This window comes from Psychrobacter proteolyticus (genome assembly GCF_038155145.1).
Taxonomy (GTDB): domain Bacteria; phylum Pseudomonadota; class Gammaproteobacteria; order Pseudomonadales; family Moraxellaceae; genus Psychrobacter; species Psychrobacter proteolyticus_B.
Map to the genome: position 1 here is coordinate 230,687 of NZ_JBAKAY010000004.1, position 57,671 is coordinate 288,357.

At 43.5% G+C, this 57,671-nt stretch carries 52 protein-coding genes and 3 tRNA genes (2 of these 55 running past the window's edge); 27 read left to right on the forward strand and 28 right to left on the reverse strand.

What is annotated here, in order from left to right:
• The 11 genes from dsbD to V6252_RS06920 form a co-directional block, all read right to left on the reverse strand.
• Positions 1–274: the start of a protein-disulfide reductase DsbD gene (gene dsbD, locus V6252_RS06870; RefSeq protein WP_341609850.1), read on the reverse strand. The gene continues 1,856 nt to the left of window position 1, outside the view; only the first 274 of its 2,130 coding nucleotides appear in the window; it begins with the start codon at positions 272–274; the stop codon falls past the left edge of the window.
• 47 nt (positions 275–321) lie between these two features.
• Positions 322–870, reverse strand: coding sequence for a protein-disulfide reductase DsbD N-terminal domain-containing protein (locus tag V6252_RS06875; protein ID WP_341609851.1), 549 nt, complete (start codon positions 868–870; stop codon positions 322–324).
• 245 nt (positions 871–1,115) lie between these two features.
• Positions 1,116–1,655, reverse strand: coding sequence for a type II secretion system major pseudopilin GspG (gspG, locus tag V6252_RS06880; RefSeq protein ID WP_425355863.1), 540 nt, complete (start codon positions 1,653–1,655; stop codon positions 1,116–1,118).
• Positions 1,656–2,072: 417 nt separating this feature from the next.
• Positions 2,073–3,275, reverse strand: a complete 1,203-nt coding sequence (gene gspF, locus V6252_RS06885; protein WP_057758190.1) for a type II secretion system inner membrane protein GspF — start codon at positions 3,273–3,275, stop codon at positions 2,073–2,075.
• Positions 3,276–3,358: 83 nt separating this feature from the next.
• Positions 3,359–4,420, reverse strand: a complete 1,062-nt coding sequence (locus V6252_RS06890; RefSeq protein ID WP_341609852.1) for a hypothetical protein — start codon at positions 4,418–4,420, stop codon at positions 3,359–3,361.
• Positions 4,421–4,740: 320 nt separating this feature from the next.
• Positions 4,741–5,676 carry an AraC family transcriptional regulator gene (locus V6252_RS06895; protein WP_341609853.1) on the reverse strand — a complete coding sequence of 312 codons (936 nt, stop codon included), beginning with the start codon at positions 5,674–5,676 and terminating at the stop codon, positions 4,741–4,743.
• Positions 5,677–6,121: 445 nt separating this feature from the next.
• Positions 6,122–6,197 (reverse strand) — tRNA-His (locus V6252_RS06900).
• A 41-nt stretch (positions 6,198–6,238) separates the two neighbouring features.
• Positions 6,239–6,315: transfer RNA gene (locus V6252_RS06905), tRNA-Arg, on the reverse strand.
• Positions 6,316–6,420: 105 nt separating this feature from the next.
• A tRNA-Pro gene (locus tag V6252_RS06910) sits at positions 6,421–6,497 on the reverse strand.
• A gap of 238 nt (positions 6,498–6,735) precedes the next feature.
• A complete protein-coding gene (locus V6252_RS06915; RefSeq protein ID WP_341609854.1) occupies positions 6,736–8,259 on the reverse strand; it encodes an McrC family protein in 1,524 nt (507 codons plus the stop codon).
• A 15-nt stretch (positions 8,260–8,274) separates the two neighbouring features.
• Positions 8,275–9,792: an McrB family protein gene (locus V6252_RS06920; protein ID WP_341609855.1), complete on the reverse strand. Its 1,518-nt coding sequence runs from the start codon at positions 9,790–9,792 to the stop codon at positions 8,275–8,277.
• 377 nt (positions 9,793–10,169) lie between these two features.
• Between V6252_RS06920 and V6252_RS06925 the strand changes: the two genes are divergently transcribed.
• Both V6252_RS06925 and V6252_RS06930 read left to right on the forward strand, forming a co-directional pair.
• Complete coding sequence (locus V6252_RS06925; protein WP_341609856.1) at positions 10,170–10,895, forward strand: DUF4442 domain-containing protein; 726 nt, start codon at positions 10,170–10,172, stop codon at positions 10,893–10,895.
• 39 nt (positions 10,896–10,934) lie between these two features.
• Positions 10,935–11,408 (forward strand): RidA family protein, encoded by a 474-nt coding sequence (locus V6252_RS06930; protein WP_341609857.1) that lies wholly within the window; start codon positions 10,935–10,937, stop codon positions 11,406–11,408.
• Positions 11,409–11,513: 105 nt separating this feature from the next.
• Here the strand turns inward: V6252_RS06930 and gspE are convergent, their stop codons facing one another.
• Complete coding sequence (gene gspE, locus V6252_RS06935; RefSeq protein ID WP_341609858.1) at positions 11,514–13,067, reverse strand: type II secretion system ATPase GspE; 1,554 nt, start codon at positions 13,065–13,067, stop codon at positions 11,514–11,516.
• A gap of 327 nt (positions 13,068–13,394) precedes the next feature.
• Between gspE and V6252_RS06940 the strand changes: the two genes are divergently transcribed.
• Positions 13,395–14,216, forward strand: a complete 822-nt coding sequence (locus tag V6252_RS06940; protein ID WP_101205496.1) for a thiazole synthase — start codon at positions 13,395–13,397, stop codon at positions 14,214–14,216.
• Between the two features lie 174 nt (positions 14,217–14,390).
• A complete protein-coding gene (locus V6252_RS06945) occupies positions 14,391–15,830 on the forward strand; it encodes a wax ester/triacylglycerol synthase family O-acyltransferase (RefSeq protein ID WP_341609859.1) in 1,440 nt (479 codons plus the stop codon).
• 84 nt (positions 15,831–15,914) lie between these two features.
• On the opposite strand, the gene V6252_RS06950 is transcribed toward V6252_RS06945, so the two are convergent.
• Entirely contained in the window at positions 15,915–16,742 is an 828-nt protein-coding gene (locus V6252_RS06950; RefSeq protein ID WP_057758174.1) for an inositol monophosphatase family protein, read from the reverse strand.
• A gap of 355 nt (positions 16,743–17,097) precedes the next feature.
• Positions 17,098–19,170, reverse strand: coding sequence for a 1-deoxy-D-xylulose-5-phosphate synthase (gene dxs / locus V6252_RS06955; protein WP_341609860.1), 2,073 nt, complete (start codon positions 19,168–19,170; stop codon positions 17,098–17,100).
• A gap of 633 nt (positions 19,171–19,803) precedes the next feature.
• Here dxs and ribA point away from each other — a divergent pair.
• The 3 genes from ribA to V6252_RS06970 all read left to right on the forward strand — a co-directional run bounded on the left by ribA (position 19,804) and on the right by V6252_RS06970 (position 22,414).
• Positions 19,804–20,532 (forward strand): GTP cyclohydrolase II, encoded by a 729-nt coding sequence (ribA, locus tag V6252_RS06960; protein ID WP_341609861.1) that lies wholly within the window; start codon positions 19,804–19,806, stop codon positions 20,530–20,532.
• Positions 20,533–20,539: 7 nt separating this feature from the next.
• The gene (gene hemF, locus V6252_RS06965) at positions 20,540–21,550 is read left to right on the forward strand and encodes an oxygen-dependent coproporphyrinogen oxidase (protein WP_425355864.1); all 1,011 of its coding nucleotides are present in this window, start codon (positions 20,540–20,542) and stop codon (positions 21,548–21,550) included.
• Between the two features lie 387 nt (positions 21,551–21,937).
• Entirely contained in the window at positions 21,938–22,414 is a 477-nt protein-coding gene (locus V6252_RS06970; RefSeq protein WP_057758167.1) for a c-type cytochrome, read from the forward strand.
• A gap of 129 nt (positions 22,415–22,543) precedes the next feature.
• Here the strand turns inward: V6252_RS06970 and V6252_RS06975 are convergent, their stop codons facing one another.
• The 3 genes from V6252_RS06975 to V6252_RS06985 all read right to left on the reverse strand — a co-directional run bounded on the left by V6252_RS06975 (position 22,544) and on the right by V6252_RS06985 (position 24,982).
• Positions 22,544–23,521, reverse strand: coding sequence for a mechanosensitive ion channel family protein (locus V6252_RS06975; RefSeq protein ID WP_341609862.1), 978 nt, complete (start codon positions 23,519–23,521; stop codon positions 22,544–22,546).
• A gap of 72 nt (positions 23,522–23,593) precedes the next feature.
• Positions 23,594–24,157, reverse strand: coding sequence for a lactoylglutathione lyase (gene gloA, locus V6252_RS06980; RefSeq protein ID WP_341609863.1), 564 nt, complete (start codon positions 24,155–24,157; stop codon positions 23,594–23,596).
• A 186-nt stretch (positions 24,158–24,343) separates the two neighbouring features.
• Positions 24,344–24,982 (reverse strand): carbonic anhydrase, encoded by a 639-nt coding sequence (locus tag V6252_RS06985; RefSeq protein WP_341609864.1) that lies wholly within the window; start codon positions 24,980–24,982, stop codon positions 24,344–24,346.
• 402 nt (positions 24,983–25,384) lie between these two features.
• On the opposite strand from V6252_RS06985, the gene potA reads away from it, so the two are divergent.
• The 4 genes from potA (at position 25,385) to V6252_RS07005 (ending at position 29,316) form a co-directional block, all read left to right on the forward strand.
• Positions 25,385–26,626, forward strand: coding sequence for a spermidine/putrescine ABC transporter ATP-binding protein PotA (gene potA / locus V6252_RS06990; RefSeq protein ID WP_341609865.1), 1,242 nt, complete (start codon positions 25,385–25,387; stop codon positions 26,624–26,626).
• The gene (gene potB, locus V6252_RS06995) at positions 26,626–27,504 is read left to right on the forward strand and encodes a spermidine/putrescine ABC transporter permease PotB (RefSeq protein WP_341609866.1); all 879 of its coding nucleotides are present in this window, start codon (positions 26,626–26,628) and stop codon (positions 27,502–27,504) included. The genes potA and potB overlap by 1 nt, the downstream gene beginning before the upstream one ends.
• Positions 27,504–28,310, forward strand: coding sequence for a spermidine/putrescine ABC transporter permease PotC (gene potC, locus V6252_RS07000; RefSeq protein WP_341609867.1), 807 nt, complete (start codon positions 27,504–27,506; stop codon positions 28,308–28,310). Before potB ends, potC begins: the two co-directional genes overlap by 1 nt.
• 115 nt (positions 28,311–28,425) lie before the next feature.
• Complete coding sequence (locus V6252_RS07005) at positions 28,426–29,316, forward strand: LysR family transcriptional regulator (RefSeq protein ID WP_341609868.1); 891 nt, start codon at positions 28,426–28,428, stop codon at positions 29,314–29,316.
• Positions 29,317–30,354: 1,038 nt separating this feature from the next.
• Here the strand turns inward: V6252_RS07005 and crcB are convergent.
• The 4 genes from crcB to V6252_RS07025 form a co-directional block, all read right to left on the reverse strand.
• Positions 30,355–30,726, reverse strand: coding sequence for a fluoride efflux transporter CrcB (crcB, locus tag V6252_RS07010; RefSeq protein WP_102078044.1), 372 nt, complete (start codon positions 30,724–30,726; stop codon positions 30,355–30,357).
• 44 nt (positions 30,727–30,770) lie between these two features.
• Positions 30,771–31,829 carry a tRNA (adenosine(37)-N6)-threonylcarbamoyltransferase complex transferase subunit TsaD gene (gene tsaD / locus V6252_RS07015; RefSeq protein ID WP_341609869.1) on the reverse strand — a complete coding sequence of 353 codons (1,059 nt, stop codon included), beginning with the start codon at positions 31,827–31,829 and terminating at the stop codon, positions 30,771–30,773.
• Between the two features lie 236 nt (positions 31,830–32,065).
• Positions 32,066–32,590, reverse strand: coding sequence for a c-type cytochrome (locus V6252_RS07020; RefSeq protein ID WP_341609870.1), 525 nt, complete (start codon positions 32,588–32,590; stop codon positions 32,066–32,068).
• A gap of 125 nt (positions 32,591–32,715) precedes the next feature.
• The gene (locus V6252_RS07025; RefSeq protein ID WP_341609871.1) at positions 32,716–33,087 is read right to left on the reverse strand and encodes a hypothetical protein; all 372 of its coding nucleotides are present in this window, start codon (positions 33,085–33,087) and stop codon (positions 32,716–32,718) included.
• Positions 33,088–33,725: 638 nt separating this feature from the next.
• Here V6252_RS07025 and rpsU point away from each other — a divergent pair.
• Together rpsU and V6252_RS07035 are read left to right on the forward strand one after the other, a co-directional pair.
• A complete protein-coding gene (rpsU, locus tag V6252_RS07030; protein ID WP_010195908.1) occupies positions 33,726–33,941 on the forward strand; it encodes a 30S ribosomal protein S21 in 216 nt (71 codons plus the stop codon).
• A 202-nt stretch (positions 33,942–34,143) separates the two neighbouring features.
• Positions 34,144–34,593, forward strand: coding sequence for a GatB/YqeY domain-containing protein (locus V6252_RS07035; protein WP_057758141.1), 450 nt, complete (start codon positions 34,144–34,146; stop codon positions 34,591–34,593).
• A 42-nt stretch (positions 34,594–34,635) separates the two neighbouring features.
• Here V6252_RS07035 and V6252_RS07040 read toward each other — a convergent pair whose 3' ends face one another.
• On the reverse strand, positions 34,636–36,207 hold the full coding sequence (locus tag V6252_RS07040; protein WP_341609872.1) for a M48 family metalloprotease: 1,572 nt from the start codon (positions 36,205–36,207) through the stop codon (positions 34,636–34,638).
• A 550-nt stretch (positions 36,208–36,757) separates the two neighbouring features.
• Between V6252_RS07040 and V6252_RS07045 the strand changes: the two genes are divergently transcribed.
• The 4 genes from V6252_RS07045 to thiS all read left to right on the forward strand — a co-directional run bounded on the left by V6252_RS07045 (position 36,758) and on the right by thiS (position 39,044).
• Positions 36,758–37,213, forward strand: a complete 456-nt coding sequence (locus V6252_RS07045) for a sulfurtransferase TusA family protein (protein WP_341609873.1) — start codon at positions 36,758–36,760, stop codon at positions 37,211–37,213.
• Between the two features lie 240 nt (positions 37,214–37,453).
• Entirely contained in the window at positions 37,454–38,317 is an 864-nt protein-coding gene (rpoH, locus tag V6252_RS07050; RefSeq protein WP_341609920.1) for an RNA polymerase sigma factor RpoH, read from the forward strand.
• A 24-nt stretch (positions 38,318–38,341) separates the two neighbouring features.
• Entirely contained in the window at positions 38,342–38,716 is a 375-nt protein-coding gene (locus V6252_RS07055) for a DUF423 domain-containing protein (protein ID WP_341609874.1), read from the forward strand.
• A 127-nt stretch (positions 38,717–38,843) separates the two neighbouring features.
• Positions 38,844–39,044: a sulfur carrier protein ThiS gene (gene thiS / locus V6252_RS07060; RefSeq protein ID WP_341609875.1), complete on the forward strand. Its 201-nt coding sequence runs from the start codon at positions 38,844–38,846 to the stop codon at positions 39,042–39,044.
• 221 nt (positions 39,045–39,265) lie between these two features.
• On the opposite strand, the gene hpf is transcribed toward thiS, so the two are convergent.
• Both hpf and rpoN read right to left on the reverse strand, forming a co-directional pair.
• Positions 39,266–39,646 (reverse strand): ribosome hibernation-promoting factor, HPF/YfiA family, encoded by a 381-nt coding sequence (gene hpf / locus V6252_RS07065; protein ID WP_057758130.1) that lies wholly within the window; start codon positions 39,644–39,646, stop codon positions 39,266–39,268.
• 359 nt (positions 39,647–40,005) lie between these two features.
• Entirely contained in the window at positions 40,006–41,649 is a 1,644-nt protein-coding gene (gene rpoN / locus V6252_RS07070; RefSeq protein WP_341609876.1) for an RNA polymerase factor sigma-54, read from the reverse strand.
• 287 nt (positions 41,650–41,936) lie between these two features.
• On the opposite strand from rpoN, the gene V6252_RS07075 reads away from it, so the two are divergent.
• A complete protein-coding gene (locus tag V6252_RS07075; RefSeq protein WP_341609877.1) occupies positions 41,937–42,806 on the forward strand; it encodes a nitrilase-related carbon-nitrogen hydrolase in 870 nt (289 codons plus the stop codon).
• 33 nt (positions 42,807–42,839) lie between these two features.
• Here the strand turns inward: V6252_RS07075 and V6252_RS07080 are convergent, their stop codons facing one another.
• The 4 genes from V6252_RS07080 to lptM all read right to left on the reverse strand — a co-directional run bounded on the left by V6252_RS07080 (position 42,840) and on the right by lptM (position 46,945).
• Positions 42,840–43,862 carry a tyrosine recombinase XerC gene (locus V6252_RS07080; RefSeq protein WP_341609878.1) on the reverse strand — a complete coding sequence of 341 codons (1,023 nt, stop codon included), beginning with the start codon at positions 43,860–43,862 and terminating at the stop codon, positions 42,840–42,842.
• A gap of 46 nt (positions 43,863–43,908) precedes the next feature.
• On the reverse strand, positions 43,909–44,796 hold the full coding sequence (gene dapF / locus V6252_RS07085) for a diaminopimelate epimerase (protein WP_057758121.1): 888 nt from the start codon (positions 44,794–44,796) through the stop codon (positions 43,909–43,911).
• A 253-nt stretch (positions 44,797–45,049) separates the two neighbouring features.
• The gene (gene lysA, locus V6252_RS07090; protein WP_341609879.1) at positions 45,050–46,426 is read right to left on the reverse strand and encodes a diaminopimelate decarboxylase; all 1,377 of its coding nucleotides are present in this window, start codon (positions 46,424–46,426) and stop codon (positions 45,050–45,052) included.
• A 204-nt stretch (positions 46,427–46,630) separates the two neighbouring features.
• Positions 46,631–46,945 carry an LPS translocon maturation chaperone LptM gene (gene lptM, locus V6252_RS07095; RefSeq protein WP_341609880.1) on the reverse strand — a complete coding sequence of 105 codons (315 nt, stop codon included), beginning with the start codon at positions 46,943–46,945 and terminating at the stop codon, positions 46,631–46,633.
• An 805-nt stretch (positions 46,946–47,750) separates the two neighbouring features.
• Here lptM and V6252_RS07100 point away from each other — a divergent pair.
• The 9 genes from V6252_RS07100 to kbl all read left to right on the forward strand — a co-directional run.
• On the forward strand, positions 47,751–48,983 hold the full coding sequence (locus V6252_RS07100; protein WP_341609881.1) for an acetate kinase: 1,233 nt from the start codon (positions 47,751–47,753) through the stop codon (positions 48,981–48,983).
• 153 nt (positions 48,984–49,136) lie between these two features.
• A complete protein-coding gene (gene pta, locus V6252_RS07105) occupies positions 49,137–51,284 on the forward strand; it encodes a phosphate acetyltransferase (RefSeq protein WP_238069537.1) in 2,148 nt (715 codons plus the stop codon).
• A 219-nt stretch (positions 51,285–51,503) separates the two neighbouring features.
• The gene (locus V6252_RS07110) at positions 51,504–52,442 is read left to right on the forward strand and encodes a nicotinate-nicotinamide nucleotide adenylyltransferase (RefSeq protein ID WP_341609882.1); all 939 of its coding nucleotides are present in this window, start codon (positions 51,504–51,506) and stop codon (positions 52,440–52,442) included.
• A gap of 131 nt (positions 52,443–52,573) precedes the next feature.
• Positions 52,574–52,987: a ribosome silencing factor gene (rsfS, locus tag V6252_RS07115; protein ID WP_057758112.1), complete on the forward strand. Its 414-nt coding sequence runs from the start codon at positions 52,574–52,576 to the stop codon at positions 52,985–52,987.
• Between the two features lie 235 nt (positions 52,988–53,222).
• Complete coding sequence (locus V6252_RS07120; RefSeq protein WP_341609883.1) at positions 53,223–54,002, forward strand: MOSC domain-containing protein; 780 nt, start codon at positions 53,223–53,225, stop codon at positions 54,000–54,002.
• Positions 54,003–54,159: 157 nt separating this feature from the next.
• On the forward strand, positions 54,160–55,512 hold the full coding sequence (locus tag V6252_RS07125; protein ID WP_341609884.1) for an APC family permease: 1,353 nt from the start codon (positions 54,160–54,162) through the stop codon (positions 55,510–55,512).
• A gap of 28 nt (positions 55,513–55,540) precedes the next feature.
• Positions 55,541–56,422 (forward strand): N-acetylmuramoyl-L-alanine amidase, encoded by an 882-nt coding sequence (locus V6252_RS07130; RefSeq protein WP_341609885.1) that lies wholly within the window; start codon positions 55,541–55,543, stop codon positions 56,420–56,422.
• 29 nt (positions 56,423–56,451) lie between these two features.
• On the forward strand, positions 56,452–56,655 hold the full coding sequence (locus V6252_RS07135) for a hypothetical protein (RefSeq protein WP_341609886.1): 204 nt from the start codon (positions 56,452–56,454) through the stop codon (positions 56,653–56,655).
• Positions 56,656–57,048: 393 nt separating this feature from the next.
• Positions 57,049–57,671, forward strand: partial view of a glycine C-acetyltransferase gene (gene kbl, locus V6252_RS07140; protein ID WP_341609887.1) — the 5' portion only. Its footprint extends 568 nt past the window's final position; 623 of the gene's 1,191 nt are visible here — the first part of the coding sequence; it begins with the start codon at positions 57,049–57,051; its stop codon lies off the right edge, out of view.

Below are 57,671 nucleotides of genomic sequence, written 5' to 3' on the forward strand. Positions count from 1 at the left end.
TAATATCAAAATTGACAGATAACCGCGTACCTGCTTTGACGGGCGTACTATCTGTACTTACCTGAAACGCTTGATCTACTGGCAAAAACTTTGACTTCGATGAGCTTTCACTACTACCGAAAAGGTCGCCTAACCCTGCCGCTTGTACCGTCGATGTCGCTGATAAACCTGTCAACAATGAGCCACTAGCGATGGCAAGCGCTAAGATATGGGATTTTTTCGAATGGGTAGATACGCTAAATGATGAAGACTTTGGTGATGTCTTGATGGACATGAATGGCTACCTATTATTACCGATATTTTAATCAATCTGCTCGCTATTTATCTGCGGGTCGCAGCAATGTCTATCTTGGTTTTAACTTTTTCTGGTGGATAGCATAGCCCAGCCGTTGCACACCCTTGCCAACCAATAATAATAGGCGCGTTTTTGGCGCCCTTACCATTACTCGTCGTCAGTGTCGTGGTTGCAATGACACTTCTTTGCGTAAACACAGGAACCTGACCAAAGGTCGGATCATTGATTGATACTGGTGCTTGATTAAAAGTGAACGGCGTGGCGCTTATTCCTTTAGGGAAGCTCAACGTAAGCTTATCCTTATAAACATAATGCCCTGGCGTAATTTCAAAACTGATCGACAGCCGCGTGCCTTTGGAAGTCGCTTTGGTATTACTGACCACCTGAAAGGCTTCATCCACTGGTAAGAACTTTGATTTTGCCGAGGAGCTATTTTTAAATAAATCATTTAGCCCTGCTGCTTGTGCACTGACCGATGTCATTGACAGAACCGTTACTAATGAAGTGCTTGCAACAGTTAGAACCAATTTATAAAGGTTTTTAGAAAAATATTTATTAGACTGTTGGATCGACATAAATGAGTACCTTTAATTGCAGTTTGCGATGACTATTTTGGTGAGCGCCCAGATATATTTATAGCACTGACTATCAAACTTGTACTGAACAGTAGGAAATTTATCTACTGATAAAAAATATCAACCAATAAGGGAATATTGGTTGATATTTATAAATTGTTGAAAGTGCATCGACGAACGAATGTTTCATTCTACAAAGCTATATCAGTAACAGAACTTAGTCACTATACGTCTGTTATTAAGCTTTATAGCTGAGCATAAAGATCCGCATCTTGACCTTCACCACCTTGTTGACCATCAGCGCCTAACGAAAACAAATCATAAGGGCGCCCTTCACTACCTGGTGCAACATACTGCATCTCGTTTTCCCAGCCATCGGTTGGATAGCCACCTTTAATATACCCACCTTCAGGATAGTTTTTTGCATCAGCAGGCGGTGTCGTAAGCGCCTCTAGCCCTTGAGCAGTCGTCGGATAGCGCGAATTATCAACCTTATACATATCTAGCGCATTTGAGACAGTGGCAAGCGCCGTTTCAGTTGTTTTAACACGGGCCTTATCACTTTGACCAACTACTTTTGGTACCACTAATCCAGCAAGAATGGCTAGGATCACAATGACGACCATAATTTCGATAAGAGTGAATCCTGCTTGACCAGACTTTCTCGCCACACTGCGCTGCATGGCTAAAGAAGCGATCTTATGGTCAGTTACAATATTTGAATGGGATTGCGTATTCTGAATAGCACTTTTTGGCGTCATATTTACTTGGAATTTGTCAGTCATAGTCATCGCTTTGGTCATCACAGTTATGTAAATAGTAAAAGTGGCGTTCTATTGTGGCTCTCATCAATGATACATCAATGAGCTCTGAAACTATTGTCACTATAAACCATGGTTTTATTTTTATCCAGCGCTGTACCTAGTTTGAGTTTGCTATTTCAGCCGAAGCTAAATGTTAGCAGACTCTAAATGTATGACTATTAAACCGTGCTTACTATAGCGCGGCGCTGGTGTTTGCCATAGCAAAAATAGCGTTCGTTCAACAATATACAACAGTAAGCAAACCTTAAGAAAGCTAGTCCAAGGTTTAGCAAGTAAGTTAGGTGATATGAATAGAGTAAAAGAGAACTAAATAGAGGTTTTGGAGATTGGCAGCTAGCTATACATAAAGAATGATAAATCATCGGCTAGCGAATTAACTTAGCCTGCTAAATCGTTCATATTGACGATAGGTAGCATAACCGCCATTACAATAATCATAACTACTACGCCCATCAACACCAGCATTAAAGGCTCAAGTAATGATAATAAGGTGCTGATAAAATTGGTTGCTTCTGCCTCCTGCATATTGGCGGCACGGCTGAGCATATTTTCAAGCTCGCCTGAGTTCTCTCCACTTTTGATCATCTGCACCATCATCGGTGGGAAGTAAGTGGATTTCTCTAGCTGGCTAGACAAACTAGAGCCTTCTGTCACCCTATCAGCCGCAGTGATAATGGTTTTTTGAATATGCAAGTTGGTCGTGACCGCAGCCCCAATATGCAATGCCTCAATTAAAGGCACTCCTGAGCGTACTAGTATCGCAAGGGTACTGGCAAATCGCGCGGCATTCAGACCTTTGGACAATCTAGCTAATATCGGTAATCTCAGCACCACACTATCAATCGTTAATTTACCTGCTTGCGTTTGGGCAAAACGGTAGAATAAAAATGCGGTACTTGCCAATACCAGCAGTATTAACCACCACCATTGAGTAATGATATTCGATAGCGTGAGAACGATTTGAGTAATTAGAGGCAGCGCTTGCTCAGACTGCTCAAAGACTTTAACAATTTTGGGCACAACGAAACTCATTAGCCCCATAATTACCGCAATTGCCATTACCATTAGGACAATCGGATAGACCATGGCCCCTTGGATTTTCTTTTGGAGGGCAAAGCGGTTTTCGGTGTAGTCTGCTAGCTGATTGAGGATAAGGTCGAGGTGACCAGATTTTTCGCCTGCAGCAATCGTAGCGATATATAACGGTGGAAAGCTAGCGGCTTGTTGCAGAGCACGTGCTAAGCTGAGTCCTTCCAAGACATGTGAGCGCACTGCAAGCATCAGAGATTTGATATGAGTCTTTGGAGATTGCTTAGCAACCGCTGCCAAGGTTTCCTCAAGTGGGATACCTGCTGCCAATAATACAGATAACTGACGTGTCAGCAATGCCAGCTCGTATGCAGACGGTTTTTTGTAGCGATTTTTGCTCTGACTCTGTCTGTCATTGACCGGATTGACTTCAACGGGTGTCCATTGCTTATCGCGCAGTTGCTGGCGAATTTGCCGCGCAGAATCCCCCTCTAGCAAGCCTTTTTGGACAACGCCATGGTCGTCAAGCGCTTTGAAATGATAGGCAGGCATGGCAACAGATATCCTAAGAAGCTTACAAGTAGACAGTTATAATTAATGACTTAATAGAACTCTATTAATTTGACACTCGACGCTTAAAAAAGTGGCGTTGAGTCATTACTATCAGGCATCAAACCTTGTAATAATAAGACATCCAGATGCTGCTGCTGTAGCTTTTTATCAAAATCATTGACCTCAGCGATTAGCATTCTTTCAATGCGTTTATCACTCGCAAAAACGCTCAAGCGCGCACAGATGACAGCCAACTGATAAATACGTTTTTTGCAATAACCGTCAAGACCTTGTAATAGCCTAACCATATGTGGTGTCTCAAGACTGGCGTAATCATAGTCAGCCACGACTTGCTGGCCAAGAGCTGTGACGCCATAAGTAATCGACAGATGGGCACAATAATAACAGCTGAATAAATAACCAACCACATGACCGATATAATAGCCTCGATCGTAAGTGAAGCTACTCACGCCAAAATGCCCAAGTACATAACTGTTGAGGCTACCTTGGTCGCGAATTGGCTTGCCGTGCTTTAACTTACCGACCGTAGCAAAGCACAATGGATTGCGACCATCTTGAGTCGTCAGCTGCCAACCAGCAGGCTGCTGCGCAGGCATATGACGTACGATATCTGCAATAATGTCATCGACCACATGCAGCTGCTGCCAGAGTCTTTCGAGCGTATCCGTATCCATCAACCCACGTTTATCAAGCTGCTGCGCAAGTAAATATTGCTGATATTCTGCGAATTGCGGCTTCAGGGTTTGTACTAAGTAAGTAGGACGCGTATTGGCAGATGCCATATATAACAGTCGAGTACGCTCATGCTGAGCACGATAAAGCGCCACACGCTGCGTAGCGATATTGGTTTCTTGAGCCGCAGGTTTTGCAGCTACTGTAAGACTATCGGATGATTCAGATATTACTGCTTCAGTTGCTACCGCCTCGATATCTGACAAGGTAAACATCGTCAATAACGTCGCCTTATCAGGTGTCTCTACCGACTCATTTTTCGGCGCATCTTTGCTGACATGCGGGTTCTCTATAGCAGTGTTTTTATCAACATTACTTTCTATTTTAGCAGTTGCAGCAACCTCTTGTTGGCCATTGCTTCCTGCATTTAGCTTTGCGGTCGGTTCAGTCATAACATACCATCAGCAGCGAAAATAAACATCGTCTCGATTCTTTTATATGCCTATCGTACAAGGACATATAACGCGCTACAAAATCAACGCTTTTGTCTCGACGACTCATCAACCCATAGTACCTGAACACAGACTCATTGTCAGCTGCCCTTAACTAAAATAGCCATAGCCAGTTAACGAAGGTTTTATAGATATGAGTGACTCAACGTTTATAAACAATATGTATTCACAAATTGAAAAAAGCGCCAAGGACATATAAATGACCTTAGCGCTTCTAATCGAGATTCTACTTAAATAACTTAAATAAACATCAACTAGAGCTATGCAAGATTGTTTTGTCGATACTGCTGACGGTATACTTTTGGCGAGACACCATACACACGTTTAAATGCCTGACTAAAAGTCGAATCTGAGGCATAACCCACCATCTCGCTGATACGGCTAATACTGTTTTGCTGTAAGCGTAAATAGCGAGCCGCCAATCGTAAGCGATAATCGATCAGATACGTCAGTGGCGGCATGCCAACGGTGTCTTTGAAACGCTGTGCAAAGCTGGAACGCGACATCCCTGCTACTTCTGCAAGCTGATGAATGGTCCAGCTTTCACTCGGTGCTCCATGCATCGCGGCTAGTGCCTTGGTCAAAAACGGATCTTTCATGGCTTTGAGCCAGTTTTCTGTGGCTTCAGGCAAGCTTTCAATATACACGCGCAAACATTCAATCATCATGATACTTGCCCAATGATTGATTACGGCCGTTTTGCCCATACGCTCACGCTCAGCTTCTAGTGTCAGCAGCTTTATCTCTACATCAATCACTTCAAACCGACCGTCAGCGGCATCATTGAGTTCAGGTAATATCGGTGGCAGTACTGACAACAGAGGATTAATCATCTCTTTGTCGTATTTGCATTCGATCAGTATCAAAGATGAATTGGGGTCTCCATCACCATCGATATCAAGTGTACGCTCAGTGCAATTGCTCAATAGTTCATCAAGCGACTCAGCAACATCGCCATGGTGATTAAGTGCATAACTCACGTGCTTGTGCGCATTCGGAATCATAATCATGTCACCAGCGCGAGCTTCTCGTAGACCATTACCAACATCGATGCAAAAACCGCCAGACATTACCAAGTAAAATAAAATGGTGTCTTTTCTAGTAATAGAATAAGACCAATTGCCAGTGCCATTTAGACGATAATACTTAGTCTCAAATAAATGCACGTTTTGCAGCAATACACTCAGTGCGTCCATCAATCAATTCCTCAATAATGCAGATTAATAACGATTCATCTTAAAAAAATAATAGTATTCTTAATAACGATTTCTGTCAGTTTCCTCTATGCCAATACTTGCTCCAATAAATAATTTTTATTAAATACAATGGGTGTGATAACACTTAAGCATAATGCATCATTTAAAACGTCATGTCTATTTACTTATTAGAATTACTAAACAATAATAGAGGAGACACAGTCACGCTAGGCCTCAAGGAAAACCTACAGGAAATGTTGATAAGAATTTGGAGGATTATCTAGTATTGAAGGTGCTATCAAACTCAATCTGTTTAATATTATAAAGATAATATAGAGATAAAATCGAATAGGCATAAAAAAATCGCCATCAAGGGCGAGTGCTATTACTGATATATTTTTAGATTAAGATATGATTTGTATGTAGATACATACAGAATAAAATATGGGGCGACTGATGGGACTCGAACCCACGACAACCGAGATCACAACCCGGGGCTCTACCAACTGAGCTACAACCGCCATAACTATTGCCAAAGAATAGGCAAGATTTGCAGGCTAAATGGTGCGCCTGGCAGGATTCGAACCTGCGGCCACCTCCTTAGAAGGGAGATGCTCTATCCAGCTGAGCTACAGGCGCTCTTAGAGGACTTTTATATACTAAGCTTACTTTACGATATATTTTACTATATCAGAAACTAAACCATTATACATAAAAAAAAGCCTGTAAGGCTCTTAAAATAGATGGTCGGAGTGATAGGATTCGAACCTACGACCCTCTGGTCCCAAACCAGATGCGCTACCAAACTGCGCCACACTCCGAAATTCTATATTATCACGATAGTTTGTTAATCAACTCGTTGTTGGCAATGCCGCTAACTTGTTAATGTTCCTCGCTATCGAGGTGCACATATTAAGGGGTAAAGGCGATTGTGTCAACACCTATTTTCGATTAATTTCAAATAATCGCTAATTTTTTTAAAATTATGTCAATTTTGCCAAAATAGTGACAATAAGGCCCTTTATCCATCAGTCATTCGCGCTGTCATTGATAAAGATATTAAGCTTTGTCCAAATGTGGCAGTACTTCACCGTTGAGTGTGCCTGTCAAAACATCAAACGGCATTAACCATAAATGGGCATCAATTGATTCATTTTTTTTAATATCATCGCTACTGTCGCTACCATTACTACCATAACGAGTTTGCTGCTTGAGCACCATTGGCTGTCTATCACTACCTATTACCGGATAAACCAACCAGACCTGCCTCGCCAAGTAAGCTTGTGCATAGCTGGTCAATTGATAAGCGTCGCTCGCACTAATTGCAGCAGCATGCGGCAAATACTTCCACTTAATATCGATGACATGACTGTAGTGACCTTTGGTCCTGTCTTTGGCTTTAGTTTGATGAGATGCTATATCGTTCTGATTTTGGCAATCATCAGAGACGGTTTCAAATATCAGCAAATCAGGCCGTATAGACAAGCACGCTAATCCTTCAGCATCGTTTAGCCAGACACTTTGGGTTTGATAGAAGGGACGATAATTGCTACTAAGCTGTTGAAACATCGATGCGATACGCTGACTTGCCCATTGCTCAAAAGCTTGATTCATATCAATCAATAGACACAATCTTAGCTGAGAGCTATTTTGTTTATTTGGATCAATACCGTTACCTGTCGCAGCTGTCGTCTGTTTCAACAACCAATATGCTAGGTCTACTAATTGCTGCGCGGCGTGCAGTTTTTGTCTTTGGAGTGGCTGAACGTCTAGCTGACGCTTCGCTTGAGGATATATTAACGCTATCTGCTGCATTTCGCGGTTGTTGAGCACAGAGATCTGCTGCCATGGCTGCAACAGCTTTGAAGAAATAAACTGGGGCAATAAAGGCATCAAGTAAACCAATGCACTCTTAATCAACCGATTGGCCAACATGTCGTGACTTAATACGCTACTTTCACAGATGAACTTATGCGGTTGCATACTATTATGACGCAATTGTTCTTTGATGAGTAGTCGACCTTGCAGGGATGCCTGATTTTCAATCTGAACCTGATAATGCTTGGTTGGTTGATAATCCATTAAACGCTGCAAAAACTGCTCAATCAGCCAATCTGATATAGGCAATACTTTTAACGGTAAAGGAGTGGACTGGGAACTAAACTGACCGAAGTTTTTCGTATTGGGTAGCTTACGATTGTTATGCGCATCAAGATGTATCAAATCCGAAAGCATACTCTGTACCCAATGACGAGTCTGGACGATATCGCTAGACTGAGTAGACTGATTTAGCTTTGGCAGTATCTCAAGCGTTATGCCACTAGGTAGGAGAATAATACCAATATAGTGCCCAACCTTAAGCTGCCATTGCCCTTGCTTACGCTTGATAGTGAATACTGCAAACTCTTGTGCCATTAGCCAATCGAAATCAGACGCGTGCAAAAAATCATGCACGGTCAGACGTTGATGCTCAAACACGGTGATAACATTCATGGTAGCGACACTACTGTTAGGGATACTAGTCTGGCGACTGCTTACCCTAATAGCATGTTGCTTGGTGTAATCTGGATTATTCGTTATCACTGAACAGTCACCCTGCTAGTACAAACGCTGATAGATAGCAGCATGATTAAACTCACCATCCCTAGCAATCAAATCGGCATTAATAGTATAACTATTCATACTCATAGACTGACCAAGAAAAGAACCCTGCCCTGCAAACACTTGGTGTTCAGCAGAAGCATTGTTTTGGTTGCCCATCGGATTATACAAGTCGTCATTCATCAACGCTTGACTGTCCTGTACAAACTGCTTACTTGTCGGTTGCTGCTCATCTCTAAAGATATACTGCAGCACCGTAATTTGGCCACCAGCTGCTTGAGCCAATTGAGGAATAATTTGTTCAACGAGAGCCGTTTGTAATTGATCTAACTGAGTGACTGCGAATAAAAAAGCATGCCCCAACTGTGCTTCTATTCCCAGTGTCTGCACGATACGTCTATTTAAACCTATTAATAATTTACTCAAATCTATCGTACCTGCTTCTGAACCGTCAGACAGTCCAGTATCGATGTCATTGCTGTCATAAATTGTCGATAGCAAATTAGACTGTGGCGGACAACCAATAAAGCGAAAACGTCGGCGTAATGCCATATCAAGTGGTGCTAAAGAATGGTCTTGGGTATTCATAGTGGCATAAATATCGACATTAGCAGGAACACTAAAAGCACGCCCAGAATACGCCAAACTCACTGTCATCGCATTCGGCTTGCCCGCTCGTTTATCAGGCTCTATCAAACTAAGAAGCTCACCAAACACTCGTGACACATTAGCACGGTTAATCTCATCAATAAGTATTGCATAACGCTGCTGAGGGTTACGGGCGGCGCGTTGGCATAGCTTCAGGAATGCTCCATCTTGCACCGCGTAACTCATTTGATTTTGATTAGAGTGGCTGTTATTTGCTTGAGCGGTGCCACTCATGACAGGCCGTATACCTTCTACAAACTCTTCATAACCGTAGGCTTGATGGAAGCTCACCATACTAAAACGTTGCTGAGCAATGTTTTGATTTTGATGGGGTTGGTTGTCGCGCTGTGCCTGCTGAAACTCTGCTAATTGCTGCGATAAATCTTCTAGTAGCACCATACTCTCTGGCAATAAATACCATGCCCCACTATTGTCTTTATCAAAATAAGCTTGGCTAGCACGGTTATCAAAACTGACTGTTTGAGAGTTCGTAGGGCTATGTCTGCGTAACTCTAACCAAGCTGTACTATCTAGATTTTTATCACGTGAGTTCTGAGCAGCTTTGGTCATGAAAAAAGGATGATCAATAATTTCTCGTACCTTTAACAAATCCTGTTGTTCAGCACGTAAATCTAAAAATACCAAACATAATACTTCGCGCCAGCTTAGACCTTGCAGCAGCTGTTCTAATAAATCTTCATTTTCAGTCTTGGGTAGATAGTCGGTGTATTGCTTCGCGATTTGCAGCAATCTATAGGTTTTACCTGTACCAGCAACGCCCGTATAAATAATATTGGTCGGTTCATGAGCAGACATATCAGGCATAACGTTATCCAGCGGCATTGAAAACAGGTTTGAAATAGACATGCTAACATTTTGTCATTATAACGTGGCTGTCTATTGGCATGGTAACTATAGTCAACCCTCTATAAATTAGATACGGTGTCAGTCTCGCTTAGTCTACTATTTATAGTACTTCCACTCAGCTTCCTTTGTCCAAATGATAGTGATATATAAGATAGTTAGGCTACTTTAATTGGCGATCTAAATTGATGACATAACCTAGCAACATAGCCACGCTACTATTGTTTTGTAAGCGCAGCAGTTCATGCTAATAATAGTAGGAAGGCAATGGTTGATGTACCATAGTATTTATAGCGATTTTTATAACCTATATTTGTGTCGCTATCATAAAAAGCCATGCTAAGAATGTCATTCAACTCATTTACGTTAAGGAATTTTGTATGTCAGGATTATTAAAAAAACTACCCGCCAAGTTGACCAATAAACTGCCAGCCAAAGTATCTGACAGCACAAAATCTTCAGTTGAGAAACCCAGTAGCACGCTAAAACCAATTAGTAATCAATTTACCAAACTGTTATCCGTCACCAAATATCTGCCTGCTGGAGCACGCTCAAGTATTTTATCTAAAGCCTTTGGCAAGGTCGTCCCCTATGTCGGCACAACTGGCATTTATTATGAGACGGTAGAACCAAACCAAGTCGTCGTTAGTTTAAATAACAATAAGGCCGTCCAAAACCATATCGGCTCTATTCATGCAGTCGCCATCACATTACTAGCTGAGACGGCAACGGGGTTTATTCTAGGTTTAAACTTGCCCTCTGATCGCATTCTGCTGATTAAGTCTTACTCGGTAAATTTCCATCGTCCGATCAAAAAAGGTCAAATTGCTGCTATTGCAAGCTTGTCTGATGAACAGCGTTTGGATATCCTAAACACGCCAAAAGGTGAGATGATTATCCCTTGTGTCATCAAAGATCGTGAGTCTGATAGTGACCGCGATCCAATTGTGGTTGAAATGACGTGGGCATGGATACCAAAAGCGGAACTAGAGGCACGCCGCCAAGGTAAAGCGTCTGAAAAAGTTGCAGAAGATGACACTGAAACCGAGGCACCAATCGAAGAAAATGATGCCTCATCTACTCAAAATAATAGTACTGATAAATAGTTAATAAAAAATTGATAACAAACCCAATGAGGAAACAGTATGTTCAAACCTAGTACTTGCCTATCTACGCTAGCGCTAGCCACTATGTGCTCATTGGGTTTTGTTCATAGCGCTAATGCCAACACAACGACGGCTGTCAGCATTGCTAAATCTAGCCCTACTTTCTTGGGCGATGGCGGTACTTATCCTTTTTCAGAGGCTGTACGCGTGGGCAATACATTGTATATGTCGGGACAAATTGGCTTTAAAGAGGGCAAACTGGTCAAAGGCGGTATCAAAGCTGAAACCAAGCAAGTGCTCGATAACATCCATAGCACGCTATTAAAATATGGCTACCGTAAGTCTGATATCGTTAAATGTATGGTCATGCTGACTGATATGGATGACTTTGATGACTTTAACAAAGTCTATAAAGCTGAGATGATAAAGCCTTATCCTGTACGCTCAGCTTTTGGCGTATCAGAACTGGCTGCTGGATCAAGCGTTGAGATTGAATGTATGGCTGCAAAATAATAGCGGCTAAAAACTCTAAAGCTCCACAATTAGAAAAATACCAAAATAACTGGCTATTCACGCCAGTTATTTTTTGTCTGTTATACCGATATCTAGTCTGCAAATTTATACCAGTATCGTCTCTTCCGTTAAGGCGCTTTCTTTCGTCACTCGCAGCACTTCCTCCAATGTCGTCCGCCCTTCTATGACTTTACGCAAACCATCTGCACGAATCGATGGAGTCTGCTGGCGCGCATACTCTTCTAGCTCATACTCAGCCGTATTGCTATGAATCATACGGCGCAATGTATCGTCGATTGGCACGACTTCATATATAGCAGTACGTCCTTTAAACCCTGACTGATTACATTTATCGCAGCCAACTGGCTTGGGCAAACGAATCGACTCACTTGCTATATCTTCGGCATCACTTTTCAACCCTGACTCAATACCAATTTCGGTAAATAGTTTGGCTTGCTCAGTATCAGCAGCCTGCCAGCTTTGACAATGTGAACATAAGGTACGCACCAAACGCTGCGCTACTACGCCAATAAGCGACGACGACAACAGAAACGGCTCAACACCCATGTCCTGTAAGCGAGTAACCGCGCCAATAGCAGTGTTGGTATGCAGCGTTGATAGTACCAAATGCCCTGTCAAAGAGGCCTGTACGGCAATCTCAGCTGTCTCTAAATCACGTATTTCACCAACCATCACCACATCGGGATCTTGACGAAGCATTGCACGCAAACTTTTAGCAAATGTCATGTCTACTTTATTGTTGACCTGCGTCTGCCCGATACCATCAAGCTGAAACTCAATCGGATCTTCGGCGGTCAAAATGTTGCGGGTTTGATCATTTAAATCGGTCAATGCAGAATATAGAGTGGTAGTTTTACCCGAGCCAGTCGGCCCTGTCACTAAAATAATGCCATGCGGACGATGGATTAAGCGTTTTAGCTCAGTATAGTCATTATCAGACAACCCCAAATACGTCATATTCAAACGACCAGCTTGCTTGTCTAATAAACGCATCACCACTCGCTCACCAAAGCTTGATGGCAAAGTCGATACACGCACATCGACCTCTCGCCCTGCCAGTCTTAAACTGATACGACCATCTTGCGGCACTCGTTTTTCGGCGATGTCTAATTTAGCCATTACCTTAATACGCGAGACCAACAATGGAGCTAGCTGGCGTTTTGGTGTAATAATTTCTTTTAGCTCACCATCGACTCGGAAACGGACAACCAAACGCTTTTCAAAGGTCTCAATATGAATATCTGAGGCGCTTAAACGGATGGCTTCGGACAACAAGGCGTTGATCAGACGAATGATAGGCGCATCGTCTTGTTGATCCATCAAGTCTTCAGTTTCAGGGACGCTATCTGCCAAGCTATCGAGATCAGGATGGTCTTCAAGTCCAGCAGCAATGTGCTGCGACTCTCCTGTATTGCCAGCATAAGCTGCGTTCATACGTTTTTCAAAATCATCCGTGCTGACGCTTTCGTAAGTGGGTACACCGCGAATGCCTTGTTGCTGTAAAAACCGTACCGCTTCGTTGATTGCTGACAACGGAGTAGCTTTGGTGAGTACTAATGTTGGCGGTAATTCCGGATCTATCGCAAGTATGGCCAAAATCTGATGGCGTTTCGCAAAGCTGTATGGCAACTGCATCATAAATACGGCCCAATAAGTGAGGAGAAGATAAGAAGTACGCACGTCAAGACAGGGTTGATGCCTTGTCCTTAACAGTTCGAATCAAAAAAGACTGCCAGTAAGGTTGCATGAGTTTGTTATAATAGCATTTTGTTTTAGACGGGTATTATTTTATGTGACTGGCGCTTTATACCTATCGCCTAGCACATATTATTGCTATCAGAGTTAGCATATCATGCGATTTTTTGCTGACAGCTTGCCATTGTCTATTACACCTTTTAGATTGCTTAGATTACCCATCATATTTTGTCTGTCCCCTTCTCCCGCTCGATATTAGGATTTTCCGTTATGTCAGAGAACGTTAGCACTACTCATCCAACACCACTTTTACAAGATACCTTTACTGTCGGTAGCCGTACCTTTTCTTCGCGTCTGTTAGTCGGTACTGGCAAGTATAAAGACATGACAGAGACTGGAGAAGCCATTGCCGCTTCAGCAGCCGAAATCGTGACCGTCGCCATTCGCCGTGTCAATATTGGACAAAATAGTGATGAGCCTAACTTATTAGATGTGATTTCACCTGATAAATATACGATACTGCCGAATACTGCTGGCTGCTTTGACGCCGAAACAGCCATTCGCACTTGTAAGCTTGCTCGCGAGTTATTGGGTGGGCATAATTTGGTTAAGCTTGAGGTATTGGGGGATGAAAAAACCCTATACCCAAACGTTATGGAAACCTTAAAAGCCGCCAAAGTACTGATCGATGATGGTTTTGAAGTGATGGTTTATACGTCAGATGACCCTATCGTCGCACAAGAATTAGAAAGCATGGGCTGTGTCGCTATTATGCCGCTTGGCAGCTTGATTGGGTCTGGGCTTGGTCTACTCAATCGTCATACGCTTAGCTTGATAATCGAAAACGCCAAAGTACCCGTCTTGGTTGACGCTGGTGTCGGCACTGCGTCTGATGCTGCACTTGCAATGGAGCTTGGCTGTGATGGCGTACTGATGAACTCAGCCATTGCCAATGCACAAAACCCGGTAATGATGGCACACGCAATGAAACATGCTATGTGGGCAGGTCGCGCTGCGTTTTTGGCAGGTCGTATGCCAATGCGTAAGATGGCTACTGCCAGCTCACCACAAACTGGGTATTTCTTTCAATAAATTGAAGCATAAATGACATATCATAATAGAGCGTGTTGAGTATTTACGTATAGTGCTGTCAGTGCTATGGTTGACGGCTTAACACGCTCTATAAAATAATAAAAAATGTTATTTGATTGAATATCTACTTATTATAATTTTCACATAACACTTATCGTCATAAAAGGATTTATTATGCGACTTCTCACAGCAGTCGACCAGTTGTTTCTACTTCTTGAGTCGCGTAAACAGCCCATGCACGTTGGTGGACTGTTTGTATTTGAATTACCAGATAATGCAGATAGCGATTTTGTCTATCAATTGGTAAAACAAATGCAAGAGTCTGATGTGCCGCCCAGCTTTCCTTTTAATCAGGTACTTGAGCATTTAGCCTTTTGGAAAAAAGACAAAGACTTTGATGTTGAGCATCATTTGCATCATGTCGCGCTACCAAGTCCTGGACGCGTACGTGAACTATTGATGTACGTCTCAAGAGAACATGGACGTTTATTAGATCGCGCCATGCCGCTATGGGAATGTCACGTCATCGAAGGTATCCAGCCAGAAGTCGAGGGTGGACCTGAACGTTTTGCGTGGTATTTTAAGATTCATCACTCTTTGGTTGATGGCATTGCGGCGATGCGTTTGGTTCAAAAATCCTTATCTCAATCGCCAACCGAGCCAGTGACCCTTCCTGTCTGGTCGTTGATGGCGCGCCATCGCAACCAAGTAAACGCTATATTACCTGCCGAACGATCTATCAGGGGCATCATAAAAGAGCAGATATCTACTATCAAACCTGTATTTACAGAACTGCTAGACAATGTGAAAAACTATGGTGATGAAGGGTACGTTGGTACTTTTGACGCCCCGATGAGTATCTTGAATAAACGTATATCAGCTTCACGACGTATAGCCGCACAGTCTTATGATATAAAACGTTTTAACGTTATCGCCGAAAGGCTCAAAATTAGCAGAAACGATGTGGTACTGGCGGTCTGTGCAGGTGCTATTCGCCGTTATCTAATCTCAATGGATGCGCTACCGAGCAAACCGTTGATTGCGTTTGTACCGATGTCACTACGTACAGATAACAGTATCTCGGGCAACCAGCTGTCATTTGTATTGGCAAACTTGGGTACGCATTTGGACAATCCACTACGCAGGATAGAGCTTATTCATCGTAGTATGAATCATGGCAAACGTCGCTTTCGCCGCATGAACCAAGCACAGGTCATTAACTACAGTATCGTCTCATACGCGTGGCAAGGCATTAATTTGGCGACAGGATTATTTCCTAGAAAGCAGGCATTTAACCTAATTATTTCCAACGTACCTGGTTCTGACAAACCGCTGTACTGGAATGGCGCACGTCTGCAATCGTTGTACCCCGCTTCTATTGTCTTTAATGGTCAAGCGATGAATATCACCTTAGCCAGTTATTTAGATAAGATTGAATTTGGTATCACCGCTTGTAGCAAGGCGCTGCCTCGCGTACAAGATATGCTGATGCTGATAGAAGAAGAGTTGCAGCTGCTAGAAACTACCAGTAAAGAGTTAGCATTCAAAGGTATTACCGTCGAAGATAAAGCAGGCAATCAGGGTAATGATAAAACAAAAAAGCTGGCTCCATAATGGAACCAGCTTTTTTTCATTCATACTCAATCTAGATATTAACTATATCTAGGCGCTAAACGTTAATACCAACGAGGTTAACGTTTAGATTGCGTCACCCCAGATTGGTACAACTGTTTGCATCAATGGCTTAAGCAATTTCACATTACAAGCGAAGATAGAGCCTGATGTCATAGAGTTGTGCGCGCCAGTATGATCAACCACCACACCGCGTGCTTCAGTTACGATAAGCTCGCCTGCAGCGATGTCCCAAGGCTTGATAGACATCTCAAAATAACCGTCAAAACGACCAGCTGCAACATAGCACAAATCAAGCGCAGCTGAACCCATACGACGTACCTGACCACCTGCCTCGGATATCTTCTGTAAGCTCTCAAAGTGCTGTTTGGCATAAGAGATAACTTCGCCATTGCGCTTACGCTCAAGCGGATGACCGGTCGTAAAGAAACCGCCATCAATGGTTTTACGCTCGCTCACTTGCATGCGGCGATTGTTCAAGCGCGCGCCTTTACCGCGGCTCGCTGAGAACATCTCATCACGAACAGGATCATAGACCACACCGTGTTGGGTAACACCTTTATGCTGTACAGCGATAGATACGCAGAACTGCGGTACACCGTGGACAAAGTTCTTAGTGCCATCTAGTGGATCGATAATCCAGCACCAGTCAGCATCTTCGCCGCGGCCTTCTTGCATACCAAACTCTTCACCCAAAAATGAATGATTAGGATAGCTGGCTTTTAGCGTCTCAATAGTGAGCTCTTCGCTAAAGCGATCAATGCGGGTAACCAAACCATCAAGTCCTTTAGACTCGATATCTAACTCGATTTTGTGGCGGTTTTGATGCGCATATAAAATCTCTTTACCAACTTTTTCAGCAGTACGCGCTGCGATGACGACCATGGGTTCCATAAATAACCTATTTGCTTGATGAATGAATATAAAAAAATAAGACTAACTTTGTGCCCACAACATGCCAAACAGCCGCCGCATCACACCACATCTATGCGATTAAAAACGTGTCTCTTATAAACGAAAACTTATAAAAGACACCCGCATTATACTAAAATTGTTCGATAAAAACGAAAAAACCGTTACGCTGACCAAGCCAGTACTTTGGCGATCATCTAAACTGCGCAAGTTGTAAAAAAGTTAGCACCTGCGGCTAACAGGCGTTTGCTCTGTTTAAGGAGCTTATATCGGTTTTAATTAACACATTTTTAGCGCATTAACTTTATAAATAATATTGTAACGCTAGAAACATTGCTTACGATAAGAGCGTTTTAAGCTGTTTAGTCACGCCCTCGACATCTAAACCACAGTCGGCCAATTGCTCTGCTTGAGAGCCATGTGCAATAAAGCGATCAGGAATACCGATATTAGCAATAGCTGGACGACTTTGTTTAAAGGCAGCCGATTCATTAAGCAAATACTCATTCACTGCACTACCCGCGCCGCCCATAATCATGTGCTCTTCTAGGGTTGCTATATGAGTGACCCCTTGTGCTAATAACGTCTCAAGCATTGCTGTGTCTAGCGGTTTTACCCAGCGCATATTGACCACCTGTATCTGGCAATCTAACGCTACATCGCTATTTATTAAGCTTTCTGCTGCTTGCTGAGCAGTTGCAACCATCGTACCAAAGGCCAGTAGTGCCAATTTATAAGGTGCATCAGCTTTACCTAATACTGACTCGACAACTGCTTCGCCAACTTTATAGTTTTGGGCTGGCTGCTTAATATCAGCACCTGTGCCTGTACCACGCGGATAACGTACAGCCGTGCACCCTAAATATTCATAGCAAGTATTGAGCAAATGGTAGCATTCGTTCTCATCTTTTGGCGCTGCAATCACCATATTAGGCACACAACGCAAGAATCCAAAATCAAACACGCCAGCATGCGTGGCACCGTCTTCACCGACTAGGCCCGCTCGATCGATGGCAAACATAACATCGAGATTCTGTAAAGCCACGTCATGAATCAGCTGATCGTACCCACGCTGCAGGAACGTTGAATAAATTGCGACAATAGGTTTAACGCCTTGAGTTGCCATCCCAGCTGCTAGCGTGACAGCATGTTGCTCAGCAATGGCCACATCAAAGAAACGCTCTGGAAAATGACGAGCAAAGTCCGTCATCCCTGAACCTTCTTCCATGGCAGGGGTGACAGCTAGTAGCTTATCGTCTTCGGCTGCTTTATCACATAAGAACTGGCCAAACACTTGCGAATATTTTAACGCTGGCTTTGTACTTGGTTGTTTTTTTAGCTGCTCTATAGAGTCAGCTTTAGACGCTTCATGGTCATCATGATTTTCGACTGGCAATTTACTGATTGCATGATAGCCCACTGGGTCTAACTCTGCTGGTGCAAAGCCTTTACCCTTAGTAGTATAGATATGCACCAATACTGGACCTGATACTTGCTTTGCCAATGACAATACGCGCAGTAGCTCAGGAATATTATGCCCATCAAATGGACCAAAATAAGTAAAACCAATCGCTTTGAATAAGTTATCTTCTAGCTGCGGAACATCACGCATCTCTTTATGACGTTTGCGGCGATCGAACGCTTGCATATCAGGACGGTGGCAGAGTACTGGATCACCTGACTCAGAGATATCAACTTGATAACCTGATTCCCAAAGCATCGCTAAATGTCGTGAAAATCCGCCAATAGAGCAAGATATCGACATATCATTATCGTTTAGGATGACCAGTAAATCAGCATCTTGCTGTACTGCGTCATTCATGGCCTCAAATGCCATACCGCCTGTCATTGCACCATCGCCGATGATGCAAGCAACCGTTTGCTCGCGGCCTTGATAACGCAGTGCGAGGCTCATGCCCAGACCAGCTGAAATAGAAGTCGATGAATGCCCAACGCCAAATGTATCGTAGGCAGACTCTGCGCGCTCAGGAAACGCCGTCAGACCGTCTTTAGATCTGATAGTACCTAGCTGCTCACGGCGACCTGTCAGTACTTTATGAGCATAGGCTTGATGACCTACGTCCCAGACGATTTGGTCTTGCGGCGTATCTAATAAATAATGCAATACTATAGTCAGCTCAACCACGCCCAAATTAGCACCAAAATGCCCACCGCTCTGACCAGCTGAATACAATAGAAAAAGGCGCAACTCATCAGCCAACGTAATAAGCTTGGCAGCCGAAAGCGTGCTGAGGTCAGTGGGTGTATCAATTGCATCAAGCAATGGCGTATGAGGACGCACACGTGGAATCACAGTATAGGTCTGCTGTAAGCTCGATAGCTGAGCAGCAGAATCCAGCACTGATGTAGATAGGGACTGAGACTTTGGAGAATGAGGTGACTGCTGCATAAACCGTACGATACCTACCAATCTGCTGACAAGACGTGTCTTTAAAATATAGCGGTGACTATAATCAAAAGACGTCAATAATACCTACATCATTATTGATGTAATCGACCATATAATTATTCATGCAACTTTCGTATTTGTATAGCTGCGCTACTTACGACAGTAGACACGCTAGCACAATAGACTGCGCGTCAATACCAACGTTTTGATATCAAAATATTGATGCTTTCATACTATTGACGACTGAGGGGTGACATTATGCCCTATTATTTTGCATCAATAGCGGATGTTAGTGACGACATAGTAATGTAAGGGTAAAGACTTGTCACTGTATCCGTCAAAATAGTATGGCATAATAGCATTTTTTTTTAATTGTCGCTTTAATCATCGTGCGTCGTCTGTGAACTTTGTGTGTTTTTATAAAAAATACAATGAGCACGCTGTCTCTATGAACAGGTTATACTGGTATCATCTTAATTTTAACAGTAAAGTTTAGGTGACAGGCTCATCTCAACTAATAGTTATTTCGAAAACAGTAGTTATCTCGAACAGTAACCGGCTCTAACAGCGCTCGTTTCAAACAGCAATAACACACTTTTCACCGCCACGACTTTAGGCTTATGTAGGACAGCAATGTCATATCAATTTATCACTAGTGCCAAATTACCCACTCGTCACGGCGAGTTTGATATTCATATCTTTGAAAATAGCGAAGGTCAAGAGCATGTCATGCTGACCGTTGGTCTAACTGTGGTCAATCAACAGACAGACGATATCGCTAACCAACCTTTAGACGACATGATATTGAACCAAAAGGATGAATCGATAGCGAAGCAAATACCGCTCATTCGCATTCATTCTGAATGTCTGACAGGCGACGCGTTTAGCTCATTGAAATGTGACTGCGGTCCGCAGCTCAACACTGCCATGCAAGCCATCCAAGAGTCAGGTTGCGGTGCGATTTTGTATTTGCGTCAAGAAGGCCGCGGTATTGGTTTGACCAATAAGATTCGTGCGTATGCCCTCCAAGATCAAGGGCATGATACGTTGGATGCCAATCTCATGTTAGGCTTGCCTGCTGATGCGCGTATCTATGATATGTGTGGTCCGATGCTTGCCCATGTCGGTGTTGACGCTGTCAGGCTCATCACCAATAATCCAAACAAAGTCGCTTATCTGACTGAGCATGGTATTGATGTTATCGAACGAGTGCCATTGTTGGTCGGTGTCAATGATATGAATGCGGAATATCTAGCAACCAAACGTGATCGCATGGGCCACTTGTTTGATAAAAATATCAATCTTGATATAGATGCTTCTCTCGATACAGACCTTAATACCGCCATACACCTGAATAAATAGATATTTTATGAGTATTACAAATACAAATAACGAAACAGACTTATCAACGGTGGCGTCCGTGACGACGCCAACCAATAACGACATCATGCGAGTGCGTGAATTTTTGGTTGATTTACAAACACGTATCTGTGAATCGCTAGAAGCACAAGAGCGTGACGGCAGCACTAACGACAACGAGTATGCGACCTTTGTACCTGATGACTGGGAACGTCCTGAAGGTGGCGGTGGTCGGTCGTGCGTATTGGCAGATGGCGAGGTCATCGAAAAAGCGGGCGTCATGTTTAGCCATATTCATGTACATAACCTACCCGCCTCGGCGACCGCGCGTCACCCTAATATCGCTGGGCGTAAAGCTCAAGCAATGGGCGTGTCTCTGGTTGTCCATCCCAGAAATCCAAACGTGCCTACGAGCCATGCCAATGTGCGCTTATTCGTAGCAGAAGCGGAAGGTGAAGCACCTATTTGGTGGTTTGGCGGTGGTTTTGACTTAACGCCATTCTACCCAGTACTCGCTGATTGTGTACACTGGCATCAAGTCTGTCATGATCTATGTGCGCCTTTTGGAGACAATATCTACGCTGATTTTAAACAGTGGTGTGATGAGTATTTCCATCTACGCCATCGTGATGAGCAGCGCGGTATTGGTGGTCTGTTTTATGATGATGTCAGTACCGAGAGTCGCGGCTGGGACTTTGAGACTTGCTTTAATTTTATGAAAGCCGTGGGCAACGGTTATCTTGACGGTATCATGCCGATTTTTGAACAGCGTAAAAATACGCCTTATACTGAAGCGCAGCGCGAGTTTCAGCTCTATCGCCGTGGCCGCTACGTCGAATACAATCTGGTCTACGATCGTGGAACGCTATTTGGGCTACAGAGTAATGGACGTATCGAATCCATCCTAGTCAGTATGCCACCGCTTGCCAGCTGGCATTATCGCTTTGAGCCTGCTGAAGGAACACCTGAATTTGAGTTGACCGATTATTATCTAAAACCGCGTGATTGGTTAGCACTGTAGTTTTCGTAAATATTGCAATACTCATATTTTTGGAAAACCTTAAAAAGGTCAGCTACTATTCGCTGGCCTTTTTTATTGTCAGTACTATCCAAACGAGCTACTCTCACGTCGTTATCGTACAGAAATATGTTGTTTAACTACCATGTAATCACCGCAACCAACTATAAGTAGCCATAACCAAGTTAAGGTATGCTTATTTAAAATATTACGAGGATATAACAACTATATAATTCCCAACGCGCAGATAACCGTTACAATAGAAGGCGTTCTTTATTAGCAACTGTGCTCAAAAGAATTTTAGGCAGTATTTTGTATAACTATATTTTACGACAAAGCGAGCGTTTGTAATCGCGCTTACTATTAGCCAAGTTTAAAGGAGTAAGTCATATGGCACAGGTTCATACCAACAAATCTTTCAAATCTCTGTTTAGCGTTACTTTGATGGCGGCTGCACTGGGTCTAACGGCCTGTAGCACCTCAACAGGATCTAACCCTGACGTGCAAGCGCGTCAAGACACCATGAAAAACTGGGGCGATGCAATGGGCGTCATGGGTGATATGGCAAAAGCACCTGACACATTTGATGCCGATGTATTTAAAGAGCAAGCAGCGTTCTTGGCAGAAGATGCCGCCAAGCCTTGGAGTCATTTTGAAGACCCAGAAGCAGTAGGCAATGCTACTGAAGCAGTTTGGTCTAATGCTGATGGCTTCAGTGCTGAAGCTGAAAACTTTCAAAAGGTTACTGCTGAGCTAAACGCCGCCGCTCAAAACGCCACTAGCATGGACGATGTTAAACCTGCCTTTGGACAAGTTGGTGCAAGCTGTAAATCATGCCATACCGACTTTAGAGCAAAAGACGAATAAGTCTCTATATTGATAGCAAGTAGACACGTATAAAAAAACCGCCATATCAATTAATGTGGCGGTTTTTTAGTTTACTAAACATTGTAGAAATCAAAGTTTTAACACTAAATGAATATTTCACCGAGCGTACTACTCTGCCACTGTTTTATTCACGTCCATAACGTCTTGCTGCTCGTTCATTTTATTAACGATTGCACTTACTGAAGGGTCACTCAAATCGATCGTACGTATTGGGAATGGAATGTTTACGCCCGCTGCATCCAACGAGTTTTTGATACCTACAATTACTTGATGAATCGAGGCAACCTTATTGGCTTGCGTACCATCTTCGATAAACCAGCGTACCATTAGATCAATGGACGAACCACCAAAACCAGTAGCAATCACGCTTGGCGTTGCTTTCTTTGAGACGCTCTCTATCTTATCTAATGCTTTTATAATCTCAGCTTTGGCAGCTTCGATATCATCTTCATAACCGATACCAACTGCGACTTGCAGACGGCGCTGCTTATAAGCGGTATTAACGGTCAATGCTGAAGTATAAAGATCTGAATTTGGAATCACCACTTGCCTGCCATCATAAGTTCTGATGGTGGTTGCACGGATTTTGATATCTTCGACTGTTCCTTCATAGTCGCCTGAAACAATCTGATCACCGATACGAAACGGCTCTGAAATCAGGAGCAAAATACCAGAAAGCAAGTTTTGAAAGATATCTTTAAAAGCAAAACCGATAGCAACGGAACCAATACCGAGCGCGCCAATCAACTTAGCAGGAGTGAACCCCGGCACCGCAATAACCATCGCTATCATAAAACCAATAAAGAAAATAAGCGCCCCGCCTACCCGCTGAAACACTTTGACTAAGTTCTGATGCCGACTACGACTGCCTAATAATTTGTGAACGATTTTTTTGAAGACAATCGATAAGAACCAAAAAATTAGGATAACGATAATTGATGCGACAAAGTATGGGATGCGTTCAACAAAGCCAACCCATATCTCATTTGCCGAACCAAGGATGCTTTGATACGTTAATCCATCCGTTGTCGTAGACTGCGCAGCTGTCTCAGCACTCAGTGTCGTTTCTGCCTCAGAGGTAGGCATCTGGGTGATACTCCTTTATTCTATTTATTTCTATTAGCGCACTTATCTTAATAGGTGCTGTCGTTCTTACACTTAGCCCATCAAATCGGCCTGAACGATTTCGATCCAGTAGCCGTCTACATCTTTGATAAAAGCAATGTTTTTCATGCTGCCATCTTCTGGACGCTTTTTGAATTCGACGTTGTTTTTATCGAACCAAGCAACCGCTTCATCCAAACTTGGAACGCTAAAACAAATATGACCAAAACCTTGTGGATCTTGATTGCCATCATGATAGCTAAAATCAGCTTTTGCCTCGGTACCATAGTTATGTGTCAACTCTAAAATACCACGCTGGCGGAAAGCAAAAATTTCTAGATCATCGCCAGTTGGCAAGTTTTCGCGCTCGCTTTCGGTCAACTTAGCCAAGAAATATAAATCGAATCCCATGTCAGGAAACTTCTTAACGGCAAGCAAGGTCATGCCCAAGACACCAGTGTAAAACGCTAGCGATTTAACAGGATCTTTGACACGTAGCATAGTGTGGTTAAAAGTAAAACCGGTCGTCTGTGATGAGATTGGCTGAACGCCATTCGTGCTAACACTGCTAGCAGGCTGATCTATTGCGTCGTTATTGTTGTTAGATGAAGTAGACATAGTTATCCTAATATAATTCAAAAAATAAAGGCAAAAACACGCAAATTACGATTGTCATAATTTGCGTCGTTCTCTTATCATAATAAAAAATGGCAAAATAACTGATAGGGTTTTGTAAGAATATGAACAAGGTATGTTCGTCTTTACGCCCTAACTAGCTAGTTGTCTGAAGCTACCTAAGACTGTCTAGCTATCTAAAAAACGCACTTTTCCTGTCTCAAGATCATACTCAGCACCGACTACCAATAGCTGACCACTATTGGTTAAATCTTCTAATGCACGTGAGCCATGCTTTAGCTGACTGACTGACATACGTACGTTAGCGCGGATAGAGCGATCGACCAGCTCGTCTGCATCGACGTCTTGACCATTGGCGGTTGCCAATTCGTGCAAGTTATAAACGCTTGGGCGAATACGATCAACGATAGATTGCAAGTTAGGTGAATAGTTCTGTTCTGGATTAATCAATGTCTCAACGCAAGCCGTGACAGCGCCGCATTTTGAATGTCCAAGTACCACTACCAATTGCGTACCAAAGGCTTCGGCTGCAAACTCGATTGAACCAATCTGTGATGGTGCAACCACGTTACCCGCGACTCGTATAACAAACAAATCTCCCAACCCTTGATCAAAAACAATCTCAACTGGTACTCGTGCATCTGAACAACCCAAAATAATAGCCAATGGATTTTGATCCTTGACCAACTCTGGACGGCGCTGCATGTACTCATCAGTACTGGTGAGGCTATCAACGTAGCGTGCATTACCTGCTTTTAAAAGCTCAAGTGCTTCTTGACCTGTGGTTGGACGTATAACGGTAGGCATGAGAGATCCTTTATCATCAATAATATTAGAGTTATAAGCTGTTTTGCATATATGTATTCAAGCACAGATTGGCTAATTATCGCCAAACTATCAGGCTAATCATGTTTGTCAGCCATAACGTGATTGTATAGGAATAAAAACCAAAAAACGGTAAAAAAATTTGTCTAAATGTCTTTAGATGAATGTAGTCATATCTAAAAATACAGCTGTATATATCGCTGCTACGACAGTATGACTCGCGTAACTTATAACGAACTTGCACTGAATTATATCAAGGGTTTGTTATAATACGCAGCACTCAGGCAGCAATCCGAACATGCTTACGCTCATGCCAATCCCTATAATGACAGCCAGTTACCTTGGCAGCTATATACCGATATTGGACGCTCAGGAACAGATATTATGACCGATTTATCTCAAAATACGCATAACACCTCTGCGTTACCTCATGATGATCAGGTGCTGCTGCAACTGACTGGTCTAAAAAAAACCTATGATCAAACCGAAGTCCTAAAAGACATCAACCTTGATATCAAACATGGTGAGTTTTTGACGCTGCTTGGCCCATCAGGCTGTGGTAAGACAACATTACTACGCTTGATTGCAGGCTTTGAGCAGCCAAACGCTGGGGCGATATATTTGGATGGCGTACAGATGGCAGGCTTGTCCGCTGATAAACGTCCGGTCAATACCGTATTTCAGCAGTATGCTTTGTTTCCTCATATGAGCGTCGCCCAAAACGTGGCTTATGGCCTAAAGCTAAAAAAAGTACCAAAAGATGAAATCCAAAGACGTGTTAGCGAGATGCTAGCGATGGTACAGCTAGAGCATTTGGCCAACCGCAAGCCGCAAGATCTATCTGGTGGTCAGCAGCAGCGAGTTGCGATTGCACGTGCGGTGATTAACCGTCCTAAACTACTATTGCTTGATGAACCGTTATCCGCGCTCGATCATAAACTGCGCCTGCAAATGCAGTCTGAGTTAAAGCGTCTACAACGTGAGCTGGGCATTACCTTCGTTTTCGTGACTCATGACCAAGAAGAAGCGCTCTCGATGTCAGACCGTATTGCCGTGATGAAAGACGGCACGTTCCAGCAAATCGGTACTCCTATCGAGATCTATGAAACCCCTGCCAACTTATTTACTGCAAAATTTATCGGCGAGACCAATTTATTTAGAGCTGAGGTTAAAGGTGTCCATCCAGACCAGCCAGATCGCGATGGTAAAGTGACCAATGGACGTATCGAGGTCGAAGTCTGTGAAGCACAGGCGCAAAAAGGGCCAACCACCTTACGCAACTTACGTCGTCCCAATTTTGCCAATGACGTGCAAGTGGGGGATATCGTCAATTTACTACTTCGTCCCGAAGACTTACGAATATATGATCCAAAAGACAACGAACATAGCGGACTGTTAGGCCGTGTTATCGAGAGTAACTATAAAGGCAGTACCTTAGACTCAATTATCGAATTGGCAAATGGTCATATCATTAAGGCGTCTGAATTTTTTGATGAAGATGATCCAAGCTTTGATTACAAACTAAACGAGGGCGTTAAAGTCTCATGGGTAGATGGCTGGGAATGGGTATTGCCAGAAGATCCTGACACTGTGCCAGACACGACTGCACAAAAGGATGGTAGCTGATGGCTCGCAACCACTTAGGCAGTAAAAGTCCATTTCGTACTGCCACGCTTTGGCTAATCTGGGGTTGGCTACTGATATTTGCGCTATTACCAAATATCCTAGTCATCGCTGTCAGTTTTTTAACCCGTGATAGCAGTGCCTTTATCAACTTACCTGTCAGTATCGACAGCTATGTGCGGATGATTGACCCATTGTATTTTGAAGTATTTGTCCATTCATTATGGATGGCAGGTATTACAACGGTTATTTGCTTGCTGCTTGGCTACCCTTTTGCATGGTTAGTTTCTAAGGCGAAAGTGCGTTGGCAACCGCTGCTTATGCTGCTACTGATACTGCCATTTTGGACCAATTCCTTAGTACGGACGTATGCGCTCAAGTTACTATTTGCCAATAATGGTTTGATTAATAAATCATTGCTTGCCATCGGCGTGATTGATACGCCAATCGATATTTTATACACGCAAGGTGCGGTGATTGCAGGACTAACTTACTTGTTATTTCCGTTTATGGTACTGCCGCTATATGCCGTATTTACTGACTTACGCAATGACATGCTACTGGCTTCTCAGGATTTGGGTGCAACTAAAACACAGACCTTTTGGCATGTGGTATTGCCATTAACGACACCTGGTATTATTTCCGGTGTTCTGCTCGTGCTATTGCCTGCGATGGGCATGTTTTATGTGGCAGATATCTTGGGTGGTTCTCGTAACCTGTTGGTCGGTAATATCATCAAAAACCAATTTTTGGATGCGCGTGATTGGCCCTTTGGCGCAGCAGCCAGCGTATTATTGACACTAGCGATGGCAGTATTATTACTGGCCTACCGTGCCAGTAGCCGCCGCATTGGCAAGACCGACTTTAACGAGGTGGCCTAATGTCTTATAGCTCACCGAACAAAAAAACTCGTCCGCTCAAGATTGGTAGTATCGCTGCTAAAGGCTATCTCGGACTGATTTATGTCTTGTTGTACCTGCCCATCATTGTCTTAGTGGTAATGTCCTTTAATAAGTCAAAAATCGGTTATAACTGGGGCGGCTTTAGCTTAAAGTGGTACGAGTCACTATTCAATAACCAAGCGATGCTCGATGCATTTTGGCACTCGATTGTCTTAGGGTTGGTGGCAGCCACCGTCTCAACTTTGATAGGCACGCTTACAGCGCTGGCGTTACACCGTTATAATTTTCGTGGTAAAGGCTTACTAAATGGGCTGCTGTTTGTCCTGATGATGTCGCCTGAGATTGTATTGGCTATTTCATTGCTAGCACTGTTTTTATTGATTGGTTTGCAATTGGGCTTTATCTCACTGCTATTGGCCCACATTACTTTTTGCCTACCTTTTGTTGTGATTACCGTCTTTGCACGATTGAGTAGCTTGGATGAGCGTTTAATGGAAGCGGCACGCGACTTGGGTGCTAACGAATCAACCATGGTGCGCACAGTATTGATCCCAGTTATCTTGCCAGCAGTCATGGCAGGTTGGTTACTGGCCTTTACCTTGTCGCTAGATGATGTGGTGGTGTCGACCTTTGTCACGGGGCCTAGCTATGAGATTTTACCGCTGCGCATTTACTCTATGGTGCGTGTAGGACTCAAGCCAGAAGTTAACGCCATTGGTACGCTATTGCTGGTTGCCTCGCTAGTATTGGTCGTTATCTCACAGTTACTGTTACGCAAGCGCTAAATGTTGATTGCTGACTAGTTGCTTATTAACTGCTTATTAATAATGGACTATGAGTGAAAGTCAGCGCTATATTGACTATAATGAATTTTTCTCACCTTAGCGGTTAGGTCATATTATGCTTGAGCTACGTCATCTTAATACATTAACCGCGCTACGAGCGCATGGTTCACTTGCAGCAGCGGCGGATGAGCTACACGTTACTGCCTCCGCTGTTTCGCATCAATTAAAAGAGCTTGAGAACTACTACGACATCAGCTTGGTCAACCGTCGGACGCGCCCGCTTAGTTTTACGCCAGCAGGTAAAGTAGTATTGGCATTGGCAGACAATATCCTACCGCAAGTTACCCGCACTAAATCCAATCTTAAACGCTTAGCGCATGGTCAAGCAGGTAGATTACGCTTAGCATCAGAGTGCCATAGTTGCTTTGATTGGCTGATGCCGATACTTAACCACTATCGCCGTGAATGGTCAGATGTCGAGCTGGATTTTGCCACAGGGTTTGAGCCTGAGCCGCATCATTTATTGATGGAAGGTGATATTGATCTGCTTATTACTACCAGTGATTTACCGCTCGACGGTATCAGCTATCAGCCATTGTTTGAGTACGAGAGTCGTTTGGTGCTTTCACCAACACATGATTTAGCTGCTCAAAAATTTATTGAACCTGATGATTTGATTAATGAGACATTAATTGCTTATCCAGTAGAGGCCAAACGTCTCGATATCATTGCTAATTTTATGACGCCAGCACAAGTAAGCTTTGAAAGTGTTCGTACAACAGAGCTGACCGCGATGCTGATTCAGTTGGTCGCCAGTGAACGCGGCGTAGCAGCATTGCCAGACTGGGTAGTTGCTGAATACGAGAAAAAAGGCTGGGTCGTCTCGCGGCCACTAGGAGAAGGTGTGCATTGTCAGCTGTACGCAGCGACGCGTACCTCAAGTCAAGAGACGGCGTATATGCAGGGATTTGCGAGCTTATTGGAAGGGATAATGAAGCCGTTGTAGTTTCATTACTAATCACTTTTTTATAGTGATGAAATATTATTCACCTTTTCATATCGTAATGAATGTTATGGTAAATAATGGTTCCCTAGTGAGGACTTGAATGTTTGGCTGTGGGCTAATGGTATCAAGGTTTTAACTTTTTGATATAGCCACAGTGTACTTCATGGTGTACCTATCATACATGTTCTGTCTATGGTCAGTGCGCTACATAGTAGCCATACTCAATATTTACTTTAAGTCCAACATATTGCGGTTACTTTAAATTCTTCACTGTAGTTTTTACTTTCTTGGTCATGATAAACTCCGATTAATACGCTTAGTTTACCAAGTTTACTTGCACGGTTTCTTCAGCATAGCTCATAAGGATGTAAATGATGAGGAAAATATTTAGGAATAAGCTCGTCGTTTATTGTTTGATTGCACCAAGTATAGGAGGCTTTATTTTTATATTGTATATGTTGCTCACAACACAAATGAATAAAAATTTTTATACTCATAATGATTTATGGAGTGGTCTTTTATTTCCTTTACTTGGGTCACCTGTTTTAGGTTTAGTGTATTGTGTTCCAGCTTTTATAACTTATATTTTTTCAGAATTATTATTCTTTTTAAAATTTAATAATAAAGCAACAGAAGTAGGACTGATCTTAATTTTTGGAGGAATAGCATCTATGTTATTCACTTTGATAGTACTTCCTTACTCTAGTTCGAGCTTTAGGTTAATGACTTTTTTCATTGGTATTATTTGTTCCGGAGTTGCTGAATATATTTCATATTATAATAGATCTCTTGCATAAGTTGGCTCTATCCACTTGAAGTCAATAAAATGGCACCTTTACAAAGAGTCTTGTAAATCATCTAGAAATTATCAGTAAATATTTTTGTACTTATCGATTCAAAGTAAAGATTGTAAATTAGGGTATACCCCAGTGGAACCAGCTAATTCACCCCTCAATCCCATTAACAGACCACTTAAAACAGACTGATATAATGGAACCACTTATAACAAACTCTTAAACGATTAATATCTATCAACGCTTACAAAACTAGCTTAAAGAAATAAAAGCCAAGCGCGGTTGCTAATAATGTCAGTCCAACGTGCAGGCCGATGAGCGCTAAACCTGCTAGCAACCGCCCGTCATGAATAAAGCCAAATACCTCTGCACTAAACGTACTAAAAGTCGTCAATCCGCCCAAAAAACCAGTTATCACAAACACGCGTACATGATCAGATAAGTTGCTACCCATGCGCTCAAACCATACTAGCGCGAGCCCTATCAGCAGCCCACCTAAGATATTGGCGCTCAGCGTACCGAGTGGCACCCAGCCGTGCAAGGCATTAAAACGCGATAACCAAGCTCGCAGACAAGCACCAAATGCTGCGCCCAAACCGATAGCAAGCCACTGCATAGACTGTCCTTAATTCATATAAACGTGTTGGACCAAATACTCATTTATACGGCTGGTAATTCTGTCATCGGCCAACGCGGAATACAGCTAACAGCCAAATCATCAGACTGTCCTGCTTGTAAGCGCTCAAAACCTGCATAAGCAATCATCGCGCCATTGTCCGTACATAGCGCAGGCGGTGCATAATGAACCGTCGCATTGATCTTAGCCAGTTCCGCTTCTAACGTCTCGCGCAGATGAGTATTAGCACTGACGCCACCCGCAATTACCAAGCGGCTCATATCTGCTTGCTTAAGTGCTTTGACACATTTTTTCACTAGCGTGTCGACCACTGCATGCTGAAAACTCGCGGCAATATCAGCGCGAACTTGTGGATCGCTGTCAGCGCCATTACCCGACCCTCCCGAATGTGGCGTATCTTTAATCAGATTATGTACGGCTGTTTTCATACCACTAAACGAAAAGTCTAGGCCCCGATGGAGCATTGGTCTTGGTAGTGCGTAAGCGTCAGGATTACCAGTTTCTGCCAGTTTGGCAATATTAGGGCCACCAGGATAAGGCAAACCTAGCATTTTAGCGGCTTTATCAAAGCACTCACCCGCCGCATCGTCTATCGACTCACCCAATATCTCATATTGTCCAACACCGTGAGCAGCAATGAGTAACGTATGCCCACCAGATACCAGTAGCGAGACAAAAGGAAATGCCGGAGGGTTCGCGCCCATAAGCGGCGCCAAAAGATGCCCCTCCATATGATGAATACCAATCGCTGGAATATCCAAACCATATGCTAAGCTACGACCAAACAGTGCGCCTGTCATCAATGCACCAATAAGACCAGGTCCTTTAGTATAGGCAATCGCATCGATGTCGCTTTTTTTCATATCGCATTGCTCTAGCAGCTCATTCAATAACGGCACGAGCTTACGAATATGATCGCGGCTAGCAAGCTCAGGCACCACGCCGCCATAAAGTGCGTGCAGCTCAATCTGAGAGTACAGTACTTGCCCGACCAAACCTTGGTTGTCGCTATTTATTTGCTCACTATCAAAAATCGCTAGCCCCGTCTCATCACAAGAGGTCTCTAAGCCCAATACTTTCATACTTTTGCCTTTATACTTTCGTTTTCGTGCTATTTTTGTCGCACTTTTATCTTACATCATTTTGAGAGATTGGATAACGAATACAGCCAGTCACACACTATCTCAAATTCGCTTGATACAGCTATATATTATGAGACTGGCGTGACAAAAAACGTGCATAAAAAAACCGTCATTGTCAGTCACAATGACGGCCAGTTTAGCAAATTTCAATAGCTGACATACTCTAATATAGCGTATCAGCTTACCGACGCTAGCATATAATCAACAGCCGCTTTAACTTGTGCTTCGGTCACACCATTTACCGCTTGCGCTGGCATTTTATTAAAGCCTTTAGCCGAGTGCATATACAGCGTTTCTTTGTCTTTAGTTAGACGAGCTGTCCAAGCCGCTGTATCACCATACTTTGGCGCATCGAGTAAACCTGCAGCATGACAAACCTGACAGTTTGATTCATACAGTTTAGCACCTGCATCTGCTGCCAACACTTCAAGCTCAGAATCAGTTTCAGGTGTTGCCACTGCCTCATCTACTGTGTCGGCAGACTCTGTTGCTGCTTTTGATTCTGTATCTGGCTCAATCACAGACTCAGGCGTCGTACCCTCGGCTACAGCTGTTTCTTCTATAGCGGTAGCAGGCTCATTGGCTACTGCAGACTCTTCAGTAGCTGTATTATCACCGCTACAAGCACTCACTGCAAATACCACGCTCATGCTGATTACAGACAATTTCAGTTTGTTCATATACGGTTGTATATCAATCATGGTTTTACCCTTACTTAGTCAGTCTGCAATCAATTAGTGATGCGTTATATCAGCTTAAATTACTTACATATACGACCAACGACTGTTTAATAGTCCATTGAGCTAATGGTCAATTCAGCACGAAGTTACTCGGCAGTGGCTGCAGCTGTGTCGTCAGTAGCCGCCATATCAGCACTGTCAGTAGGAGCAGCGGCTGTATCCGCACTATCGGTAGCTGCTGCTTCTGCAGTATCAGCGTCAGCCATTCCTGCTTCAGCAGTAGCTGTACCGTCAGCTTCTGTACCCGCTGCATCAGCCGCTGGCATTGGTGCGGTTTCTGGGAATTCCATTTCTTCAGCTGGTGGCGCATTTTTGATGGCAAGTTCAGCAGCTTCGTCAACGCGATCGATTGCCATTACTTCTTCATGCTCTTCGCCGCCACTACAAGCGCTCACGCTCACACCTAAAGCTATGATAAGTGCGGTGCTTAATGCCGTGTTAAATACTGTTTTTTTCATTCCAACATCCTCAATAAAATACACACAAAACGGTTCATAGGCTTACTAGGGTCTATTGAACTTTCAAATGTGGTGCTGGCAGTCACTATTTTTTAGACAATATGCAGTGAAATTGCTGAAGCCTAGTCATTCTAGGTTAAACTATTTCGCCATATATTGACAAAAAAGAGTACTGCCCTGAAAGGCTGATGCTAAAATTACCCCAACCGTTGTTGAAAACCTAGCTAAGGTCTCGACATTATCGTCGGTTTTCGCCTAGTTTGGGGTGATTTTAGCCATCAGCAGCCCTAATATTTGAAAGTTCAATAGACCCTATAATATGGGAATTATCATAGCATAAACTCCAATCAAACCGTTATAGACGGTAGGGATTTTTTATTGATCAAGCGTTGTATATATGTCGAATTCATAGCTTGAGAGCCAAATTCAAATAGCTATCTAATTGAATAACCTATCGGCAATAAATGCTTAAAATCATTGACTTTGTTGGTATTTTTTATTAAAATACCTGCCCTTACGCTAATGCGTGAGAATTGTCCTAGTTTGAGCTGATGCCTGTAATCTTGAGATATTACGGCTAAATACTAATACACAGCCAAACTAATGCCCTTATATCTCATCCTAATCGAGGAGTCTTCATGCCTGCAGTTAAGGTTAAAGAAAACGAACCAGTTGATATCGCTATCCGTCGTTTCAAACGTGCTTGTGAAAAAGCTGGTGTATTATCAGACGTACGTAAGCGTGAGTTTTATGAAAAACCAACGCAAGTACGTAAGCGTAAAAAAGCTGCTGCCGTAAAGCGTTATAAGAAAAAGTTACAACGCGAAACTATTCGTACCACTCGTATGTACTAATCAGTAATCTGATTAGCTAAGTACAAGCGCTACACTAACGCCACTGTTATCAATCGATATCAGTGGCGTTTTTTATGCTACAATTTTTGTTATTACTGCTGACATAATTTTTTATTAAAACCACTATCAGCAGGTTTTGTTCTAAAATTTAACAAACGACCTCTAACGAATAGCATTTAACAGATCGATAAGGATAATAGCAGTGAGCCAACTTAAACAGACGTTATCAGACAATATCAAAGTTTCAATGAAAGCTCGTGAGCTTGAGCGCGTCAAAGTACTGCGCAACGTACAGTCAGTAGTGAAACAAATCGAGATTGACCGTCAGACAGAACTTGATGATGCGCAAGTATTAGAAGTTTTGCAAAAACAGCTAAAGCAGCGTCAAGAGTCACTAACTATCTTTACAGAAAATGGCCGTGATGACTTGGCCACCAAAGAGCAGTTTGAGATTGATATCATCAACGAGTTTATGCCGCAACAAATGAATCAAGACGAGATTATGGCATTGGTAAATGCTGAAATCGCTGAGCAAGGTGCTACGTCTATGCGCGATATGGGCAGCGTCATGGGTGTCTTAAAGAATAAAACAGCTGGCCGTGCTGATCCTGCTTTGATTTCTAAAATGGTTAAAGACGCGTTACAAGGCTAGCACTTGCTATTGATTGGCAGGCTAATCTGTACAAATAACCGTCTAAGGCTTAAAGTCTTGGGCGGTTTTTATTGCTTTGAGTTCTGCATTAATATTGGCCAATAACGGACGCGCACTATTGGCCTGATCTGTAGTTTGCAGATTTTCCGTCAACTGTTTGGCCTGTGTCAAAGAGGTCAGCGCACTCTCATAGCGTCCATTCCATAGCTGATCATAACTGCGATAGCGCAATGCATTAATCGTCGCGATATTGGCTAACTGTGGTGAGGTGGTGGTCTTAGCAAGTTTTTCATTGGCAAGTTGCAAGCTTTGCCATGCATAACGATCGCTTGGCTGCTGTTCTGTTAGTGGCTTCAACAGCGCCTGAGCTTTTATCGGCTGATTGCTATTAGTCAGTGCTTTGGCCAGATAAAGACGTAAATCACGGCGCTCAGGATATAGGCGCTGTTGACTCTCCAATACATCTACGGTTTGTTGCCACTTACCTTGTTCACTCAATAACTGACTGTGGGTAATCGACAATAGAGGCTCTAAATTTTGACGCTGCGTATTTGATAACGTATTTATCTCAGCCAATACCTTATTAGCATCTGTAAAACGCTGCTGCTCTCCATACCAATGCATTAGCGCAAGTTTGGCCCCGAGACTGTTTTTGGCGGCCGTTGTCAGCGTCACTTCAGACGCATGTTTACCAGTCACTTGCACACGCCAATACAGTAAATCAAATAATGCTTGATGGCGCTGCTGCTGGCTCAATGAGAGCGCTGGATACTGCTGAGCGCGACTTTGTGACTCGCTCAACCGCTCATTACTCAGAGGATGTGAGCGTACAAAGCTCGGTAAAAATTGATTCTCAACTTGATTTAACTGACTCTGTTGATTCATCGTGGCAAAAAACCGTGGCATCGCCCGAGGATCATAACCCGCTTGGGTCATAATCTGCATCCCTACTCGGTCAGCCTCACGCTCGTTACTACGGCTAAAGGCCATACTGCTATTCATAGAGGCTGTCTGACTGCCCATCATCACAGCCGCAGCGGCATCACCATCGACAGCTGAGGCAGCAATCGCAGCTAGCATACCACCTAGCTGCATCAGCAAGGCTTTTTTACGTTCGTCAGCGCCGCTTTCGTAGTGCCGTTGACTGATATGCGCAACTTCATGCGCGACGACGCTTGCCAGCTCATCCATGCTACTAGCTGACAGTATCGTCCCAGTATTGATGCCGATTACACCACCAGGCGCTGCAAAGGCATTGATACTGGGGTTATCAATGATGACGACGCCAAGTGGTGCTTGCTGACGAGCTTGGGCATTGAGACGCCATGTCATGTCTTTTATCGTTTCTTGTACCCAAGGATCATGTTCCATTCTGACACGGCCATTGATATTCTGTAATGACCATTCGCCAAGCATTTTATTCTGATATTGCTCAGCAAAGCTTAAGCCTTGCCCGCGCAGATTTGGTAGATCTAGCGCTTGCGGATCTGTGACTTGCCACGAGCTATCAGCAAATGGCATTGTTTGACTCTCACGACTATGCGCACCGCTGGCTATGGCTAGTAGCATTATTGACAACCCTACCTTGACGCTATTTAGCAAAGCTACACTCATAAAATGACGTTTACCTTTTTGCTTAGACAACATAATTGGTAAGCCTACAGATTTTTTGGCTATTAAAGGTTTGTGGTTACTATTAGGTCGCTTTGTTCTATTAGCGTGGTACAAGTGCATATCCTATAAGATAATTGACGACGTCTTTTCGACTATACGAGCTTGTTTATACAAGGTCAATTCTACAATGAACTTAACTACCAATAACTTAGCCACCCGTCACGATTGCGCAACATAGCTGTGTAATTATTCATTGGGTCATTATTTATGCAGTAAGTCTCAATCGTATGACTCTTAATCGGGCAATTGCTAATCGTGCAACTCTTGGTTATATGGTTCTAGTGAACCGAACACAGCGTTGATTATATTCAACTGCAACTATACATTGTCTATTTGGTATAATAAGCAGCAATGATAGTAGTTTTAGATGACTGTGATGGCTGTTATAAAGACCTCATAATTTATGATTGATGGATTATGTTCGTACCCGATATCAAAGCCTATTGCTAATAGAACAAATTAAAATATAGATATCTACAAGGTTTAAGTTATGCCCGCTGCTAGTGAATTAGTCATCGAACGTGTATCGCACTCTATACAGTTATCAGCGAATTTGACTGATGCACAGCAGAACGACATTGCGAGTTTACTAGAGCTGCTACCGACTGAAAGTCATAATTCAGATGATTTAGCTACAGCACAATCTGGACTAAATATAAAAGGTTTTGTTGATGGACGCGGTCTTGCATGCCCGATGCCATTGTTAAAAACTAAGGTCGCATTACGTGACGTAACAGTTGGTGAGTCGCTGTACGTGGTTGCAACTGACCCTAACTCGCAAGCTGATATCACAGCGTTTTGTAGACAAAGTCAGCAATCACAGGCGGCAGATTGTTTAGAGCTAGTGGTCAATGAAGTTACTGACCGCTCGTCAGTTGATGGCACATCATTACAGCGTTTCGCTACAATATATCACTTCATCATTACCAAAACTGATAGCAACTAAGCGCTGCTATCCTTTACAATTAAATCATAAAGATTTTTATCTGACTATTTGCTTAACTATTTAACCAAGGTCAAGAATATGGCTAATACTTCTACTGATGCTGTAAATACAAATAAAAAAGATGGCTCAGCTCCTATAAAAAATGATGCACGCGATGCTGCATTAAAGGCCGCTGCTCAGCGACCACCTTATGACGCGAGTACATTGGGCAATACCAGTACGCGCGATTTAGTACCAGCTATGCCAACTCACTTGTCAGCGCCAGGGGTCAATTTGGGTGCGTATATCAATACTGTCCATCAGATCCCTATTTTGACGCCGGTACAAGAGCAAGAGTTGGCGCATCGCTATTATGATGAAGGTGATGTCGAAGCCGCTCGTCTACTGGTAATGTCGCATTTACGTTTTGTAATTCATATCGCGCGTAGCTACTCGGGCTATGGATTGCCGCAAGCAGATTTAATCCAAGAAGGTAACTTAGGATTGATGAAAGCAGTCAAACGTTTTGATCCAAATAAAGGCGTACGTTTGGTATCCTTTGCTGTGCATTGGATAAAAGCTGAAATTCATGAGTTCGTGATTCGCAACTGGCGTATTGTGAAAGTTGCGACTACCAAGGCTCATCGTAAACTGTTCTTTAACTTGCGTAGCCTTAAGAAGACCAATAATCAGCTAACACTAGAAGAAGCGGACGCTATCGCTAATGACTTGAATGTCACACGCAAGCAAGTGTTAGAGATGGAGTCACGTTTAACTTCTTATGATGCTTCGTTTGAGGCGCAGTCAAGCGACGATGATGATGGTCGTTACGCCCCTCAGCTATTTTTGGAAGACGGTATCGATCCAGCTGAGCAGTTAGAAGAAGCGGATTGGGAAGAGAACAACTCATCAGCACTCATCGCTGCTATGGGCACTTTAGATGATCGTTCGCGTGATATCGTCGAACAGCGTTGGTTATCTGAGCAGAAATCCACCTTGCATGAGTTAGCAGCAGTTTACTCTATCTCAGCTGAACGCGTCCGTCAGATTGAAAAGAATGCCATGGACAAGATTCGTGATGCGATGACCATTGATAGTGTGATTCTGCCAAATGATATCCAGTAGCCTTAAGATGATACGAGTTGTTCAATGTTAAATTGGATCGGTATTGCCGCAATTAATATGGCTATTGCTGTTGCTCTGGGCGCGTTTGGTGCTCATGGTTTAGAAGGCCGCGTCAGCATCCAACAGCTTGAATGGTGGCATACGGCAACGCTGTATTTGTTCGTACATGCGCTAGGACTACTACTTGTGGGTTTACTGATTCGTTTAAAATATATTACTCAGACGACCGCTTGGTTACTACAAATTGGTATTATCATTTTTGCTGGTAGTTTGTATGCCATGACGCTTGGTGCACCGCGCTGGTTCGGTGCGATTACGCCTATTGGCGGCGTTCTTATGATTGCAGGTTGGCTATGGTTGGCCGTTTCCGCCTTTCGATTGAAGGACTCAGTTAGCTGAGCTATTTAATAGTTATTGTGATTCTTAGCTCTTTTCATTAGCTGCAATGAATTATCAGTAATAAAATGAAAGGTACGTAGTGAATAGCGGATACACAGGAATTTTAATTTAGTAGGGAGTATTTATTATGAGCACCATTAGTGTCAATGGTAAAAGCTTGCAAACCACTCATCAGACTGTGCAATTGGTCATCAATGAGCTTGGCCTTAGTCAGGGTCGTTACGCTGTAGAAGTCGATGGCGAGCTAATGCCAAAAAGCGAGCTTGCTCAACTACATATCGTAGAAGGAATGAATATAGAAGTAGTACAAGCTGTCGGCGGTGGTTAATAATGTTTAGATAGATAAGCTTGAGCTGACAGCTAGTTCATTTTTGTTCTAAATTTACTAGCTAAGTCTACTAATGCTAAAAAAGACCTCAACTTATTACAAGTTAGAGGTCTTTTTTTATATCAATTACAAACCAATGCAGTAGCTATTTATAAATTTTTTATTCTCTTAGTCTGCTTTCACTAGCTTATAACGATAGTGTTCAAATTTTTAAACTCGAACTATGCTGCTGGTACTGCTTCTGCAGGTGTTAGATCCTGATAGCGACTATCGCGTCCTGCACCCTGAGTCTTTTTGCGCTCTTGACGGGTTTTATACTTACGTACTTGTCTATCTAGCTTGTCTGCCATCTCGTTAATGGCTTTATACATATCATCTTCATACGCTTGGACAAACATTTCTTGACCCGAGACACGCATAATTGCTTCAGCTTTATGGCTCTTTTTACCGCCGTCGCTAGCACCGCTATTGTCTAACGATAAAATCACTTGAATACTTTGTATCTGATCAAAGTGACGCTCTACTTTTTCAAGCTTCTCGCGTACTGCTGTGTCCATAGCTTCGGTAACGCTGATATGATGACCACTGATAGAAACATTCATATTGTTGTCCTTTTATTTGTAACTTACAATCAACAGATGAGATAGCATTCTTGCTCTTGTCATCCTGCCTTACCACTAACTATCCCAATGCCTCTAGTAATGTGTCGACGTATCCTTTTATCGTCTCCTTTATTAGTTGTAAATAAATACTATAAATCGGCGTTTGGTGTTCGTTGTTGGTATGACTCTAATTTGTCATGAAAATCGCCCAGTAGCAAGCCATTGAATTGTAATTAAGTGTAACAATACCTATTATTTCTACTTGGTTTCTATATAATCAAAAAATTTTATTTTTTATATCTGTATTGCGCTATACAGACAAGTAGCCATTAAGCTTATAGAAAGGTGAACTTAGATAATTAATATTTCTGTTTGCGCTGAGTAGACGAGCCAATATTCATTGCTTCACGATATTTGGCGACGGTTCTTCTGGCTATATCGATACCATCTGCTAACAGCTCATCCTTGATACGACTGTCTGACAAGGGTTTTTTGGGATCTTCGTCAGCGATGAGCTTTTTAATCATGGCACTGATAGCGGTCGATGAGATATCTCCATCAGCACTACTTACGTGAGAGGAGAAGAAGTGTTTTAAAGAAAACAATCCTTGCGGCGTCAAGATGGTTTTACTGGTGGTAAGGCGTGAGACTGTCGACTCATGCAAGTCAACTTCTTCAGCAATTGCCTTTAATATCAAGGGTTGCATGGCGGTTGCCCCATGCTGCAGGAACTCTTGTTGATAGCGTACAATGCTAGTTGCTACTTTGAGTAGGTTTTGATTGCGCTCTTCGATACTACGAATAAACAGCCGAGCATCGGTAAGGTTTTCGCGCAGATATTGATTGTCAGGACTGTCATCGCCACGCTTGACTAAGTTGGCATATTCTTGGTTCACGCGTAGTTTTGGTAAGGTATCTGGATTAAGGCGTACATACCAGCCATCCTCTTCTACTTCAGAGTTGCTTGTCGCCTTATTGTTTCTAACAGGTGTGACCAACACATCTGGAATATCATAGCTCTCAGGCGGCTGGGCATAGTCGGGCTGGCTAGACTGAAACAGTAGCCCTGGTGAAGAGTTTAAGGTACGTAGTAACGTAAGCGCAGGTGTGATGTATTCTGGTGCAAGCCCTGTGCGTTCTGTCAGTGCTTTAATATTATTACTGACTAAATGCTCGCTCGCTGATAATAGCGCTTGGGCTTCTTGTAGGTATTCGGTGCGGGCATCTAGTTTAGATAGCTGAATCGATAAGCACTCGCTTAAATGACGCGCCCCCACGCCAACTGGATCACAGGACTGGATGATACGTAATACAGTTAAGACCTCTTCTTTTTCAACGCGCTCATCCCATTGATAGAAACTTGCCATCGTATCAAAGCTCTGCAGCAGCTCATCTATATCAATTCGAATAAAGCCCATATCGTCCATGGAGTCTATTAAATATTCTGCAATCAGCGTATCGGCCTCTGATAAACGCTTAAAGTTCAGCTGCCAGCGCACATGATCTTGAATGGTGGACGATGTACCGCCTTGGTAACTATCAAAATCTTCATCACCCCTACTATTGCCAGAGCCTGTTGCGGTAGAGGCATAGTTACCCGTGTCAAAGCTATCGGCATCAGAACTGCTATAGCTATCTACATCTATTGCACTATCATCGATATTAGGCTGTTGTAATTTATCCAAACTATCACTGAAGCTATCACTACTATCGCCGCTGTACTCTGTACCGCTAGTAGGTACTGAGTCAAATGAGTCACTGCTACTTTGATTCCAACTATCAAGCGTCAACGGCTCGCTCCACTCCTCTATTTCATCGTCACCACTGTCGTATTCGTCATCGTTTTCGATACGTTCAAGTAATGGATTACTATCTAGCTTTGCCTGAACCTCTTGTGCGAGCTCAAGACTAGAGAGCTGCAGCAATTTTATGGCTTGCTGCATTTGCGGGGTTAGCTTTTGTGAGTTGCTCAGCGTGGTCGCCAATCCGAACGACATACTCATGGGCGGCTTCTTGCACTCCGATCTTAGTGATATTGTGTTTATTCTGTCAGTAAAGGTAACGACATAAATCTTATCAGGACATGACGATAGCATTTTTTGCCACAATTTTGCTATGATAATTTATGTTTTGTCCGGATACGTTTGGTTTGCTATTGATAGCAGACTATCATCTTGGCAAGGATGAGCAATCTATAAATACGAGCAGTCTGCTCATTACCGCGAAAATATTATAATAAACAAATTACGGCAAATGACCAATACAGCTCATACCCAATAGGAATATTGTCATGAATTCAAGTAACCATCAACTTAACGTCGCTGCTATTCAAATGAACAGTCAGCAGAATGTTGAGGATAATCTAGCAGATATCAAAGCCGCCATCACAGATGCACAAGGCCAAGGGGCTGAGCTTGTTGTATTGCCTGAGAACTGCTGTAGCATGGGGCAGCAGTCTGCTACTGCTGAGCGTTTTGATGACTTATCAGCGACGATAGCAGACTACGCACGCACTGCTGGTATCCATGTACTAGCAGGCTCGTTACCCTGCCATTATCGCCCTGATGGCACTGTCGTTCCTGATGGTAGATTGCGCCAAGTGAGCCAGCTGTTTGCACCAGATGGTACCCGTGTCGCACGCTACGACAAGATTCATCTGTTTACCGCAACTGTGGCCGATAAGCATGGCAGCTATAACGAAGCAGCAACCTTTGAACCGGGTACGCAGACCGTAATTGCGCCACTAGCAGTAGGCGATACAGTCTATCAACTCGGCATGATGGTATGTTTTGATTTGCGCTTCCCAGCATTGGCGCAGCGTCTGCGACAAGCAGGTGCCGAACTATTGAGTGCACCTTCTGCCTTTACTTACTTGACTGGACAAGCGCACTGGTCGCTGTTATTACGGACGCGTGCTCTAGATAGTCAATGTATGGTCATCGGCGCAGCACAAGGTGGTGATCATCTTTACAAAGATGGTAGTACCCGTCAAACATGGGGACATGCAGCCATTACAGCGTTTGATAGTAGTTTTATCGCAAGCTATGACGATAGCGAGTTGGATAAACAATATGCCATCGTCATGGCGTCATTAGACAAGCAAGCGCAAGAGCAAGGCCGTCAGAAGCTGCCTATCTTTGATTGTCATCGTTTGGCGTAGGTTAGTAAGTACGGTAAATTTCGTATTCAAATACTAGTTAGGATTCTTATCATTTTGAGCATGAGTTGCTCGTGGATGGGCGCGATCATAAACCTGTGTTAATTTTGCAAAATCAACGTGGGTATAAATTTGCGTGGTGCTAATATCACTATGCCCGAGCATCTCTTGTACGGCTCGCAAGTCACCACTGCCTGACAGCATATGTGATGCAAAACAATGACGCAGTAGATGTGGATACATGTTTTGTGCGATACCTGCGCGAGTAGCAGCAACTTTTAAGCGCTGTTGCACTGCCCGTGTTGATAATCTGGTGCCGAGCTTTTCACTGATGAACAATGCGCTATCCATCTGCTCTACCCATAGGTTACGATGCGGCAGATAGCGACTAATTGCTTCTGCAGCCTTTATCCCTAATGGTACTAGGCGTGTTTTATTCCCCTTACCCGTGACTCGTACCCGTAACTCAGACAAATCTACATCTGCCATATCGAGTGCAACCAACTCGCCAACACGCAAGCCACTACTATAGAGCAATTCGAACATAGCTTTATCACGTAACCATAAGCGCGCTTGCTCTGGCGTATCAGGAATCTCTTGATCGAGTAGCTGAGTCAGTAAATCGACATCAGCGATAGAAGGCAGCGGTCTAGGACTACGCTTAAGTTGATAGCCAGTGGTTGGGTTGATACGTGCTAGCTCTTCTTCAATCATCCAACCATAAAAATGCCGAATCGCAGACAACTCTTGCTGAACACTGGCAAGCGCTAGCTTGTCTTCATCAAGACGCTGACTGATATGCTGGGCAAGTTGCCGTTTATCACAGCGTGTCCACGTTAGACGCTTACCACGCAAAAATAACGCCAGTTGATTTAAACCAGCAAAATAAGCGGTCAGAGTATGCGGCGAATGGTTGCGCACAGACAACGTATTGAGCCAACGATGCACAGGTGCGAGTAGCTCTCGTAACGCAGCGGCTGACTCTATAGTGGCGGCTAGCTCAGTAGATAGCCAAGGTGCTGAGCTAGCCGCCTGACTGCCTTTAGTAGACATAACCATATTATAACCATCCTTGGTATTTATACGATTGGCCTAACAACAGTTATCAGCCTTCAGCATTGGGTTTAAGACCTGCTTGTGCCATCAGGCCATCTGGACTAAATACACCTTCATAGACAAAAGCGGTCGGACCCGTCATCGTAACTGAATAGCCTGGCTGCCACTTGATAATCATACTGCCACCATATAACTGTGCGCGAACTTCCTCACCCTCATCAAGCCAGCCTTCACGTATACCAACGGCTACTGCTGCACACGCGCCCGTACCACAAGCTTGGGTCTCACCCACACCGCGCTCGTACACACGTAGACGAATATGGCGCTGATTCATCACTTGCATAAAGCCCACATTGACGCGGTCTGGGAATGCAGGATGCGACTCAATTGCTTTACCTAGAGTCTCGACCTCTGCATCGAGTACGTCATCGACTTTTATCACAGCGTGCGGATTGCCCATATTGGCAACGTACAGCTGTACAGGTGTACCATTTACATCAAGATGATAGGTGTTTTGGATTTTGGTCGTCGCTCTTGGGCTAAACGGAATCTCATCTGGCTCAAATTTAGGCTTGCCCATATCGACATCTACCCAACCGTAACGATCAGTAGTCAGGGAAATAATACCACTGGCCGTCTCAACGCGTAGACGCTGCTTAAATGACAGTTTACGTGCTTGCACAAAACGCGCGAAACAACGAGCGCCGTTGCCACACTGTTCGACTTCGGTGCCATCAGTATTAAAGATACGATAACTGAAATCGACATCAGGGCGCATGGGTGGCTCAACTACGAGCAGCTGATCAAAACCAATGCCTAGGTGACGATCGCCCAATAACTGCACCAAATCCTTGGTCAAATCTAAGCGCTGGGTCACTAAATCAATGACCATGAAATCATTACCCAACCCATGCATTTTAGTAAACTCTATTAGCATATCTTTGATGTCCTATCCTATTTTTATGTATGCCTTATATTAGCACGCTGTCAGATACAATCATAATTATCACCGCTATCAAATACCAAGTTATATGTATATCTCACAACTGACCTACTTACTTAGCATTAGGCACAAAAAAACCCACTGTTATCGCCACAGTGGGTTCTCTTTAATCAACAGAGCTATAATTAAAAAGCTATTTAATCAACACAGCCATCGATGACCATATCAATTAACGCGTCTTACAATGCTATTTATCCTGCCACAATGTTTCATCTGCATATAACGCTTCAATCGTTTCGCGCTTGCGAATAAGCTGATGACTATCACCAGACACCATTACTTCGCTAGCACGCGGGCGTGAGTTATAGTTACTACTCATGGTAAAGCCGTAAGCACCTGCACCTGTAATGGTAAGTACATCGCCTGTGGCCAATGATAGTAGGCGGTCTTTTGCCAAGAAATCACCCGTCTCACAAATCGCGCCAACGATATCCCACGGCTGCGTACCATCCGTATCGATACCAGCACTAGGTAATACACTTGGAATCACCGCCATCTCAGCTTGATATAAAGCAGGACGAATCAAGTCATTCATCGCGGCATCAACGATAGCAAAATTCTTATGCTCAGTCGGCTTGAGTACGTCAACTTGAGTCAATAGCACGCCAGCATTAGCAACGATACTACGACCTGGCTCAAAGAACACGGTCAAACCAAGCCCGCTAAGTTTTGGTAATAAAGCTTGGGCAAACTCATCGATAGACACAGGCGTCTCATCAATATAGCGCACACCTAAACCACCGCCCAAATCGATATGCTGTAACTCAATACCTGCGTCACGCAGGCTATGTATCAGCTCAATAACTTTATCTAATGCTGCAACAAACGGCTCTACTTCAGTCAATTGCGAGCCAATATGACAATCAATACCAACAATGTCGATATGTGATAAGTCGGCCGCTTGCTTATAGACCGCTAATGCGTCTTCGTGAGTGATGCCGAACTTGTTGTCTTTGAGACCTGTTGAGATATATGGATGGGTTTTGGCATCGACGTTAGGGTTGACGCGTAACGAGATTGGCGCAGGCTTATCGAGTGACTTTGCCACTTCATTGATTAAAGTCAGCTCGCTGATAGATTCAACGTTAAAACAGCCGATACCTTGAGTCAGCGCATATTCGATATCACTGTACGTTTTGCCCACACCTGAGAATACCACACGTGATGCTGCGCCACCTGCCGCCAACACGCGCATTAGCTCACCGCGGGAAACAATATCAAACCCAGCGCCCGCCTGTGCCAAGACACCAAGCACGGCAAGGTTAGAGTTTGCTTTTACGGCATAGCATACCTGATGATTCAGACTAGCAAAACTATCAGTATAAGCTTGATAAACGTCCAATATTGCTTGCTTTGAATACACGTAGCAAGGGGTACCATATTGTTTTGCCAACTCATCGATACTGACCTGCTCCATATACAATGCATCGTCGCGATAGCTTAGCGCTGGCAAGTGAGCACTCAACGCTTTCGGGTCAACATACAATCCTTGCTCAGTTTGGATAGTAACGGATTCGCCAGTAGCAGAATCGGTCAAGTCAGCAGGTAGTTCAGAATGACTCATATAAACATCTCTAATATAATCAGATTATCAAGGGTGAAAATTAAATTTAGGTAGCAAAACTCTAAAGCTATGTAGTCAATCAGGCAGTAAAGAATCGCCAGTTAATTAAACTGTTAATTAAAAAGCACCTAACCGCTATCCATTGGCTCAGCTTAGCGATTATTAGCCTAGCAACTATTAATCTAGTAATTAATAGCTTGGCAGTTAATAGTCGTTGGGATCAGTACTAGGCTCAGGTAGCACCATTTGCTCTTCTAGGTAGCGGTTTTTTTGATAGTTATTATCGTCGATACCCGCAAAGGCTGCATCTTGTGGATGGCTAGTACTATCAAGTATAGTCGCACTGCCCTCTATCGTTTGACTACTAGAGTCTGCCAGATATAGATCGCCTTTTTGCCCGCAGCCTGACAATCCTAGCATAACCACACTGCCAATAAATAAAGTGGCGACAGCCTGACGACTGGTACGAGCGAATGAGCTAGCATGCTTGGCTGCTGAGGGGCTGTGTATAGTAGACATATAATAGATAACCTGTGAGCTTACGACGGCATAATGGCGATAGTAAATCGTGATAAATAAAAAACAAACGGACAGCCAAACCAGCAGTTAAAGCACTGTCGTTATGACCATTTTCATCATAGCATTATTACATAAAGCTGTACGGATACTGAATATGATTGGTGAATAAATTTGCGTGATGTTGGATATTTTCTAGAACATTAGTCGAATTTTTATAGTAATATCGTCTGCGAGCTTAGATATGAATGTATGACATATGGGTGTCTCGACAATATTTCTTACAATTTTGTGAGTCATAGCCCTGCTATGTAGCCCATACAAGTTATCCATTTATAGTTCTATAACTCCCTGAATATAATTGATTTATTCTGTATTTAGCCATTTATTAATCACACATTTTAAACCTTGCCCCTGTCGTGGTGTAGAAACAAAAATGTGTTACATTATATTCCCAGTTTGCGGCGGCAATAGGATGCTAGCCTGAGATGCAGACGCATTACCTCATAAGCATGGATGCATAGCACTGTCAGAAATAGTAGCCCAAGTATAAATAAAATCGCCAATATACTTGCTTGATATGATCAGCATAGATATGGCTGATTTTTATTTACTCGGCGGTTATCGACTTCATCAATTCCATATAATAATGACATCACATCTCAGTGTCCCTTACTACAGCACTTGAGATATCAGCGATGTAGCATTTGATGATAATAAAACAGGACGTGGCAATAGACGTCTTTTTTGTATCAAACGAACGATATAATTGATTTGCCCTTTATAAAAACCAATCTAAGGATAGAGTATGAGCGCCAACCTAAGCACCACTTTTGATGATAAGAACAGTGAAACATCAACCCTAACCAGTCCCACTTTAGTCCTCAACTGCGGTTCGTCTTCTATCAAATACGCGTTGATTAGCGATGACAATTCTACTCGTATCACCGGTCTTGCCGAAAACTTAGGTCTCGATACAGCCCGTATCAAACACACCACGCTAAATGGCGATAAGTTAGAGATCTCTATTCCTGGTGGTAGTCACAAACTCGCCTTACAAAAAATCCTAGAGATATTAGAGCAATATCACTTTATCGCAGTCGGGCACCGTGTGGTACATGGCGGCCGTGAATACTCTCAAGCTGTTCGCGTTGATCAGCATGCGTTAGAGGAAGTAAAACGTCTAAAGATACTGGCTCCACTACATAACCCTGCAAATGCTTTGGGTATTGAAGCGGTTCAAGCTATTTATCCTGATATTCCACAAGTTGTGGTATTTGATACCGCCTTTCACCAAACCATGCCTCCTGTCGCCTTCCGCTATGCGTTGCCAAAATATCTATACGAAGAGCATAAAATCCGTCGTTACGGCTTCCATGGTACGTCTCATGCCTACGTCTCAGAACGTGCTAGCCAGGTTACTGAAGCAAAAGGTCCTCACGGTTGGATTACCGCGCATCTAGGCAATGGTTGCTCAGCAACCGCCGTATATGATGGCAAAAGTCTCGATACCAGTATGGGTCTGACCCCGCTTGAGGGACTGATGATGGGCACACGTAGCGGCGATGTCGACCCAAGCTTACATATGCATCTAAAGCGTCAGCTCGGTATTAGTCTAGAAGAAACAGATAAGATGCTAAATAGCGAAAGTGGTCTGCTTGGTATCTCTGGTCTATCAAACGATTTGCGTACTATTGAGCAAGCTGCGAGCGAAGGCCATAAAGATGCGCAGCTCGCCATTGAGATGTTCTGCTACCGCGCTGGTAAATACCTCGCCAGCTTAAGCTGTGCACTACCTGAATTCACCGGTATTGTTTTCACTGGTGGTATCGGCGAAAACTCTGTCACCACGCGCGCAAGTATTTTAGCCGTCATGCGTCATTTCGGTATCAAGATGGACGCTGAAAAGAACGCTGGATTGTACGGTGGCCAAGAAGGCAGCTTCCAAGCAGAAGGTAGCAGTGTCGAGCTGTGGGTTATTCCTACAGATGAAGAATACCGCATCGCTCAAGAGACTCGTCAAGCATTGAACTTAGTATAAGCCTATTGATTATAATGCCTAGCGCTTATCGTTCTAGAAGCTTATAAAAAGCCGAGAACAAATAAAATAAAGCGCTTCGTGTTTTTATACTGCACTGCTTATGCTGCTCAAAACGACTCGACGTCTAAAATAAAATAAATTGTAGGACACATTATGCAAACCATTTTACTTGTTCCCATTAGTCGCGGTATCGGTGTGACATCGGCCGCGCTAGGGCTAATCCGTGCCTTTGATTACAACGGTATCAAAGCGGGCTTTATGAAGCCGTTTTTGCAAGATGATACGCTAGACAAGCAGCACAGTTTAGACAGCTCAAGCGCATTGACCATGCACGCATTTGGCCTAAATCCGCCTGACTCTATCAGCCGTCAACACGTCGAGCGTATGCTAGGCGATGACAATCTTGATGACTTGATGGAAGAAGTGATTGCCAATTTTCATACAATCGATGATGGTCATGACGTGATTATCTGTGAAGGTCTGGTGCCAACCACCGAGACCTCTTATGCTTCACAAATCAACCGTGCGCTTGCCCACGCGCTCGATGCCAAGATTATATTTGTCAGTACCGCTGATATCAGTAAACCTGCCTATTTAGCAGACAAACTGGATGTCCATGCTCGTGAGTTTGGTGGTGTCATCGATTCACGTACGCTAGGCGTGATATTGATGCGTGTACAAGACGTGCCGAACACCTTTGACAATCAGCCTGTCGCGCCGGGTGAGGCCGTTGTCAGCTTAGATCCGAACTTCCTGCAAGAGGTTCAGCGTCTATCGCCTTCGTTTAATACCGAAGTATTCCGCCTTATCGGGGTTGTCCCTTTTAGTGACTCGTTGTCTGTGCCTCGTACATGGGATATCGCAACAGAGCTCGATGCGACTTGGTTAAATGTTGGCGAAGCAAAGACACGTCGTATCAATCGTATCAGCCTAACCGCTCGTTCAGTGGCGCGCGTCAATGAAGTCTTTAAGCGTGGTACGTTAATGGTCGTGCCCGGCGACCGTGATGACTTGCTGTTGGCTGCTGGATTGGCCTGTATCAATGGAATTCCATTGGCAGGTCTGGTGTTGACAGGTGGCATTACCCCAAGCGATACAGTTGCTGAGCTTTGGCAGTCAGCGCTCAAAACTGGTATACCTGTCATGAGTGTCGAAAGCGATAGCTACGAGACGGTACAGAGTCTCATGCATATGAGTTCTGAGATTCCAAGTGATGATACAGAACGTGCTGATGAAGTGGCTCGTTATGTGGCAGCGCATTTGGACCTGAGCTGGATTAAAGAATACTTCAGCCGCAATCATGAGCCGCGTCTGTCACCATCAGCGTTTCGCCATCAGTTGGTCAAAAAATCACAGCACGCCAAAAAACGTATTGTGCTGCCAGAAGGCGCGGAACCACGTACGGTCGAAGCGGCCTGTATCTGTCAAAGTCGTGGTATCGCCAATTGCGTATTACTTGCTAAGCGTAGTGAAGTTGAGCAAGTGGCCAAAAACCGTGATCTAACGCTACCTGAAGGGTTAGAGATCATCGATCCTGATAACCTCGATATGAGTAAATATATCGCCGCCGTCGTAGAGCGCCGTAAAGGTAAAACCACTGCGGAAGTTGCTGCTGAATACCTAAAAGACACGGTCTATTTGGGTACTATCATGCTCCAACTAGACGAAGTCGACGGTCTGGTCTCAGGTGCGATTCATACCACTGCCAACACGGTACGCCCAGCATTCCAGCTGATTAAGACCGCGCCGCAATATTCGCTCGTGTCGTCAGTATTCTTTATGCTGTTACCTGAGCAAGTGGTCGTCTATGGTGACTGTGCGATCAATCCAGATCCTAATGCTGAAGAGCTGGCAGAGATTGCCATTCAATCAGCACAGTCTGCTGCTGCCTTTGGTATCGACCCAAAAGTTGCGATGATCAGCTACTCTACTGGCTCATCAGGCGCAGGCGCAGATGTCGAAAAAGTCGCCCGTGCCACCCAAATCGTTCGCGAGCGTGCACCAGACCTCAAGGTCGACGGCCCGCTACAGTATGATGCGGCGTCTGTCATGAGCGTTGGTAAACAAAAGGCACCTGATTCACCTGTCGCTGGACAAGCCAACGTCTTTATCTTCCCTGACCTCAACACTGGTAACACCACATATAAAGCAGTACAGCGTAGTGCCAACGTCGTCAGTGTCGGCCCTATGCTACAGGGCTTGAATAAACCCGTGAATGATTTATCACGTGGTGCCTTGGTCGACGATATCGTCTATACTATCGCGTTAACCGCTATCCAAGCGTATAGCGATTTGATTTAATCGCTGTAAGGCTCACTAATTAAAGTTCTATACAACGCCGACTATCATTATGATGGTCGGTTTTTTATTGGTGCTCTGTGACAGACAGTGGTGACAGATGCTCGTCTGCCCTCTACAATAGCGCTATCATCAAATCATTTAACCTAAAAAGGCCAGACAGTAAAAGAGCAAGGGACATCAACGACCACATGCGCCCTATCTACTTTTATACATTTATTTATGCCAAATACGAGCAACAGCCCTCAAGAAAAAGCCCCTGCACCTGCCATTCGTGCCTATCTTGGCGGCTCGTTCGATCCAGTACATAATGGTCATTTAGAAGTAGCAATGTCTGTCTATCAGCACCTACTACCAATCGCAACGCGGCTACAGCGCACACTGCATGTGTCCTTATTACCCAATGCACGCTCGCCATTTAAGACGCAAAGTACAGACCCTAGCCATCGCTTAAACATGCTAAAACTAGCGACAGAGAATACACCGATACAGATCAATGAGCTGGAACTGTGGCAAGCGCCGCCCGTCTATACGATCGACAGCGTACGCACATTAAGAAAGCAATATCCTAATGACAGTTTGTTATTTATTATGGGTATGGACAGCGCCCATAGTTTAGATAAATGGAAAGATGGCTTGCGTCTCACCGACCATGTCAATCTATGGGTGTTTAATCGTCAGAGCAGTACCGATGTGAGTGATGGCATTAGCGATAAATTTTCTGACAGTATTATATCTTCTAAAAACCATACAAAGTCCTTACAAGATATTGCTTTTTCAAAAACGCAATTGCCGTTGTCATTGCAGCCTCATATAACAGATTCACCTATCGAGCTATTAACTCCAACCATTCAGCAACTAACAGATAGCTCGAACTCAAACTCAAATAACACTGACTTGAAAAACGCCAATCAAGGACGCATTTATATAGATCCGCGACCCATTACTGCGGTATCAAGCACACAGATACGTGAACAACTACAGAAATTAGACGATCAAACAAATAAAATGCCAGTCGCTCAACGGCAAATCGCATCTATAGCATCAATAAATGATATCATTAGCAATACTGAATCTAATCCATTAGCTAAATGGCTAAATCCTGCTGTTTATCAATATATTATCGCCCATCAGCTATATTCTGCTGCTCAATTCCGTTAAAATCGCCTTATCTATGTCATTTTGCCTATCCTGTCTCTATGCGTGACTGACAACATATGATCAGTCGGATAAGACAAATTGACGTTTTACCCCTTTATTTTACATATTTACGATTCAAGAGATTAAAATTTATGACCAACACCATGACTGCAGAACGCCTAACAGAATGCTTGACCCTAGTACAAAGCGCTCTAGATGATATGAAAGCAAAGAACATCACTGTAATGAATGTAGAAGAGTTGACTGACGTAACAGAGCGCATCATCATTGCTGATGGTACCTCAAAGCGTCATGTACGTGCGATGGCTGATAGCGTCGGCGCTGAAGCTAAGCAAGCTGGTTTTATGCCACTTGGCCGTGAAGGCGGCATCGACTCTGATTGGACGTTGATCGATTTGGGCGCAGTTGTCGTCCATATGATGACGCCGCAAGCACGTGAGTTTTATGACTTAGAAGGCCTATGGTCATCACCTGAACAGTTGGCTGAGCTAGTTGCTACACCGCGCGAAAAGAAAACTGCGGGTCGTCGTAACAAAAACAAATAAGCTTATCAGTGACGATACTCGTTACTCGTTCAAAATTAAGAAACGCTCCATCAAAAAGACCAGAATACTTATTCTGGTCTTTTTTTATGTAAATTTTATGGTTGTGAACCAGTATAATCAGATAAATCATTGAGTACAGATAAGCTCATTTCATATTATTATTTATTAGCCGCTAAAGTTAAACCGCCAAAATTAAGCCGCCTTAGCCTATTCATTCTATCTATTAGGAAACCTTATGAGCGCAGAATCGAACACGTCATCACCTGAGCAAACTTCAACAGACTTTAACCAAGACTTGCCCCTACATATCGCTACCCTCACTTGTGTTCGCGCTGGTAAGTCTATGCCATTCTCCCGTGAAGAAATGAGCGCCATTGATAAAGCACCTATCAAATCTCCTGTCGCCGTCAACTTTATGGGCTTAACCACTGATGAACAGGCTGACCGCAAACATCATGGTGGCCCACTCAAAGCCGTGCATCAGCTAGCGCCTGCGACGTATGAAAAAATCAATGCAGAGTTTGGCCTGAAAGTGCGCGTCGGTACATTGGGCGAAAACCTTACGACTGAAGCTGTCGATGGTTTGCCTGAAATGACCGAATCTACGGTTTGTATTGGTGATGTTTTTCAATATGGTGGACATTTTGAAAACGGTCAAGACACTAGTAATGATGATACTAGCGTTCAACTACGTATCGTCCAACCACGCCGCCCCTGCTACAAAATTAACGATCAAATTGGTCAATTTACCAAAGTACCAAATATCGCGGCATGGGTCAGCAAGCAAGGTATTTCTGGTTGGTATTTCCAAGTTGTACGTGATGGCGTTATAGACGCTGACTTACCCGTAAATTTGATTAAGCGCCCTTATCCGTTTGCGACATTAGAGACGTTATGGCAACTGGCAAACTCAAAAGAAAAGTTTGATGCCAATATGATTGAACCGTGGCTCGCGATTGACTGTTTAGAGGACAGTTGGAAAAAGGTTCTGGCTAAAAAAATCCAACAGGATTGAAAAGGTAACACTCAACAAAAACCTTTAATATGACTTTTCTATTTATAAAAGATAGCCACTACCCTGCGTAATGGCGTCACAAGGTTTTTCATGTTCTATGTCAGTTCCGTAATAAACACTCTCTTCTTCTCCATCTTTGATCGTGAAGGAGCACTCCATGAGTGAAAAGACAGAAAGTATCAGCTACCTACAAGCGATAGCGATTAGCGTCGGTGCGATTATCGGCTGGGGTGCTTATGTCATGCCAGGCGATTTGTTTTTACCGCAATCACAGCTATTAGGCTCTTCTGTCGCTATTATTATCGGTACTTTAGCCATCTATATGGTTGCACGTGCCTATATTAATTTGCTGACCCAAACGCCAGAGAACGAGTCAGGCGGCATCTATTGGATTGAAAAATACATCAATCGCAAACATGCCTATATTTATGGTTGGGGCGTCACGATAGGCTATATTTCTATTATCGCGCTCAATATATCAGCCGTTGCTTTGCTACTGCGCTATCTGTTACCTAGCGGCTTACAATTAGGCTATCTGTATACGATTGCTGGTTGGGAAGTCTACGCCAGTGAAGTTTTCCTATGCAGCGCGGCTATTGTTTTGTTCAGTTATATCAACCTAAAAGGCGTACGAGTCGGCGCAAAAATCCAACTCTATATCGCCCTCTTTATGATTCTATCAGTCACCGCGCTGTTTTTTGCCTCACTTTGGATGACACCAACTACCCAAACGTTTTTGCCAACTGATATGTCTAGTAGTTCTATCACCAGTCTGGCATGGTTACCTATCTTGGCCGTTATGCCGTGGGCGTATGTCGGTTTTGAGACCACACCGCAGATTTCAAAAGCGATTAGCGATTCAAAAACCAAGACCAAAAGCATTATCCTAATTTCACTCATCGCCGGTGTGTTGTTTTACTTTTTAATCAACTACTTTACCGCGCTGAACATGAGCTTTGACTATCAAGCAATCAAAGACAGCCACTGGGCGACAGGTGAAGGCATAGACAATCGGATTGGTAGTATCGGCATCTGGTTACTGTCGATCGCTATGATTGGCTCGATAATGAGCGGCATCAACGGCTTTATATTGTCATCGGTTAAGCTCTTAGAATCTATGGGCGACACGTCATTATTGCCTAGCGTATTTACAGATAAACACAACCAATTTAGTAAGCAAAAGACCGTTATATTGATATGTTTGGTGTGCCTACTCTCTCCTTGGCTAGGTAGAAACTATCTACTTGATATCGTGACAATGGCGTCCTTGGGCATCACCGTTGGCTTTGCTTATGTCACGACCGCCGACCTTATCAATGAGCGAAAAAAGAAACAGGCAGGTTTGCTAAATTATCTCTCTGTATTAATCAGTGTGGTCTTTATATCGCTATTGCTACTACCATTTTCACCAGCAGCGTTGTCGTTCAATGCTTATGTCTTGCTAGGATTCTTTATTCTGCTTGGGGCAATTGGTTATAAAAAAATCGCAGTCAATCCTAACGTTAATTAACCGCAACTATTTCCACACAGAGCATTTCATGGCAAAAAACATTTCCTCGATTGCATTAGTATCAGCATTCATATCATGCCTTACGCTATCGCTCGTGGGCTGCGTATCAGCGACAGCACCGCGGTATGTCATCGACAGCGATAGCTACCAAGCCACGGGCAAAAGCGAGCGCATCAAAACCATCGTCTTGCACTATACGGTCTCAGATAATGAGCGATCGATAAAGACATTGACCACGGGCAATGTGAGCGCGCACTATTTAGTATTGGACAATGATGACGATAAAATCTACAACCTTGTACCAGAGAGCGAGCGCGCATGGCATGCTGGTGACGGCGGCTTTGCAGGACGGACGATATTAAATGATACCTCTATCGGCATCGAAATCGTCAATAGCGGTATCAAGCCTGAATATCGAGACGCGCTAAAAAATGGCACGCTCGACTATCATCCTTATGAGCATTATGTGGCATTTAATGAATTGCAGATTAAAAAAGTCGCACAACTGGTGCAAGATATCGCCGCGCGCTATGACATCTCACCAAAGAATATCATCGGTCACTCCGATATGGCACCCTCGCGCAAGATAGACCCCGGTGCCAAATTCCCGTGGGAGCGACTGTATTTCGATTACGGTATCGGCGCTTGGTATGATGAATTTGATAAGCAGTTCTTTATAAATCAAGATGGATTTGCATCGGCCACGATACCTGAGATCAAGCAAGCCTTTCGCAAGTATGGCTATCAAATCAACGATACCGATACGTGGGACAAAGCCAGTCGCGATGTCGTCTATGCGTTTCAGCTGCACTTTAGAGCGCAGCAACCAACGGGGAATATGGATAGCGAAACCTATGCGATATTGCAGGCACTAAATAAAAAGTATGCTGGTCGGGATGATTTTTATTAAAGAATACAGGCTATTAGGAGACATAAACCATGGATAACTCTCAACAAGATGAGCAAGATGATCTACAAAAGTATTTAGAAGAAAAAGCCAGACAAGAGCGAGAAAGCGAACAGGAAAAGAAAGAGGAACAAGAACCTGAGCCACTTTCTGCCTATGATGCTTGTGTGCTAAAGGAAAGTGCCAAGATTCATGAGTTGATCGCTGAGGCTCAGAAGCGCCCCAAAGATGAATAGCTGGATAGACAGTACTTATCAATGCTTACTACTCAAGAATATATAAATGCGCAAGTTAATGTCTTATATTTTGAGACATAGCTAAGCCGCTATGAGACCAATACTATAACTAAACAGCACTATATAGCTTTATAAAAGAAGGCCTATCTACCAACTATTTAGGCTATTTATTGCGATAGGCTAATGATAAAATCACCGCTCATAGGGTTATAGATAGTATCACTGCTCGCACCATCTCGTTGGCTTCCCGCCTCTTTGGTTTTATCGTTGATTTTAATGATGGCTAGAATGATGTGCAGATTTGATAGCTTGGCTTTGATAGCTTAGGTCTATGACCAGTCCCAATATCTTTATTATCAAATGAACACCAATAATACTAAAAAAGGAATATTTATGTATCAAGCCTTTCAAAAACACCTACAACAAGAAATCAGCGATATACGCGCGGCAGGACTCTATAAAAACGAGCGCGTTATTACCTCTCCGCAAGATGCGCTCATCAAGATCGCCGATGGTCGTGAGATGCTTAACTTCTGTGCCAATAATTACCTTGGATTGTCTGACCACCCTGAGATTAAAAAGGCGGCTATTGGGGCTATTGAAGACTCAGGTTACGGCATGTCATCGGTGCGTTTTATTTGTGGTACGCAAGATTTGCATAAGCAATTAGAAGCGGCAATTTCTAAGTTTTTTAATACCGAAGATACCATTCTTTATGCGGCCTGTTTCGATGCCAATGGTGGTGCATTTGAGCCACTGCTGACTAGCGAAGATGCTATTATTTCTGATTCATTAAATCATGCTTCAATCATCGATGGGGTGCGCCTATGTAAAGCCGCGCGTTATCGTTATGCCAATGCGGATATGCAAGATTTAGAGACTCAACTACAAGCGGCGCAAGCACAGCGTTTTCGTTTGATTGTCACCGATGGTGTGTTTTCAATGGACGGTAATGTGGCTCCGATGAATGAGATCTATGCGTTGGCACAGAAATATGATGCCATGGTCATGATTGA

What these genes read in the sequence shown, in the direction of transcription:
- dxs (WP_341609860.1), bottom strand. Translation starts at nt 19,170, where the DNA reads ATGCAGCAGTCACCTCATTCTCCAAAGTCTCAGTCCCTATCTACATCA.
- V6252_RS07075 (WP_341609877.1), top strand. Translation starts at nt 41,937, where the DNA reads ATGAATTCAAGTAACCATCAACTTAACGTCGCTGCTATTCAAATGAAC.
- V6252_RS06950 (WP_057758174.1), bottom strand. Translation starts at nt 16,742, where the DNA reads ATGGAACCCATGGTCGTCATCGCAGCGCGTACTGCTGAAAAAGTTGGT.
- V6252_RS07125 (WP_341609884.1), top strand. Translation starts at nt 54,160, where the DNA reads ATGAGTGAAAAGACAGAAAGTATCAGCTACCTACAAGCGATAGCGATT.
- hemF (WP_425355864.1), top strand. Translation starts at nt 20,540, where the DNA reads ATGAGTATTACAAATACAAATAACGAAACAGACTTATCAACGGTGGCG.
- rpoH (WP_341609920.1), top strand. Translation starts at nt 37,454, where the DNA reads ATGCCAACTCACTTGTCAGCGCCAGGGGTCAATTTGGGTGCGTATATC.
- V6252_RS07025 (WP_341609871.1), bottom strand. Translation starts at nt 33,087, where the DNA reads ATGAAAAAAACAGTATTTAACACGGCATTAAGCACCGCACTTATCATA.
- V6252_RS06875 (WP_341609851.1), bottom strand. Translation starts at nt 870, where the DNA reads ATGTCGATCCAACAGTCTAATAAATATTTTTCTAAAAACCTTTATAAA.
- V6252_RS07040 (WP_341609872.1), bottom strand. Translation starts at nt 36,207, where the DNA reads ATGAGTGTAGCTTTGCTAAATAGCGTCAAGGTAGGGTTGTCAATAATG.
- V6252_RS06945 (WP_341609859.1), top strand. Translation starts at nt 14,391, where the DNA reads ATGCGACTTCTCACAGCAGTCGACCAGTTGTTTCTACTTCTTGAGTCG.
- V6252_RS06985 (WP_341609864.1), bottom strand. Translation starts at nt 24,982, where the DNA reads ATGCCTACCGTTATACGTCCAACCACAGGTCAAGAAGCACTTGAGCTT.
- V6252_RS07110 (WP_341609882.1), top strand. Translation starts at nt 51,504, where the DNA reads ATGCCAAATACGAGCAACAGCCCTCAAGAAAAAGCCCCTGCACCTGCC.
- V6252_RS07020 (WP_341609870.1), bottom strand. Translation starts at nt 32,590, where the DNA reads ATGATTGATATACAACCGTATATGAACAAACTGAAATTGTCTGTAATC.
- V6252_RS06920 (WP_341609855.1), bottom strand. Translation starts at nt 9,792, where the DNA reads ATGTCTATTTCAAACCTGTTTTCAATGCCGCTGGATAACGTTATGCCT.
- tsaD (WP_341609869.1), bottom strand. Translation starts at nt 31,829, where the DNA reads ATGAAAGTATTGGGCTTAGAGACCTCTTGTGATGAGACGGGGCTAGCG.
- gspE (WP_341609858.1), bottom strand. Translation starts at nt 13,067, where the DNA reads ATGATGCAGTTGCCATACAGCTTTGCGAAACGCCATCAGATTTTGGCC.
- lptM (WP_341609880.1), bottom strand. Translation starts at nt 46,945, where the DNA reads ATGTCTACTATACACAGCCCCTCAGCAGCCAAGCATGCTAGCTCATTC.
- hpf (WP_057758130.1), bottom strand. Translation starts at nt 39,646, where the DNA reads ATGAATGTTTCTATCAGTGGTCATCATATCAGCGTTACCGAAGCTATG.
- V6252_RS07005 (WP_341609868.1), top strand. Translation starts at nt 28,426, where the DNA reads ATGCTTGAGCTACGTCATCTTAATACATTAACCGCGCTACGAGCGCAT.
- crcB (WP_102078044.1), bottom strand. Translation starts at nt 30,726, where the DNA reads ATGCAGTGGCTTGCTATCGGTTTGGGCGCAGCATTTGGTGCTTGTCTG.
- potC (WP_341609867.1), top strand. Translation starts at nt 27,504, where the DNA reads ATGTCTTATAGCTCACCGAACAAAAAAACTCGTCCGCTCAAGATTGGT.
- V6252_RS06975 (WP_341609862.1), bottom strand. Translation starts at nt 23,521, where the DNA reads ATGCCTACCTCTGAGGCAGAAACGACACTGAGTGCTGAGACAGCTGCG.
- pta (WP_238069537.1), top strand. Translation starts at nt 49,137, where the DNA reads ATGCAAACCATTTTACTTGTTCCCATTAGTCGCGGTATCGGTGTGACA.
- V6252_RS07135 (WP_341609886.1), top strand. Translation starts at nt 56,452, where the DNA reads ATGGATAACTCTCAACAAGATGAGCAAGATGATCTACAAAAGTATTTA.
- gloA (WP_341609863.1), bottom strand. Translation starts at nt 24,157, where the DNA reads ATGTCTACTTCATCTAACAACAATAACGACGCAATAGATCAGCCTGCT.
- V6252_RS07055 (WP_341609874.1), top strand. Translation starts at nt 38,342, where the DNA reads ATGTTAAATTGGATCGGTATTGCCGCAATTAATATGGCTATTGCTGTT.
- V6252_RS07120 (WP_341609883.1), top strand. Translation starts at nt 53,223, where the DNA reads ATGAGCGCAGAATCGAACACGTCATCACCTGAGCAAACTTCAACAGAC.
- dapF (WP_057758121.1), bottom strand. Translation starts at nt 44,796, where the DNA reads ATGCTAATAGAGTTTACTAAAATGCATGGGTTGGGTAATGATTTCATG.
- V6252_RS06895 (WP_341609853.1), bottom strand. Translation starts at nt 5,676, where the DNA reads ATGGACGCACTGAGTGTATTGCTGCAAAACGTGCATTTATTTGAGACT.
- V6252_RS07130 (WP_341609885.1), top strand. Translation starts at nt 55,541, where the DNA reads ATGGCAAAAAACATTTCCTCGATTGCATTAGTATCAGCATTCATATCA.
- V6252_RS06930 (WP_341609857.1), top strand. Translation starts at nt 10,935, where the DNA reads ATGTTCAAACCTAGTACTTGCCTATCTACGCTAGCGCTAGCCACTATG.
- rpsU (WP_010195908.1), top strand. Translation starts at nt 33,726, where the DNA reads ATGCCTGCAGTTAAGGTTAAAGAAAACGAACCAGTTGATATCGCTATC.
- ribA (WP_341609861.1), top strand. Translation starts at nt 19,804, where the DNA reads ATGTCATATCAATTTATCACTAGTGCCAAATTACCCACTCGTCACGGC.
- V6252_RS07045 (WP_341609873.1), top strand. Translation starts at nt 36,758, where the DNA reads ATGCCCGCTGCTAGTGAATTAGTCATCGAACGTGTATCGCACTCTATA.
- rpoN (WP_341609876.1), bottom strand. Translation starts at nt 41,649, where the DNA reads ATGAGTATGTCGTTCGGATTGGCGACCACGCTGAGCAACTCACAAAAG.
- gspF (WP_057758190.1), bottom strand. Translation starts at nt 3,275, where the DNA reads ATGCCTGCCTATCATTTCAAAGCGCTTGACGACCATGGCGTTGTCCAA.
- rsfS (WP_057758112.1), top strand. Translation starts at nt 52,574, where the DNA reads ATGACCAACACCATGACTGCAGAACGCCTAACAGAATGCTTGACCCTA.
- potA (WP_341609865.1), top strand. Translation starts at nt 25,385, where the DNA reads ATGACCGATTTATCTCAAAATACGCATAACACCTCTGCGTTACCTCAT.
- potB (WP_341609866.1), top strand. Translation starts at nt 26,626, where the DNA reads ATGGCTCGCAACCACTTAGGCAGTAAAAGTCCATTTCGTACTGCCACG.
- gspG (WP_425355863.1), bottom strand. Translation starts at nt 1,655, where the DNA reads ATGACTGACAAATTCCAAGTAAATATGACGCCAAAAAGTGCTATTCAG.
- V6252_RS06890 (WP_341609852.1), bottom strand. Translation starts at nt 4,420, where the DNA reads ATGACTGAACCGACCGCAAAGCTAAATGCAGGAAGCAATGGCCAACAA.
- thiS (WP_341609875.1), top strand. Translation starts at nt 38,844, where the DNA reads ATGAGCACCATTAGTGTCAATGGTAAAAGCTTGCAAACCACTCATCAG.
- V6252_RS06970 (WP_057758167.1), top strand. Translation starts at nt 21,938, where the DNA reads ATGGCACAGGTTCATACCAACAAATCTTTCAAATCTCTGTTTAGCGTT.
- V6252_RS07080 (WP_341609878.1), bottom strand. Translation starts at nt 43,862, where the DNA reads ATGGTTATGTCTACTAAAGGCAGTCAGGCGGCTAGCTCAGCACCTTGG.
- lysA (WP_341609879.1), bottom strand. Translation starts at nt 46,426, where the DNA reads ATGAGTCATTCTGAACTACCTGCTGACTTGACCGATTCTGCTACTGGC.
- V6252_RS07100 (WP_341609881.1), top strand. Translation starts at nt 47,751, where the DNA reads ATGAGCGCCAACCTAAGCACCACTTTTGATGATAAGAACAGTGAAACA.
- V6252_RS06940 (WP_101205496.1), top strand. Translation starts at nt 13,395, where the DNA reads ATGTCAGAGAACGTTAGCACTACTCATCCAACACCACTTTTACAAGAT.
- V6252_RS06925 (WP_341609856.1), top strand. Translation starts at nt 10,170, where the DNA reads ATGTCAGGATTATTAAAAAAACTACCCGCCAAGTTGACCAATAAACTG.